Origin of the sequence: Arthrobacter sp. NPDC056691, from assembly GCF_042791415.1 — a bacterium.
In the GTDB taxonomy this organism is placed as follows: Bacteria; Actinomycetota; Actinomycetes; order Actinomycetales; family Micrococcaceae; genus Arthrobacter.
Genome location: NZ_JBHTXX010000034.1, coordinates 1 through 42372, shown reverse-complemented (window position 1 = coordinate 42372; position 42372 = coordinate 1). Strand labels below are relative to the sequence as shown.

The 42372-nt window shown below is 66.6% G+C and carries 38 protein-coding genes and 1 rRNA gene; 25 read left to right on the top strand and 14 right to left on the bottom strand.

Annotated features, from left to right (window positions below; genetic code table 11):
- The 4 genes from ACFRAU_RS21395 to ACFRAU_RS21380 all read left to right on the top strand — a co-directional run.
- Positions 1–984: hypothetical protein (locus ACFRAU_RS21395; protein WP_378001388.1), on the top strand; the 984-nt coding region annotated here is incomplete at its 5' end.
- A 226-nt stretch (positions 985–1210) separates the two neighbouring features.
- A complete protein-coding gene (locus tag ACFRAU_RS21390) occupies positions 1211–2401 on the top strand; it encodes a serine/threonine-protein kinase (RefSeq protein ID WP_378001387.1) in 1191 nt (396 codons plus the stop codon).
- Positions 2398–2907, top strand: a complete 510-nt coding sequence (locus tag ACFRAU_RS21385) for a mucin-associated surface protein (protein WP_378001386.1) — start codon at positions 2398–2400, stop codon at positions 2905–2907. The genes ACFRAU_RS21390 and ACFRAU_RS21385 overlap by 4 nt, the downstream gene beginning before the upstream one ends.
- A gap of 204 nt (positions 2908–3111) precedes the next feature.
- The gene (locus ACFRAU_RS21380; protein WP_378001385.1) at positions 3112–3978 is read left to right on the top strand and encodes an SRPBCC family protein; all 867 of its coding nucleotides are present in this window, start codon (positions 3112–3114) and stop codon (positions 3976–3978) included.
- A 127-nt stretch (positions 3979–4105) separates the two neighbouring features.
- Here the strand turns inward: ACFRAU_RS21380 and ACFRAU_RS21375 are convergent, their stop codons facing one another.
- Entirely contained in the window at positions 4106–6325 is a 2220-nt protein-coding gene (locus ACFRAU_RS21375; RefSeq protein WP_378001384.1) for an NADP-dependent isocitrate dehydrogenase, read from the bottom strand.
- A gap of 373 nt (positions 6326–6698) precedes the next feature.
- Here ACFRAU_RS21375 and ACFRAU_RS21370 point away from each other — a divergent pair, with 373 nt between their 5' ends.
- Positions 6699–7700: a trypsin-like serine peptidase gene (locus ACFRAU_RS21370; RefSeq protein WP_378001383.1), complete on the top strand. Its 1002-nt coding sequence runs from the start codon at positions 6699–6701 to the stop codon at positions 7698–7700.
- A 238-nt stretch (positions 7701–7938) separates the two neighbouring features.
- On the opposite strand, the gene purH is transcribed toward ACFRAU_RS21370, so the two are convergent.
- A complete protein-coding gene (purH, locus tag ACFRAU_RS21365; protein ID WP_378001382.1) occupies positions 7939–9624 on the bottom strand; it encodes a bifunctional phosphoribosylaminoimidazolecarboxamide formyltransferase/IMP cyclohydrolase in 1686 nt (561 codons plus the stop codon).
- A gap of 182 nt (positions 9625–9806) precedes the next feature.
- Between purH and ACFRAU_RS21360 the strand changes: the two genes are divergently transcribed.
- Complete coding sequence (locus ACFRAU_RS21360; RefSeq protein WP_378001381.1) at positions 9807–11159, top strand: MFS transporter; 1353 nt, start codon at positions 9807–9809, stop codon at positions 11157–11159.
- A gap of 74 nt (positions 11160–11233) precedes the next feature.
- Here the strand turns inward: ACFRAU_RS21360 and ACFRAU_RS21355 are convergent, their stop codons facing one another.
- Together ACFRAU_RS21355 and purN are read right to left on the bottom strand one after the other, a co-directional pair.
- Positions 11234–11980: a hypothetical protein gene (locus ACFRAU_RS21355; RefSeq protein WP_378001380.1), complete on the bottom strand. Its 747-nt coding sequence runs from the start codon at positions 11978–11980 to the stop codon at positions 11234–11236.
- A 351-nt stretch (positions 11981–12331) separates the two neighbouring features.
- Positions 12332–12919, bottom strand: a complete 588-nt coding sequence (gene purN / locus ACFRAU_RS21350; protein WP_378001379.1) for a phosphoribosylglycinamide formyltransferase — start codon at positions 12917–12919, stop codon at positions 12332–12334.
- A gap of 39 nt (positions 12920–12958) precedes the next feature.
- Here purN and ACFRAU_RS21345 point away from each other — a divergent pair, with 39 nt between their 5' ends.
- Complete coding sequence (locus tag ACFRAU_RS21345; protein ID WP_377997898.1) at positions 12959–13402, top strand: hypothetical protein; 444 nt, start codon at positions 12959–12961, stop codon at positions 13400–13402.
- Positions 13403–13441: 39 nt separating this feature from the next.
- Here the strand turns inward: ACFRAU_RS21345 and ACFRAU_RS21340 are convergent, their stop codons facing one another.
- Positions 13442–14761: a DUF6350 family protein gene (locus ACFRAU_RS21340; protein ID WP_378001402.1), complete on the bottom strand. Its 1320-nt coding sequence runs from the start codon at positions 14759–14761 to the stop codon at positions 13442–13444.
- 176 nt (positions 14762–14937) lie between these two features.
- On the opposite strand from ACFRAU_RS21340, the gene ACFRAU_RS21335 reads away from it, so the two are divergent.
- Positions 14938–15399 carry a DUF4383 domain-containing protein gene (locus ACFRAU_RS21335; protein ID WP_377997897.1) on the top strand — a complete coding sequence of 154 codons (462 nt, stop codon included), beginning with the start codon at positions 14938–14940 and terminating at the stop codon, positions 15397–15399.
- Positions 15400–15690: 291 nt separating this feature from the next.
- Here ACFRAU_RS21335 and ACFRAU_RS21330 read toward each other — a convergent pair whose 3' ends face one another.
- Together ACFRAU_RS21330 and ACFRAU_RS21325 are read right to left on the bottom strand one after the other, a co-directional pair.
- On the bottom strand, positions 15691–16152 hold the full coding sequence (locus ACFRAU_RS21330) for a hypothetical protein (protein ID WP_378001378.1): 462 nt from the start codon (positions 16150–16152) through the stop codon (positions 15691–15693).
- A 10-nt stretch (positions 16153–16162) separates the two neighbouring features.
- On the bottom strand, positions 16163–17467 hold the full coding sequence (locus ACFRAU_RS21325; RefSeq protein ID WP_378001377.1) for an MFS transporter: 1305 nt from the start codon (positions 17465–17467) through the stop codon (positions 16163–16165).
- Between the two features lie 588 nt (positions 17468–18055).
- Here ACFRAU_RS21325 and ACFRAU_RS21320 point away from each other — a divergent pair.
- From ACFRAU_RS21320 to fdxA, 8 genes are all read left to right on the top strand, one after another.
- Positions 18056–18661: a helix-turn-helix domain-containing protein gene (locus tag ACFRAU_RS21320; protein ID WP_378001376.1), complete on the top strand. Its 606-nt coding sequence runs from the start codon at positions 18056–18058 to the stop codon at positions 18659–18661.
- Between the two features lie 235 nt (positions 18662–18896).
- Positions 18897–20279: an FAD-dependent oxidoreductase gene (locus ACFRAU_RS21315; protein ID WP_378001375.1), complete on the top strand. Its 1383-nt coding sequence runs from the start codon at positions 18897–18899 to the stop codon at positions 20277–20279.
- The gene (locus ACFRAU_RS21310) at positions 20276–21553 is read left to right on the top strand and encodes a CaiB/BaiF CoA transferase family protein (RefSeq protein WP_378001374.1); all 1278 of its coding nucleotides are present in this window, start codon (positions 20276–20278) and stop codon (positions 21551–21553) included. Before ACFRAU_RS21315 ends, ACFRAU_RS21310 begins: the two co-directional genes overlap by 4 nt.
- Before the next feature lie 59 nt (positions 21554–21612).
- Positions 21613–22395 carry an enoyl-CoA hydratase-related protein gene (locus tag ACFRAU_RS21305; protein WP_378001401.1) on the top strand — a complete coding sequence of 261 codons (783 nt, stop codon included), beginning with the start codon at positions 21613–21615 and terminating at the stop codon, positions 22393–22395.
- 70 nt (positions 22396–22465) lie between these two features.
- On the top strand, positions 22466–23398 hold the full coding sequence (locus tag ACFRAU_RS21300) for a dihydrodipicolinate synthase family protein (protein ID WP_378001373.1): 933 nt from the start codon (positions 22466–22468) through the stop codon (positions 23396–23398).
- A complete protein-coding gene (locus ACFRAU_RS21295; protein WP_377997888.1) occupies positions 23398–24183 on the top strand; it encodes an SDR family oxidoreductase in 786 nt (261 codons plus the stop codon). The genes ACFRAU_RS21300 and ACFRAU_RS21295 overlap by 1 nt, the downstream gene beginning before the upstream one ends.
- Before the next feature lie 51 nt (positions 24184–24234).
- Entirely contained in the window at positions 24235–25722 is a 1488-nt protein-coding gene (locus ACFRAU_RS21290) for an aldehyde dehydrogenase family protein (protein WP_378001372.1), read from the top strand.
- A gap of 6 nt (positions 25723–25728) precedes the next feature.
- Complete coding sequence (gene fdxA / locus ACFRAU_RS21285) at positions 25729–26037, top strand: ferredoxin (RefSeq protein ID WP_378001371.1); 309 nt, start codon at positions 25729–25731, stop codon at positions 26035–26037.
- Between the two features lie 132 nt (positions 26038–26169).
- On the opposite strand, the gene ACFRAU_RS21280 is transcribed toward fdxA, so the two are convergent.
- A complete protein-coding gene (locus tag ACFRAU_RS21280; protein WP_377997885.1) occupies positions 26170–26361 on the bottom strand; it encodes a hypothetical protein in 192 nt (63 codons plus the stop codon).
- 130 nt (positions 26362–26491) lie between these two features.
- Here ACFRAU_RS21280 and ACFRAU_RS21275 point away from each other — a divergent pair, with 130 nt between their 5' ends.
- Positions 26492–27676: a hypothetical protein gene (locus ACFRAU_RS21275; RefSeq protein WP_378001370.1), complete on the top strand. Its 1185-nt coding sequence runs from the start codon at positions 26492–26494 to the stop codon at positions 27674–27676.
- Between the two features lie 370 nt (positions 27677–28046).
- On the opposite strand, the gene ACFRAU_RS21270 is transcribed toward ACFRAU_RS21275, so the two are convergent.
- Both ACFRAU_RS21270 and ACFRAU_RS21265 read right to left on the bottom strand, forming a co-directional pair.
- Positions 28047–28664 carry a MarR family winged helix-turn-helix transcriptional regulator gene (locus ACFRAU_RS21270; protein WP_378001369.1) on the bottom strand — a complete coding sequence of 206 codons (618 nt, stop codon included), beginning with the start codon at positions 28662–28664 and terminating at the stop codon, positions 28047–28049.
- Positions 28665–28757: 93 nt separating this feature from the next.
- Positions 28758–29345 carry a PRC-barrel domain-containing protein gene (locus tag ACFRAU_RS21265; protein WP_378001368.1) on the bottom strand — a complete coding sequence of 196 codons (588 nt, stop codon included), beginning with the start codon at positions 29343–29345 and terminating at the stop codon, positions 28758–28760.
- Positions 29346–29695: 350 nt separating this feature from the next.
- On the opposite strand from ACFRAU_RS21265, the gene ACFRAU_RS21260 reads away from it, so the two are divergent.
- The 3 genes from ACFRAU_RS21260 to ACFRAU_RS21250 are packed head-to-tail and all read left to right on the top strand — an operon-like array spanning position 29696 to position 31811.
- Entirely contained in the window at positions 29696–30745 is a 1050-nt protein-coding gene (locus tag ACFRAU_RS21260) for a hypothetical protein (protein WP_378001367.1), read from the top strand.
- Positions 30742–31173 (top strand): phage holin family protein, encoded by a 432-nt coding sequence (locus ACFRAU_RS21255; RefSeq protein ID WP_377997880.1) that lies wholly within the window; start codon positions 30742–30744, stop codon positions 31171–31173. The genes ACFRAU_RS21260 and ACFRAU_RS21255 overlap by 4 nt, the downstream gene beginning before the upstream one ends.
- The gene (locus ACFRAU_RS21250) at positions 31170–31811 is read left to right on the top strand and encodes a DUF3618 domain-containing protein (RefSeq protein ID WP_377997879.1); all 642 of its coding nucleotides are present in this window, start codon (positions 31170–31172) and stop codon (positions 31809–31811) included. The genes ACFRAU_RS21255 and ACFRAU_RS21250 overlap by 4 nt, the downstream gene beginning before the upstream one ends.
- A gap of 150 nt (positions 31812–31961) precedes the next feature.
- Here ACFRAU_RS21250 and ACFRAU_RS21245 read toward each other — a convergent pair whose 3' ends face one another.
- Entirely contained in the window at positions 31962–32165 is a 204-nt protein-coding gene (locus ACFRAU_RS21245; protein ID WP_377998049.1) for a DUF2945 domain-containing protein, read from the bottom strand.
- Positions 32166–32402: 237 nt separating this feature from the next.
- Here ACFRAU_RS21245 and ACFRAU_RS21240 point away from each other — a divergent pair, with 237 nt between their 5' ends.
- The 5 genes from ACFRAU_RS21240 to ACFRAU_RS21220 all read left to right on the top strand — a co-directional run bounded on the left by ACFRAU_RS21240 (position 32403) and on the right by ACFRAU_RS21220 (position 39162).
- Positions 32403–33839 carry a flotillin family protein gene (locus tag ACFRAU_RS21240; RefSeq protein WP_378001366.1) on the top strand — a complete coding sequence of 479 codons (1437 nt, stop codon included), beginning with the start codon at positions 32403–32405 and terminating at the stop codon, positions 33837–33839.
- A gap of 70 nt (positions 33840–33909) precedes the next feature.
- Complete coding sequence (locus ACFRAU_RS21235; protein ID WP_377998055.1) at positions 33910–34155, top strand: hypothetical protein; 246 nt, start codon at positions 33910–33912, stop codon at positions 34153–34155.
- 81 nt (positions 34156–34236) lie between these two features.
- Positions 34237–35457: a glycosyltransferase family 4 protein gene (locus ACFRAU_RS21230; RefSeq protein WP_378001365.1), complete on the top strand. Its 1221-nt coding sequence runs from the start codon at positions 34237–34239 to the stop codon at positions 35455–35457.
- Positions 35454–36839: a UDP-glucose dehydrogenase family protein gene (locus tag ACFRAU_RS21225; RefSeq protein ID WP_378001364.1), complete on the top strand. Its 1386-nt coding sequence runs from the start codon at positions 35454–35456 to the stop codon at positions 36837–36839. Before ACFRAU_RS21230 ends, ACFRAU_RS21225 begins: the two co-directional genes overlap by 4 nt.
- 175 nt (positions 36840–37014) lie before the next feature.
- Entirely contained in the window at positions 37015–39162 is a 2148-nt protein-coding gene (locus ACFRAU_RS21220; protein WP_378001400.1) for a putative bifunctional diguanylate cyclase/phosphodiesterase, read from the top strand.
- A gap of 398 nt (positions 39163–39560) precedes the next feature.
- On the opposite strand, the gene ACFRAU_RS21215 is transcribed toward ACFRAU_RS21220, so the two are convergent.
- The 3 genes from ACFRAU_RS21215 to rrf form a co-directional block, all read right to left on the bottom strand.
- On the bottom strand, positions 39561–40415 hold the full coding sequence (locus ACFRAU_RS21215) for an SDR family NAD(P)-dependent oxidoreductase (protein ID WP_378001363.1): 855 nt from the start codon (positions 40413–40415) through the stop codon (positions 39561–39563).
- 127 nt (positions 40416–40542) lie between these two features.
- Complete coding sequence (locus tag ACFRAU_RS21210) at positions 40543–41853, bottom strand: alkaline phosphatase family protein (RefSeq protein WP_378001362.1); 1311 nt, start codon at positions 41851–41853, stop codon at positions 40543–40545.
- A 432-nt stretch (positions 41854–42285) separates the two neighbouring features.
- A 5S ribosomal RNA gene (gene rrf / locus ACFRAU_RS21205) occupies positions 42286–42372 on the bottom strand; the annotation flags it as partial.

Here is a 42372-nt window from a genome sequence, read left to right as displayed (position 1 = left end):
GCCAACGTGACAGCCGCCGCAGACGTCAACCTCGGCAACACCACTGGCACAGGAACAGACACCACCGTTCCCACCGCCGACGTAGCAGCCGTAGTAGACGTGAACCTCGGCAACACGGCGGGCACCGGCACCACTCCGGCCGCCCCCGCAGCCAACGTGACAGCCGCCTCAGACGTAAACCTCGGCAACACCACTGGCACAGGAACAGACACCGTTGTTCCTGCCGCCAACGTGGCAGCCGCGCTTGATGTGAATCTTGGTGGTACCGGCAGTGGAACGGGCACCATTGTTCCCGACGCCGCCGCGGCCGCCGTCGTCGACGTCAACCTCGGCAACACCACAGGAACGGGTAGTACCACTCCGGCCACAGATGCGACAGCTGCCCTCGACATCAACCTCGGCAACACCACAGGCACAGGAACCGACACCACCGTTCCCGCCGCCGACCTGGCCGCCGTCGTCGACGTGAACCTTGGCAACACAGGTTCTCTGGGAACTGGCGCTGAAGGCACCGTCGACCTTGGGGTCGGCACGGGAACTGACACGGCCCTGGATCTGGGTGTCGATCTGGGTATCGGACTTGGCGCAGGAACTGTGACGACGCCTCCCGCTACTGACCCGGGCGACGGAACGGGTACCGATGGAACCGGAACGGGAGCTGACGGCACGGGCACTGATGGAACTGGCACTGGCGGTACCGACACCACCGGAACCGACGGCAGTGGATCCGGTACCGACGCCGCCGGCGGAGCCGCTGCCGGCGCTGGCACCGTGACCACCACGACCGGCGCAGCCATCCTGCCCGCCGGCTCGGTGACCACTGGCGTCTCTGCGGCGGCGAGCACGGCAACCACGGCCAACGGAAATATGGCCACCGCACAGCAGACGCTCGCCAACACCGGCGCCGACGCTGGGCTGCTGCCACTCGCCCTGGTCCTGCTCGCCATCGGAGCACTGCTGGTGATCCGGCGGAAGAAGGCCTAACAGTCCGGATCCTCTCCGGACAGCAGTAAGCGCCTATCGTCGGCGGTCCGCATCAAAGCAGTCCTCTGGACTTCCGGATGTCGGACCGCCGGCGAAGCCGTGCTCCGAAGCCGGGCCGCTAGTCCAGCGGCTCACCTAAAAGCCAGCATGACCATGAGCCGCGGCGTCATGTAATAAGCAAACGTATTACCCTTAACACCGAGCCAGAGCTGATAAGGACGGCAACGTGTTGGAAGAAGCGCCCAGCGGGGTGACAACGGATGTACTGGGCGGGCGTTACCGGCTGGGTGAGGTGATCGGCCGCGGTGGCATGTCGTCGGTCTATGCGGCCAGGGACCAGAACCTGGGCCGGGACGTGGCCCTGAAGCTCTTTGCGCCCCAGGCAGCAGATGCCGATGAGCTCAAACGGCAGGAGGCCGAGATCCGGCTCCTGGCGGCCCTGAACCATCCCAGCCTTGTCACCCTTTTCGACGCCGGCGTTGATACCCGCGTGCCTGACCAGCCCCGGCCCTACCTGACCATGGAGCTCGTGGAGGGCCAGGACCTGCGCAGCCGCATCCGGCACAGCCGCGTTCCGCTCGACGAACTGTCAGTCATAGGCGCCGGGGTCGCCGACGCCCTCGCTTACGTTCACGGTCTGGGCATCATTCACCGCGACATCAAGCCCGCCAACATCCTCCTCGTCCAGGTTCGCCCAGGCGAGCCGGTGCGGCCCAAACTGACCGACTTCGGCATTGCCCGGATCGTGGACGGCACCCGCCTCACGGCTACCGGCACGATGGTGGGCACTGCCGCGTACCTGAGCCCCGAGCAGGCCATGGGCTCCCCGCTTGCGCCCGCGTCGGACATCTATTCGCTGGGCCTTGTGCTGCTGGAATGCATCAAGGGCACTGTTGAGTACCCGGGCAGCGCAGTGGAGTCAGCGGTGGCGCGGCTGCACCGGGCCCCCGAAATCCCCCACGGCCTGCCTACGGAATGGCAACATCTGCTGGCCTCCATGACCGCCCTTGAGCCGCTGGAGCGGCCCTCCGCCGCGGACCTGGAAGTGGCTCTCCGGCACGCCCTCGTATCACCGCAGTCCGCACCCGCAGACTTGGCCGAGGACCAGACCCGCATACTTCCCGCGCTGCCGGCCCGGGCGCCGTCGATTCTCCTGCCCGGGCTCTCGGAGACACAGCCCACCGCGAGAACAACAGCCAAGTCGCCAGCGCGCCACACCGGCCGCCCGGTTGGCGCGAGGGGGCGACGGCGCTTCCGGATTGCCGCCGCCCTTGCGGCGGCCGTCCTCCTGGGCAGCGCTGCCGCGGTGACCGTCGCTGCCAACTCACCTGAAACGCACGACGTCGTCCCCTACCCTGCCGTCACCGGCCCACTGGGTGAACACCTCGTCGAGTTGCAAAGGAGCGTGGAACCATGAGCGCATACCAGCGACAGGGTCGCCGCTGGAACCGCATGGCAGCCGCCGTAGCCGGGTGTCTGCTGGCCGCCGGACTCGCAGGGTGCACCGGATCAGCGCCCGAGCTGCAGGCTGACGCCGCGGCACAGCTTCAACAGCGCGTCCTTGAGGTCACCAAGGCGGCTGCCGGAAGCGATCCGGCCGTCGCACTGAAGTCGCTGGACCGGCTGTCTTCGGAGCTGGATGCGACCGCCGCGGCCGGCCAGGTTTCCTTCAAACGCCACCAGAGCATTTCAGGGGCAATCGACTCGGTTCGTGCCGACCTCACCGCCGCGCAGGCAGCCAAGAAGGCGGCGGCGGAGGCGGCCGCCAGGGCTGCCGCAGCGAAGGCTGCAGCGGCAGAGGCCGCGAAGCAGGCCCCTGCGCCGGCGGTGGTGGCTCCGGCACCCGTGACCGGCGGAAAAAAGGACAACGCCGGCAAGGGGAGCTCGGACGGGAACAAGGGTTCGGGCAAGAACAAGGGCTAATCGCCGGAGACCAGCTCTGGGCCTTCCCACATCCGAAAGCCGCTGCACCGGCCGCCATTTGAGCGGCCTGCGCCTCATAATCAGCAGACTTAGCTTCTCTCTTCAAATGCTGGCTGCTTCCCGCTACGTTGGAGGTGTTCCATCCGAACAAGGGCAATCAGAACCACGGGCCATCCGCCCGTACGCTGAAGGAGTGAACCACGCATGGCAACTGTTCAGGAATCGATCACTGTCGATGTCCCCGTACGCCAGGCCTACAACCAATGGACCCAGTTTGAGGATTTCCCCAAATTCATGAGCGGCGTGGACGCCGTCCGCCAACTCGATGACACCACTGTTCATTTCGAAACCAGCATTGCCGGTGTTAAGCGCGAATACGACGCCCAGATCACCGCTCAGGAACCGGACCAGCGCGTCACGTGGGAGAGCCTGAACGAGCCGCGGAACTCGGGCACCGTCTGGTTTGAGTCCGTGGGCGGCAACGAAACCAAGGTGAACGTCGAGCTGACCTGGGAGCCTGAAACCGCGGTGGAGAAGCTTGGGGCAGCCACTGGACTTGATTCCCGCCAGGTCGCCTCGGACCTGAGGAAGTTCAAGAAATTCATCGAGGAACGCGACACTGAAACCGGCGCCTGGCGTGAAAGCGTGAGCGGTGGCGAGGTGGACGATGACCCGGGTTCGGCAGCGGCCGGCACGGGAACCGGCGTCGGGGGCGGAACGGCGGGAGTCGGGGCAACCGGCGTCGGGTCCGGAGCGGCAGCAGGAGCCGGGGACGGTGCCGGCGTCGGAACAACCGGCGTCGGAACAACCGGCGTCGGAACCGGAGCGGCAGCGGGAGGCAACGGCGACCCGGGCGCCAGCACGGGCTACTCCGAGGGTGCCGGCATGGACGCCGTCCCGGGCCGCAGCTACGAATCCGGAGACGCCTACGATGCCTCGGCAACCGAGCGGCCGGTGGATGCCGACCCGGACATGGCAGTCGACGCCCCCTACGGGGACAGCGACACAGGCGAGCCGCGGAACGAAACCCGTCACACGGACACCCGCCGGGACGATATACCCGACCGGTAGCAGCCAGCAGGACGCGGAAACGCCCCGCCACTCAAAGAGTGGCGGGGCGTTTCGTTGGCCCGGCTCTGTACGGTCTCGGCGCGGACAGCTCGGCCGCGGCCCGGCAGCTCAGCCGCGGTCCGGAGACCTAGCTCAGGGTCGCGACGATCTTGTTGAGCGTTGCGGACGGCCGCATGATGGCGGCTGCCTTCTCGGCGTCCGGGCGGTAGTAGCCGCCAACGTCCACCGGCTGGCCCTGGACGCCCAGCAGTTCGGAAACGATGGCTTCCTCATTGGAAGTCAGAGCGTCGGCTACGGATGCGAAGGAGGCTGCCAGTTCGGCGTCCTCGGTCTGCTTGGCCAGTTCCTGCGCCCAGTACTGCGCCAGGTAGTAGTGGCTGCCCCGGTTGTCGATCTCGCCGGCCTTGCGGCTCGGGGACTTGTTCTCCAGCAGGAACGTGCCGGTGGCCCGGTCCAGGGTATCGGCAAGGACCTGGGCCCGGGCGTTGTCCGTGGTGTTGGCCAGGTGTTCGAAGCTGACGGCCAGCGCCAGGAATTCACCCAGGCTGTCCCAGCGCAGGTGGTTTTCCTTCAGCAGCTGCTGGACGTGCTTCGGGGCGGAGCCGCCGGCGCCGGTCTCGAAGAGGCCGCCGCCGTTGATCAGCGGAACGATGGACAGCATCTTGGCGCTGGTACCCAGTTCCAGGATCGGGAACAGGTCGGTCAGGTAGTCGCGGAGCACGTTGCCGGTGACGGAGATGGTGTCCTCGCCCTTGCGGATGCGCTCCAGAGTGAAGGCGGTGGCCTTCACCGGGGACAGGATCTCGATCTGCAGGCCCTCGGTGTCGTGCTCCTGCAGGTATTCGCGGACCTTCTCAATGAGCTTGGCGTCGTGCGCGCGGGTCTCGTCGAGCCAGAACACAGCGGGGGTCTGGGAGGCACGGGCGCGGTTCACGGCCAGCTTGACCCAGTCGCGGATCGGCAGGTCCTTGGTCTGGCAGGCGCGCCAGATGTCGCCCGGGGCAACTTCGTGTTCGATCAGGACGTTACCAGAGCCGTCGACCACCTGGATCTTGCCGGGGACCTGAGCTTCGAAGGTCTTGTCGTGGCTGCCGTATTCCTCGGCGGCCTGGGCCATGAGGCCGACGTTCGGGACAGTGCCCATGGTGGTGGGGTCGAAGGCGCCGTTCGCGCGGCAGTCGTCGATGACAACCTGGTAGATGCCGGCGTAGGAGCTGTCCGGGAGAACTGCCAGGGTGTCGGCTTCCTTGCCGTCCGGTCCCCACATGTGGCCGGAGGTGCGGATCATGGCGGGCATGGAGGCGTCCACGATGACGTCGCTGGGGACGTGCAGGTTGGTGATGCCCTTGTCGGAGTCGACCATGGCGATCGCGGGGCCTTCCTCGAGGCCCTTCTTGATGGCGGCCTGGACGCCCTCGCGGACGTCCTCCGGCAGCTCGTCCAGACCGTTGAGGATGGAGGCGAGGCCGTTGTTGGGGCTCAGGCCGGCCGCGGCGAGCTGCTTGCCGTAGGTGTCGAACAGCTCGGAGAAGTAAGCCTTGACCACGTGGCCGAAGATGATGGGATCGGAGACCTTCATCATGGTGGCCTTCAGGTGTGCGGAGAAGAGCACACCTTCTTCTTTGGCACGTGCAACCTGTGCGGCCAGGAATTCATCCAGGGCGGCGGCGCGCATCACGGTGCCGTCGATGACTTCGCCGGCGAGAACCGGGAAAGCCTTCTTCAGGACCTTGACCGTGCCGTCCTCGCGGACCAGCTGGATTTCGATGGTGCCGTCGGCCGGAACCACCACGGACTTCTCGTTGGAGCGGAAGTCGTTGGCGTCCATGTGGGCCACGTTGGTCTTGGACTCGGAGGTCCAGGCACCCATGGAGTGCGGGTTCTGGCGTGCGTAGTTCTTGACCGACAGGGGCGCACGGCGGTCCGAGTTGCCTTCACGCAGGACCGGGTTCACGGCGGAGCCCTTGATCTTGTCGTAGCGGGAGCGGATGGCGGTCTCTTCGTCGGACGTGGGGTTGTCCGGGTAGTCCGGCAGCTTGTAGCCCTGGGACTGAAGCTCGGCAACGGCGGCCTTCAGCTGCGGCACGGATGCGCTGATGTTGGGCAGCTTGATGATGTTGGCTTCCGGCTTCTTCGCCAGTTCACCCAGTTCAGCCAGAGCGTCACCGATCTGCTGCTCTTCAGTGAGGTAGTCGCCGAAGACGGCGATAATGCGGCCGGCCAGCGAAATGTCGCGGGTCTCCACCTGCACACCTGCCGTGGACGCGAACGCCTCGATGATCGGCAGGAACGAATATGTGGCCAGCATCGGCGCTTCGTCGGTGTGGGTATAGATAATTTTGGCCATGCTCGGGCGTCTCCCTGAAGGTCGGCTTGTATCTGGTATTCCGGTCTATTTCACCAACCTTTAACTTACCCGAGGTGAACCGGATGAGCCTTACCCGGACGGCCGGATGCCCTTGCGTGACCCTGTTCCTGTGGGTTCCGCCACACTATCCATTGTCCCCGGCGCCGAGGAGTCCTAATCTTTCTCTCATAAACGAATACCGCTTCGGCGGCTGAACCCAGTTGGAACCCCTTGCGGCAGGGGCAGATCAGCACACCCCTACCTGGCAAACAAAACTTGAATCGTCACTAACCGAGCTTGTCGTCCCCCGGGTAGGTCAATCAGTCACCCGGCGCGCCTCCCGGGGCCGCCCCACCTGATAGGTAGGACCGCAATGACGAGCAAAAAGACTCTGGCCGGCAGCCTTCTGAGCCTGTCCACAGGCCTGCTGCTGGTTGTGAGCGCCATCGGCGGCGCAACAGCCTCTTCTGCAACGTCGCAGGACTTGACCCAACTCCAGGTCGCAAGCACCCCGGTGTCCAGCCTGCAGGGCTACTGGACACCCGAGCGCATGCGCGCCGCCCTTCCCGGCGATGTGCTGGCCGCCAAGGTCGTGGACCGGCAGGACAACACGGGCGCCTCGTCCCCCGCTGCCGCCGAGGCGGGAGCGCTGACAAGGTTCGCCGGCACGGCCCCTCAGACCACGGCAACCACGGCCCTGCACTCCAACGAAACCCCGGTGAGCCACGTCGGCAAGGTTTTCTTCACCCTCGGCGGGATCAACTACGTCTGCTCCGGCAATTCGATTGCCGCGCAGAATGACAGCCTGGTGGCCACCGCCGGCCACTGCGTCAATGAGGGGCCCGGCGCCTTCGCCAAGAACTGGGTCTTCGTTCCTGGCTACATCAACGGAAAGGCCCCCTACGGTCAGTGGGCGGCCAAGTCGCTGCACGCACCACGGAACTGGACGTCCGGCGGCGACATCCGGTACGACACCGGCTTCGCCGTGGTGGCACGCGTCGGCGGCAAGACCCTGGCCGATGTCGTCGGGGCGTCCGGAGTGGAGTTCAACCAGCCCCGCGGCATGGCGTACAAGTCCTACGGCTACCCCGCTGCGGCCCCGTTCACCGGCCAGACCCTGGTCAGCTGCAAGGGCACGGCCCACAATGACAGCATCAACCCGCAGTTCAACTCGCAGGGCATTTCCTGCGACATGACGGGCGGCTCCTCGGGCGGCCCCTGGTTCGCGCAGGCCGACACGAATGCTGTGAGCGGCGCGGACGGCTTCCAGAACTCCATCAACAGTTATGGCTATGGAACGAGTTCCACCACGATGTTCGGACCGTACTGGGGTTCCACCATCATGAAGGTCTACAACTATGCACAGAACAAGTGATGAACCTGACGGTGCCGACGTAAGCCACAACGTCAGCGAATCGCCCGAGGAGATCCTCGCCTACTGGACCCCCGAACGGATGGCTGAAGCCGTCCCGAGGCACATCCGGTTGCCGGACCGGAGGAAAGCCAGCCCCAACCCGAAGGAAACTAAACCAAGTTAAAGCCCGACGGCGGCCGTCCCCTTAAGGGGGCAGCCGCCGTCGCGCTTTGCTTCCGTAAGCGGAAGAAGTGCTTCGTCAGTGGAAGAAGTGGCGGGCGCCGGTGAAGTACATGGTGATGCCCGCAGCGTTGGCTGCTGCGACGACTTCCTCATCACGGACCGAGCCGCCGGGCTGCACCACAGCCCGGACGCCGGCGTCGATCAGGATCTGCAGGCCGTCGGCGAACGGGAAGAACGCGTCGGAGGCAGCCACCGCGCCGCGGGCACGGGCGGGAGCGCCGGCCGCGCCTGGTTCTGCCGTTCCGGCGTTAGCAGCGCCGCCGGCACCGTCGACGTCGGACTCAACCTGCACACCCAGCGTGTTGGCCCGCTCAACGGCGAGCTTGCAGGAGTCCAGGCGGTTGACCTGGCCCATGCCGATGCCCACTGCAGCGCCATTGGAGGCGAGCAGGATGGCATTGGACTTGGCCGCGCGGCAGGCAGTCCAGGCGAAGGCGAGGTCGGCCAATGTGGCATCGTCGGCGGCTTCGCCGGCTGCAAGGGTCCAGTTGGCGGGGTTGTCGCCTTCGGCGTCCACCTTGTCGGTGATCTGGACGAGCACGCCGCCTGAGACCTGGCGGATTTCGGCCGGGTAGCGGTCGTAGCCTTCGGGGAGGGCGAGCAGGCGGATGTTCTTCTTCTTGGAGAGGATTTCAACGGCCTCGGGCTCGAAGCCGGGGGCGATAACCACCTCGGTGAAGATGCCGGCCACGGTCTGGGCCATGCCGGCGGTTACCGTACGGTTGGCCGCGATGACGCCGCCAAACGCGGAGACGGGGTCGCAGGCGTGGGCCTTGGCGTGGGCGTCGGCGATCGGGTCCGCAGCGTCCGCGGAGGCCACTGCCACACCGCAGGGGTTGGCGTGCTTGATGATGGCCACGGCGGGCTCGGCGAAGTCGTAGGCGGCGCGGAGTGCCGCGTCGGCGTCGACGAAGTTGTTGTAGCTCATGGCTTTGCCGTGGATCTGGTCGGCCTGGGCGATGCCTGCCGGGGCGGCCTTGTCCACGTACAGTGCGGCCTGCTGGTGCGGGTTCTCGCCGTAGCGCAGCACCTCGGAGCGTTCCAGGGCGAGGCCGGCGTAGGCGGGCCAGTCGATGACGCCGTCGCCGTCCTCGTCGAGGAACTGGCTGGCGGTCCAGGTGGCCACGGCGGTGTCGTAGGTGGCGGTGTGCGCGAACGCCTTGGCCGCGAGCCGGCGGCGGGTCTTGAGGTCGAAACCGCCCTCGGCGGCGGCGCGCACCACGTCGCCGTAGAACGTCGGGTCCACCACAATGGCGACGGCGGCGTGGTTCTTCGCGGCGGAGCGCACCATGGCGGGGCCTCCGATGTCGATCTGCTCCACAACGTCGTCCTGCGCGGCGCCGGACTTGACCGTCTCCACGAACGGGTAGAGGTTCACCACGACGAGGTCGAAGGCCTCGATCTCCATCTTGGCGAGGGTCTCCATGTGCGCGGGGACGCGGCGGTCGGCGAGGATGCCGCCGTGAACGCGCGGGTGCAGGGTCTTGACCCGGCCGTCGAGCATCTCGGGGGAACCGGTGACTTCCTCGACTTCCTGGACCGGGATGCCGGCCGCGGCGATCTTCTTGGCGGTCGAGCCGGTGGAAACAATTTTGACGCCTGCTGCGTGCAGGCCCTTGGCGAGCTCCTCCAGACCGGTCTTGTCGTATACCGAGATCAGGGCCCGGCGGATGGGAACACGGTCAAGCTGCGTCAAGCTCACAAAAGTCTCCGTCTTTATCTCGCGGTTGATGTGCCGCGGTTGGTGGGGATACGGCCCAGTTTATCGTGTCGGCGGACCCCCTCCTGCTGGCGGCTCCAGTGTGAAGGCGGGGCGTGCACGCCGCCGAAGGAACCGGCGTTGCGGGTCGTTCCGCAACGTAAGGTTTAAAGCAGGAGGCCGAGATGAATATTTACACCGCTGTGCCCAGTGGCGAGCAGGTGGTCCAGGAACTGCCGTGGCGCTGGAAAGTGCAGGGCCGGATCTTCGTGATCGGCGGCCTGGGGTTCATGTTCGATGCGTGGGACGTCACCTTGAACGGCATCCTCATTCCGCTGCTGTCCACGCACTGGAGCCTCACCCCGGGCGAGGCCGGCTGGATCGGCACGGCCAACCTGATCGGCATGGCCCTGGGCGCCTTCATCTGGGGCACCATCGCTGACACCATCGGCCGCAGGAAGGCCTTCACGGCCACGCTGCTGATCTTCTCGGTCTTCACAGTTCTTGGCGCCTTCTCCCCCGACTTCCTGTGGTTCTGCGTGTTCCGCTTCATGGCCGGATTCGGCCTGGGCGGCTGCATCCCGGTGGATTACGCGCTGGTGGGTGAATTCACGCCCCGCCGGCAGCGCGGCAGGGTCCTCACCGCCATGGACGGCTGGTGGCCCGTGGGGGCCGCGCTCTGCGGGTTCGTGTCGGCCTGGCTCGTGGCCGCGTTTGCCGACTGGCGGCTGACCATGCTCGTCATGGTGCTGCCTGCGCTGCTGGTGTTCTGGGTGCGCCGCAGCGTGCCGGAGTCGCCGCTGTTCCTGATCCGCAAGGGCCGCCGCGACGAGGCTGCCCGGGTGATTGACAGCCTGGTCGAGGCCACCGGAGCCGAGCCCCGCGCCTACAGCCTGCCCGAGCCGCAGACCGTGCCGCGGCTTTCCGCCGGCAGCGCGTGGCAGCAGCTGCGCGGGGTCTGGCAGTTCAACTGGAAGATCACGGCCGCCGCCTGGGCCCTGTTCATGAGCATCCTGCTGGTCTACTACCTGTCCCTGACCTGGATGCCGCGGATCCTGATTGGCGCCGGGTTCGCCGAGTACAAGGCGTTCCTGACGACGGCAGGAATGGCCGCCGTCGGGCTCCTGGGCGTGATCGCGGCAGCGCTGCTTGTGGAGCGTGTGGGCCGCAAGTGGCTGCTGGCCATTACGGGGCCGCTGTCCGCGCTGGTCCTGGTGGTGGTGGCGTTCGCGGTGGATGTGCCAACGGCCGCGGTGTTCTGGCTGCTGGTGTTCGGGTTCGTGGTGCAGGTGGCCATCCCGGTGCTCTACACCTACGTTTCCGAGCTGTACCCCACGGAACTGCGCGGCAGCGGCTTCGGCTGGGCGTCCACGTTCTCGCGGCTGGGGGCGGGCTTCGGTCCGCTCATCTTCGCGAACTACTTCTGGCCGCAGCTGGGGCTGGCCACGTCCTTCGCCCTCGCCGGCGGCCTGGTGGTCCTGGCCGTGCTGTGGATGGCCTTCTTCTCCCCCGAAACCCGCCAGGGCCGCCTCGAGTAGCGGCCCTGCTCTCCCCTCCCAAGTGACTCGCAGTTGTTGTCGTTTTGGGCCCTCAAAACGACAACTACTGCGAGTCACTTGGGCGACCACCCCCTGCTGAGTAGCGCGTCCCGGACTTTCCGGACCGCGGGCCGGGCTTCGTTCTGCATGTGGCGCTTGGAGATCCTGACGAGGAACCAGCCCGCACGGCCGTAATCCTCTTCCCGGGTGATATCGCGGATGATCTGCCCAGGCTCCGAGTGGCCTTCTCCTTCGTACTCCACTGCTACCCGGTCTTCGGGATAGCTCATGTCTGGTTGGCGTACGACGCCGGAACAGAGTTCAGTGCGAACGTTCAGTTGTGGCTGAGGCAGGCCCGCCTGCTCCAACGCCAGCCGCAGCCGCGTTTCGGGAGCAGAATCCGCACCGATACGCGCCATCTCAAGGGCCAGCCTCGCTTTACGGATGCCGGGCGTCCCCTTGTGCCGGTCCAGCATGTCGGCCAACTGCTCCCGCGTTGCGTGCGGTTCGTCCCTGGCTTCAAACTCAGGTCGGGGCATCCGCAGGAGGTGGTCCGCCACCACCGTCAGCTCCTCGACGCTCATCTTTCGTGAAACATCCAGCCAGGTCCGGACGCGGCTGGTCACCAGCAGACCGTCAACGCACACGATTTCGTCGTCGAAGAACTGTCCCACATGGCCGGTCACGCCCGTGGGGCGCGGAATGGCCATCGTGTCCGGGCGGGAGATATGGATCCGCTGATCCTCGGCCCCCGGCAGGAACCCCGGAAACTGCCAATAGGTGAAAGCTGTGGCGTGGGAAGCAACTGAAAACTCGGTCACCCTTGTGAAGGGCCGAATTGCCTGTGGGGCGCACAACTCCGCCGGCCAATCTGTGGTTCCGTAGGCGGGAACCCTGATGCCCCGGCTGGGTGAGTAGAGCGCTCCGTGCCGTAAGCGGCTCAAGCTGACACCGGCGTCGGCCGCTTCCTGGCAAGTGAACGGAGCGAGGGCAAGCGGCTCGGGAAGCGGTCGAGGAGTCTTCACCTGACCATGCTCGCAAACCCAATGCCTGCTGGCGGGGTTATCCACAGGCGAACGCCGCGCCAGCCCAACTGACTCGCATTTAATGTCGTTTTGACGCCTCAAAACGACATTAAATGCGAGTCAGTTGGGTGGGGAGGACGGGACGGGCTACTTCGGGGCCCGCGCGGCGGCGTGCGCAGCGGCCAGCGAGGCCAGGGTTGAGACGAGCAGCCGGCGCTCCACCACCTTGATCCGCTCGTGCAGGGATTCTTCGGTGTCCGTGTCCTCGATGGCCACGGCCTCCTGCGCGATGATAGGCCCTGTGTCCACGCCGGCGTCAGCCCAGTGCACGGTGCAGCCGGTGATCTTCACGCCGTAGGCCATGGCATCGCGGACTCCGTGGGCACCCGGGAAGGACGGCAATAGCGCGGGATGCGTGTTGAGGTATTTTCCATCGAAAGCGTCGATGAACTCGGGGCTCACGATCCGCATGAAGCCTGAGGACACCACCACATCGGGCTGGTACGCGGCAACGGCCTCGGTCAGCGCGGCGTTCCACTGCGCACGGTCCTGGTAGGCCTTGAAGTCCACCACGAAGGTGTCGATCCCCGCTGTGGCAGAGCGCTCCACTCCGTAGGTTCCCGGGCGGTCCGCACCCACTGCGGCGATCTCAACATCCAGGTCCCCGGCTTGGACGGAGTCAATGACGGCTTGGAGATTGGAACCGGTTCCGGAGACGAGGACTACTATGCGCATTGCTCAAGCTTAGGCGGCTGCTCGCGTAGGCTGGAAAACATGAACCCCACTCCGGGCCCCCAGGGGCCGCAGCGGACCGCGCGTCCGCTCAGCGAGGAGGCCAAGGCCTCGCTCCAGAAGACGCACACGCTGTTCCGCATGTTCATTGTGGCCGTGCTGGGCGCGTTCTTCGTGTTCCAGCTGGACCTGGCCTACCTCTGGCTTACAGCCATACTGACGGCGGCGGCCATCGTGCTGGGGATCATCGTGCTCATCCGCGCCATCCGGTTCAAGGAATCCAAACTGGTGCTGTTCGGCACCATCTCCGGCCTGGTGGTGTCCGCCGTCATGGTTCTCCTGGTCCTGACCTCCGCACTGTTCTTCAACCAGGTGCGCGACTTTCAGCAGTGCTCCCGCCAGGCGCTGACCAGCAAGGCGAGCACGGAGTGCCGGGTCCAGCTGGAGAACTCGCTGCCCGGACCGCTGAAGCAGCAAATCCGCTAAAGCCAGCGAGGCAACGGCCGACCCCCACGGCCGGAAAGGCTACTTGCTGCTCGGGGCAGTCCCCAGCTCGGCGTCCCGCAGCTGCCGGCGCTCGAGCCACGGTCCGGCCGCGTACCCAATTACGACGCCGATGCCGACTTCCGCTGCAAGCCAGACTGCCGTCCACAACGGGTCCGGGCCAATGTCCGTGAGGCGGCCGATGCCGGCCGATCCGCGCGCCAGCCAGGCGAGGGCTGCTCCCAGCACGCCGGCGGCCGCCCCGACGATGACGGCCAGGAACAGCGTGGACGCCGCGGCACTCAGCCAGCGGACGTGGAGCTTGATGGACAGCCATTCATCGAAGTGGTTTTCACCTTCGCGCAGGAACCACCAGCCGGCCAGGACCCCGGCAAGCACGGGAACCACCAGCGCCACGAAGCCGAAATCGAGGGGGCCGGAAGGGATCGCCGCAAAAACCGGGACGGTGGGCAGCGGCCCCACGGCAGTCCCCAGCGGACCCACCTGCGAGCCGGCGCCCAGTGCGAACCCGGAGCCGGTCAGCCAGGCGAGCGCAAAGACCGCGAGGTTGGGCAGGAAGCCGAGCTGCGCAACGGTGAGGGCCGCGCCTCCGACGGGCCCGGCGTCGAGCGCTTCATAGACGGCCACCACCAGGTTCCAGTGGATAAAAAAGTCCACGGCCAGCAACGCCGAGGAAATGGCGAGCGCCGCAATGACTGCCACGAAGGCCGCCTTGGCTGCCGAGGCCAGATACGACCCCGCCCACCGCGAATGCTGGCTGGTGCGGGCGATCCAGTCCACGGCGTCGACGCCGATCAGCCGGCTCCATGAACCGGCCTCCCGCCGGGCACCGATCACCATCCCGAGGCCGAACGGAACCAGGGGCAGGAGCCCCGCCCACCAGAGGAAAACCCCGACGTCCTCGGTCCGGCAGATGAATCCGGTGGCGATGCCAAAACCCGCGTAGACCAGCCACGACCCAAGCAGCGCCTGCCACAGCTGGTCCGTGTACGACGCCCGGGCCAGGCGCCTGCCCGCCCGCCAGGCCAGCAGGAACGGGATGAGGGTCAGGCCGAGCGGAAGCAGCCACAGCGTGCCGGTCTCGGGCCGCGCGGCAGCACCCTCCCCCACGGTGGTGAGGTACAGGGGTACCCCGTGGATGACCAGCCAGGCCTGGCCCGCGAGCCGGGCCAGGACATCGGGGCCGGCGCTCCCGAAACCGGAGGTCGCCCACACCGCAACGATGGGGGCGATGACCACCAGCGCGGAAATGATGGCCGCCTGGGCGGACTCAAGGCCGCCCTGCAGCCACAGGGGCATGGGTAGGCCACGGTCTCCGGTCTGGTCAGCACGCAGTTTCATCGCCTCCCATCGTGCCATGCGGGGCCCTGCTCGCCCGTTTTCGACAGGCTCAACGCCGCCGGAAAGTCGTAGGATCCTGCGCCTGCGCCGATACACGGGACGCTCGACGCCGGGCGCTTTTTCGGGAGGCCCGACGTAAAATTAGCTTGTCCGCATTCAGTGGTTGGAGGCAGAAAATGACTACCGCATCCCCACATGCACACGGCGTCCACTTTGGCAGGACTGACGTCCAGAACGCTGGCATGGGTGTAGGTATTGTCTTGATGGTGGTCGGTGTGCTGGGGTTCATCCCGGGCATCACCGCACGGTATGGCGAACTGATGTTCCTTGGGCCTGATTCGCACGCCATGTTCCTCGGTCTGTTCCAGGTGTCCATGCTGCTCAACATCGTGCAGCTGGTCATCGGCGCAACCGGCTGGGCCATGTCCCGCGGAGAGATGGGCGCTCGGAGGTTCCTCATGGGAGCCGGTGCGCTGTACCTCATCCTTAGCATCTACGGGCTCAGTGTCGGAGTGGGTTCGGCGGCCAACTTCCTGTCGCTGAACATGCTGGACAACTGGACGCACATGGTGTTGGGCGTGCTGATGATCGCCTGTGGCTGGATGTTTTCACGGCATTCGGTCGAGGACAGGAAATAGCCCGGAACGCGAACGCCGGGAACTAGGAGCCGCGAATGAGTAGATATCTAATCTGAGTATTCGTACTACCGGTTGGTGCAGGCGGCCACGCCAAGTCGTGGGCGGCTGCACCAACTTTGTGTGGGGCTTCCATTTTGATGTGGACGCTATCGCCCCGCCCTGGAAACGGCTTCTTCAAGCCCGACGGCGGGCGGCCGGCACGGCTCGGCACGCAGGAAGGTCCGGCACCCGGGAAGGCCTGGACTCGGCGAGTCCAGGCCTTCCAAGGATTCGTATGATCGCCGCCGGCGCTCAGGCCGGGCGGCGCTTTTGATCCACCCGGGGCGGGACGGTGTCCCACTCCGTTTCCGCCGCGCGCATCCACGGATACGGCAACAGTACTGTGAGGTGGACCTTCCCCACCTCGCCCCCGGCGTCGACCAGGACGGTCGCCCCGGTTCCGTACATGCGCAGCAGTTCCCGGCAGAGCCCGCACGGGTTCGTGACCTGGGGCTGCCCCTGACCGTCCATGCTGACGGCCACCACGGAGCTGATCGATGGTTCCTGTGCCATGCGGGCGTTGGCGACGGCGCTGGATTCGGCACACACATTGATGCGCTTCGAGCCAAGGTGCAGTCCGAGGTAGATCGTCCCGGACTCACCCCGCACGGCGGCGGCCACCCGGTGGTTCTCGCTGTGATGGGCGGTAAGCAGCTGCCGGCGCGCTGCCTCGTAGAGCTCCACGTCTGACGTGCCGAGTTCAAACGAGATCACGGCTGTGTCCTTAGCTGCCAATGAAGATGCCGTTCTTCTTCCGGGCGAGCAGGTAGAACACGATGCTGAGCGCCGACAGGACAGCCACGTAGACGGGGAAGATCCAGGACGCGTTCATGGACTGGAGCCAGACCAGGAGGTAGGAGGCCGTGCCGCCAAACAGTGCAACGCCCAGGCCATAGCCAAGAGCCGTTCCGGCGCCGCGGCAACCCTTGGGCATGAGGGAGCTGGTGATGACGTTGTACAGGGTCATGTTCAGGACCAGCACAACCGAGCCGCCGAGGAGGACGGCCGCGAAGCCGGCGATGCCGGGCTTGACGTACATCAGCATCAGGAAGACCGACGGGATGGCCAGCGCGCGCGTGATCAGGAACCACTTGGACATCGACTTACCGTCAGCAACTTTGCTGATGATGAGGCTTCCGACCACCAGCACGACGCCGAGGACGGTGGTGAGCGCGAAGACGGCGGTTGCATCCTCCTTGAATCCGCTGCGGGCCGCCGTCGGGAGTCCCGTGTTCCAGGCGTAGTTGTAAGCCTGTGCCGCGCCGACAACGAAGGTAATGGCGAGGACACTGAGCCAGTGCTTGCGCACCCCGCCCCACACCGTTTTCGCGGAGTTGTTCGCCAGTTCCTCCGGCTTCATGGTTTCCGGAAGCGTCCGGCGAAGGTAGACCACGACGAAGCCGAAGGCTGCGCCGACAATGAACGGCACGCGCCAGCCCCAGTCGGCCATGACGGATCCGCCGAGCGTCAGGCTGCAGAGGTAGCTGACCAGCGAGGCGAGCAGGATGCCCACGTTGACGTAGAAGGAGATGACGCCAGCGACAAAGCCCTCGCGTCCCTCGGGCACGAGTTCCACGGCGTGGGCGGTCGACAGCGGCGCTTCAACGCCGGTGGAGATGCCCTGGATGATGCGGCAGACCAGCAGGATCACGCCGGCGGCGCCGCCAATCTGGTCGTAGGTCGGCGAGACGGCAATGATCAGGGTGGTCACCGCCATCATCATGATGGACCAGAGCATCACCCGTCGTCGTCCGATCCTGTCGGCGAAGGTGCCGAGCAGGACTCCGCCCAGCGGACGGAAGGCGAAGCCGACGGCGAAGACAGCGAGGGCGCTCAGCGTTGCGGCCACGGGATCATGCGACGGGAAGAACTTCGGTCCAATGAACGCCGAGAGCAGCCCAAAGACCATCCAGTCGTACCACTCCAGGGTGTTCCCCAGTCCGAGGCCAAGCAGCCCCCTGCGGACTTCCGGAGAGAGCCGGGATTTCCGGCCGCTCTCCAGGTCATTCTTGACGACAGTGTCAGTCATGATTCTTTTCCTTCCCCCGCGCCGTCAGGCACGGGAGGGTACGGATCACCGGCGGGCGCCCGTTCCGGGTCGCCGGTGATCGAAACTATCGTTTGGCTTGGTCCGCGGGGCGTGACCGGATCACCACATGGGAGGTGAGTTAGCCAAGATAGCTACGCGTGCCTCTTCGTAGCGCTTGCTTGCAAACGGGCCATCCTGCCGGCAACCGGGAGCTTGTCCAAGGGAACGCATCCTTGCTGACCGGGCCAACATCGGGTTTTGCGGATGGCTGGCAGATGTCGCTGCCTCTCTACCAGGGAAACGAAACGGGAAACCGGGCGGGCTTGCCTTCCGCCAGAAGGTCCAGCGCCCTGATCCTGTTCGAGTTGCGTCGATCCCAGAGTGTTGCGGCTCACATAACTATATTGAAGATCTTCACGGAGTCAACGGTTGAGGCCACATCGCATCCCGCCCTTACGGGACGGCTGACAAAGCCGCAGGTCAGACGGCAATCAGGTCGCGGGCATCGAAAATTTTCACCAAACCATTGATTCAGTAAAAATCTTCACTATAGTTATGCAGGTCAGCTCATCCAGAGAAAGACGGACCATGACCAACGAGAGCCTCCCGGGATCCCCCGCCGGCACGGGCGTCCTTCTTGCCACCGTAGGCAACAAGATCCGCAACATGCGCAAGGACAAAGGCATGACCCTTGCGAAGCTCTCGGAAGTCACCGGCCTCAGCCCCGCGATCGTAAGCCAGATCGAACGCGGCCTGGCCAATCCGTCCTTCACCACCCTGGCGCAGTTGGCCCACGGCTTGGACATCCCCGTAGGGAAGTTCTTCCTTGGACAGGAAGAAGCCAGGTCACCGGTAGTCCGCAAGGGCGAGCGGCGAAACCTCAAGGGCGTTACCAAGAAGTCCGTGGGAGAGGCGGTCTATGAACTGCTCACCCCCGACCTCAACGGCGCCCTGGAGGCCCAGTGGATCGTGAGTCCGCCAGGCCACGACACCAGCGCCACTCCGTTCCGGCACAGCGGCGAGGAATTCGGCATCATTCTCTCCGGCCGGAAAGACATCTTCCTGGACGGCGAGTGCTACACCCTCGAGGAAGGCGATTCCATCACGTTCTCCTCGGATACACCGCACTGGTACAAAAACAGCTACGAAGAGGTATGCGTAGCAATCTGGGTTAACGCACCTCACGCGTGGTGATCGGCCGGCCCTAGCCGCCGTCGCCATTCTCCATCTCCGCCGCCACGCCAGTGTCCGCCGGAACCCTTTCCATGCCCTGCAGCAAGGTCCGCAACGGGCCGCGCTGCGTCATACCCTCTGCCAGGTGGGACCCGCGGTCAGCGTCGCCGCGCCTTCCCCCGGACACCGACTTCCATCCCACCGTTTTCTACCTCCCGGCTGCCGTTCCACGGCCCTCGAGAAAGTAAGGATTCCCATGAACCCGACCACGTCAGCGATCTCCCTTGAACTGAGCACCACAACACACGACCTCACCGCTCCCGTGATCTCCCGTTCCGACGTCCTGGTGGTCGGTGGTGGCCCCGCCGGTGTGGCCGCCGCCGTCACGGCAGCCCGCTCCGGCGCCTCTGTCACCCTGCTGGAGCGCTACTCCGCACTCGGCGGCCTCGCCTCCGGCGGCATGGTCCTGGTGCTCGATGACATGATCAACGGCCAGGAAATCACCGTCACGGGCATCGTCTCCGAATACGTCGAGCGCCTGCAGAAGCTCGGCCTGGCGATCGTCCCGCCGGCGGATGACCGCAAGACCTCCGAGGAACTCTGGAACAAGTGGGGCCGCTACGGCACCTTCGACTTCCACTCCCACACCAATCCCAAACCCATCTGCTACGCCGCGGCGTTCGACCCGGACGGCTGGAAGCGCGTCTCCAACGACCTCGTCCGCGAGGCTGGCGTCAACCTCCGCCTGCACTCCTGGTTCTCCCGCCCCATCGTGGACAACGGCGTGATGAAGGGCGTCATCTGCGAGACCAAGTCCGGCCCGCAGGCCTTCATGGCCGACGTCGTCATCGACACCACCGGCGACATCGACGTCGCCTCCCGGGCCGGCGCGAGCCACATCAAAGACAGCTACCTCACCACCCTCGTCTTCCGCCTGGGCAACGTGGACACCAGCGCCGCGGAGGCCTTCGAACAGGCCAACCCGAAGGAAGCCCGCGCCATCAACCGCAAGATCAAGCGCCTCCTCGGCGGTGCCTGGGAACTGTGGTGGCTCAAGACCCCCATCGACGGCGTCGTCTGGTGCAACGCACCCCACATGACCGGCTTCGACGGCGTCGACCCCGCGGATATGACCGCCGCCGAGTTCGCCGCGCGTGACCGCATCACCGAGGCCGTGGACTACGTCCGTGCCAACCTGCCCGGCTTCGAGAACTCCTACATGCTGGACGTCGCGTCCCAGATGGGCGTCCGCCAGACCCGCCTGCTCGAGGGCGAGTACGTCATGACCAAGGACGACGTCACCTCCCGCCGCCACTTCGCGGACACCGTGGCCCGCGGCCGCGACTACTACTACCCGTTCAGGTCGCTGCTGCCCAAGGAAGTGGACCAGCTGCTGGTGGCCGGCCGCCACTACTCTGCGACCCCCGAGGCGCAGAAGATGTCCCGCGAGATCCCGCCCTGCATGGCCATGGGCCAGGCCGTCGGCGTCGCCGCTGCCCTCGCGGTCCGGAACGGCACCCTCGTCCGCGACGTCTCCGCTTTGGACATCCAGCAGGGCATGCGCCGGCACGGCGCAGACCCGGGCGACATCCCGTCGTCGAACGCCACCCTCGACGCCGATGCGGTGGTGGGGGCATGAGCACCGTCATCGACGAACTGCTGGCAGGCTCAGCGGAAAGCACGACGGCGGCACCCGCCGCTGCCACCGGCATCGCCGCCGCTGAGGCCGGCATCCCGCTGCCGCTGGACGGCATCAAGATCGTGGACTTCACCCAGGTGTTCATGGGCCCGTCCTGCACCCAGCTCTTGGGCGACTACGGCGCGGACATCATCAAGGTGGAACGCCCGGGCGCCGGGGACATCTCCCGCAACTCATTCCCCGACAAGGACGGCCAGGACAACCCGATCTTCCTGTCCATCAACCGGAACAAGCGCAGCGTCTCCGTCGACACCCGCACGGAGGAAGGCCGGAATGTGCTGCACGCGATCATGGCCGACGCGGATGTGGTGGTCAGCAACTTCCGCTCCGGCGTGATGGAGCGGATGGGCTTCGGCTACGAGAACCTCAAGCAGGAGAACCCGGGCATCATCTGGGCCTCCGGCACCGGCTTCGGCCCCGAGGGCCCCTACTCGCACAAGGGCGGCCAGGACGCGATCGCGCAGGCCTACTCCGGCGTCATGTGGCGGCGCGAATCCGACGACGTGAAGCCGTCCATCTACCCCACCACGCTCTGCGACTACATCACCGGCATGCACCTGATGCAGGGCATCCTGCTGGCGCTGCGCACCCGGGAAACCTCCGGCGTCGGGCAGAAGGTGGAGGTGACCATGTACGACTCCATGCTGCACCTGCAGATGCAGGAGGCGTGCATGCAGCTCAACCGCGGCTTCGAGGTCAACTGGGGCGCCATGCCGCTCAGCGGAGTCTTCGAGACCACCGACGGCGCCGTCTGCATGGTGGGCGGCTTCACCCCGGACCCGCTGCTGCGCATTTCCGAGGCGCTGGGCCTGGACGAGGACCTGACGCTCCGGCCCGAGTTCGCCAACCTGGAGCAGCAGTTCGAGAACAAACCGGCGCTGCAGGCGATCTTCCGCGAGCGCATCGCCACCAACACCACCGAGTACTGGACCGGCCGGCTGGAGGACAGCGGCCTGCTCAACGCCCCCGTCCACACCCTGGAGCAGACCCTGGCCGATGCGCAGACCCACGCCAACGGCATGATCGTCGAAGCTGAACACCCCGGCGTCGGCACCGTGAAAATGCTCAACGCGCCCATCCGGCTCTCCGCCACCCCGCCCACCATCCGACGGGTGGCCCCGCGGCTCGGCGAACACAACGTCGAGGTGCTGCTGGAGAACGGGTTCGACGCCGAAACCATCGAGCGCCTGCAGCAGCTGGGGGTGCTCCGGTGACGGCCGTTTCTGTAGAACGCACGACGGCGGCCCCGTCGGCTTCCGCTTCCCCGTCACCGGTGGATCAGGTAACCCTGACCATCGAAAACCACGTCGCCACCGTGGTCATCGACCGCCAGCACGTGCTCAACGCCGTCGACGGCAACGCCCAGGCCCGGCTCGACGAGATCTGGGACCAGCTCGAGGCCGACCCCGACGTCCGGGCCGTGGTCATCACGGGCGCAGGGACCCGCGCCTTCTGCGTGGGCGCGGACATGTCCGCCGCCGCCGTGGACAAGACCGGCCTCGAATACTGGGCGGACCTGGACCCCAACGGCTTCGGCGGGCTCAGCCTGCGCACCACGCTGGACATCCCGGTCATCGCCAAGGTCAACGGGTACGCATTGGGCGGCGGCATGGAGATCGTGCTCGGCGCGGACATCGTGGTGGCCGCGGACACGGCCCGTTTCGGGCTGACGGAACCGCGCGTCGGGCGTTTGGCGCTCGACGGCGGCATCCACCAGCTGGTGCGCCGGATCCCCTACACCCAAGCGATGGGCATGCTCCTCACCGGCCGGAAGTCCGGGGCTGCGGAAATGCAGTCCATGGGCCTGGTCAACGAAGTGGTCCCCGCGGACGAGCTCGACGCCGCGGTGCAGCGCTGGGTGGACCAAATCCTCGCGTGCGCCCCCACCTCCGTCCGGGCCGTGAAGCAGATGGTCATCCAGACCGCGCACCTGACCGCCGCCGAGGCCCGCGGGCTCCGGCTCCCGGCCCTCATGGCGGCGCTGGACAGCGAGGACTCCGCCGAGGGCGTCCGCGCCTTCCAGGAGAAGCGCCCGCCGGTGTGGCCCGGACGTTAGCCGTTCCACCGATCCAGCCGGCTGAAGTCCGGCCGCCCGAAGAACACCAACAGCTTTGAAGGAGAAACCTATGCGGGAGTCATTGACACCCGGAGTGTGGGGCGTCGTCGCCACACCGTTCCAAGGCAGCACAATGGACGTCGACACGGACAGCCTGGCCGGACTCGCGGCCTATTACGAGTCGATCGGCGCCACCGGGCTTACGGTCCTGGGCGTTTTCGGCGAGGCCGCTGCCCTGACCGCGGCCGAACGCGGCCTGGTGCTGGAAGTAGTCATGGAAGAAACCCGGCTGCCGCTCGTGGTGGGAGTGACCTCGCTCTACACCGGCACGGCCGTCGAGGAAATCCGTTCCATCCAAGCCGCCACCGGGGACCGTCTCGCCGCCGTCATGGTCCAGGCCAACTCTGCCAACCCCGCGGTGGTCACCGCCCATCTGAACGCCATCCATCAGGCCACCGGTGCCAATGTGGTGCTGCAGGACTACCCCCTGGCCAGCGGCGTCAGCATCAGCACTGAGGCGCTCATATCCGTGGTGCGGGCCTGCAGCTTCGTCACCGCCGTCAAGGCCGAGGCCCCGCCCACCTCGGTGGCCATCGGCCAGCTGACGGCTGCCATGGACGTCGCCGTGTTTGGCGGCCTCGGCGGCCAAGGACTGCTGGACGAGCTGATGGCCGGCGCCGCCGGGGCAATGACCGGGTTCTCCTACCCCGAGGCGCTAATCGCCTGTGTGCGGGCCTGGCAGCGCGAGGGCTACGAGGCTGCCCGCGAAGCCCTCCTGCCTTACCTGCCGCTGATCAACTTCGAGCAGCAGGCGAAGATCGCCCTGGCCATCCGCAAGGAATGCCTGCACCAGCGCGGACTCATTGCCGATCCCGGCGTCCGGCCCCCTGCCGCGGCGTTCCCGGAAGTCCTCCGGACGGCGCTGCGCACGCATCTGGCCGAGGCCGCCGAGGCCCTTGGCCCGAACCCGGCCGCCGCCCTCGCCACGGCTGGGAGGAACTAATGGACCTCGGAATCAGCGGCAAAACCGCTTTTGTGGCAGCCTCCACCGGCGGCCTGGGCCTCGCCGTCGCCCGGGCCCTCGCGGCCGAGGGCGCCCGCGTGGCCATCACCGGCCGGCGCCGCGAGCGCGCCGAAAAAATCGCGGCCCAGCTTCAGGAGGAAGGCCACAGCGCCGTCGCCATTGAGGCAGACCTGAGCACGGCGGAAGGCGTGGCCACCGCCGTCGAAAAGACCGTGGACGCCCTGGGGCCAGTCGACATCCTGGTCCTCAACGGTCCCGGCCCGAAGCCCGGCGCGGCCGCCACCCTCGGCGCCGACGACATCGCCGCGGCGTTCGAACAGCTGGTCAAACCGCACCATGCCCTGGTCTCGCACATCCTGCCGGGCATGCGGGAACGGCGCTGGGGCCGGATCCTCGCCGTCGGTTCCAGCGGCGTTGTGGCGCCGCTGCCCAACCTCGCCGTGTCCAACACCGGCCGCGCCGCGCTGGCCGGCTACCTCAAGACCCTCGCGGCCGAGGTGGCCCTGGACGCCGTCACGGTCAACATGCTCCTGCCCGGACGCATCGCCACGGACCGGGTGGCCGAGCTCGACCAGGCCGCCGCCAAGCGCCGTGGCACCACGCCCGAGGAAATCCAGCTCGAATCCCGCAAGACCATCCCCGCCCGCCGCTACGGCGAACCCGAGGAATTCGGCGCCGCCGCGGCGTTCCTCTGCAGCGCCCCGGCCTCCTACATCACCGGCGTCGCACTGCGCTGCGACGGCGGCCTCATCCGCGGGCTCTAACCGCCCTAGCCGCCCCGCACATACCCTGCTCAGACTCCCCGAAGGAACACCATGACTTCCACAGCATCAGACACCTCAACTGCGACCGGCACCGCCACCGAGCGGGACCTCATCACCGCCCGTCACCTCATCAACGGCGAATGGCTCGGCGGGGCCGACACCGAGCGGATGAACCCGGCCCGCCCCGGCGAGCTCGCCGCCCTCTCCCCCAGCGGCACCGCCGCCGACGTCGACGCCGCCATCACCGCCGCCACCGCCGCCCAGCCGGCCTGGGCAGCCCTGCCCGCCCCGGCCCGCGGCGCCATCCTGATGGCCGCCGGAAACCTTCTCTTGGACCGCCAGACCGCGATCGCCGAGGACCTCGTCCGGGAAGAGGGAAAGACCCTGGCCGAGGCCAAGGGCGAGGTCAAGCGCGCCTCCGACGTTCTGCGCTTCTTCGGTTCCCTCGGCTGGGCCGCCACCGGCGAGGTGCTGCCCAGCGGCCTTCCGGACACCACCATCACCACCCGCCGCGAGCCGCTCGGCGTCGTCGGGCTCATCACGCCGTGGAACTTCCCCATCGCCATCCCCGCCTGGAAAGCCGCCCCGGCGCTGATCAGCGGCAACGCTGTGGTCATCAAGCCGGCCGAGCTCACCCCGCTCTCCGCCACGCACCTGGCCCGCGCCCTGCAGGACGCCGGACTGCCCGCCGGCGTGTTCAATGTGGTCCACGGCAAGGGCCGCGTGGTGGGCGACGCCCTGGCCCGCGATCCCCGCATCGCCGGGCTGTCCTTCACCGGCTCCACCAACGTGGGTCTCGGACTGCAGGAGATCCTCAACGCCCGCCGCGCCCGGGTCCAGCTGGAAATGGGCGGCAAGAACGGCGTACTGGTCCTGGACGACGCCGATCCCCGCAGGGCCGCCCAGGTGGTGGCTGCCGGCGCGTTCGGCCTCACCGGCCAGGCCTGCACCGCCACGTCCCGCGTCTACGTAACCCCGGGCATCCGCGAGGAATTCCTGGCCGCCCTCACCGAAGAGGCCGCGCAGTACACCCCCGGCGACGGGCTCGAGGGCGCAAAGATGGGCGCCGTCGTCAGCAGCCAGCAGTTCGCGCAGAACAGGGCGGCGGTGCGCACCGCCGTCGAACGCGGCGCCACGCTGCTGCACGGCTCGTACGACGGCGGCACGGACGCCGGGTTCCGCTTCCCGGCCGCCGTCCTCACGGACCTTCCGTTCGACGACGCCGCCGTGACCGAGGAGATCTTCGGACCCGTGGTGGCCGTCCTCGAGGTCCCGGACTACGAGGCTGGCCTCGCGGCGATCAACGATTCCCGCTACGGCCTCACCGCCGGCATCTGCACCGACTCCCTCGCCCTGGCCACCGACTTCGCCGCGCGCGCCAAGGCCGGCGTCATCAAGGTCAACCGCCCGACGGCAGGCCTGGACCTGAACGTACCGTTCGGCGGCGTCAAGGACTCCTCCACCAACACGTTCCGCGAACAGGGGAAGTCCGCGCTGGACTTCTTCACGTGGGGCAAGACCGTTTACACGGGTGTGTAGCCTGCCGTGACCTATGTGATCGCGCAGCCCTGCGTGGATGTGAAGGACAAGGCCTGCATCGACGAATGCCCGGTGGACTGCATCTACGAAGGCGAGCGCTCGCTCTACATCCACCCCTCCGAGTGCGTGGACTGCGGCGCCTGCGATCCCGTGTGCCCGGTGGAGGCGATCTACTACTCGGACGACGTCCCCGACGAATGGGCCGATTACGTGCGTGCCAACGTGGAGTTCTTCGAAGAGCTGGGCTCGCCGCAGGGCGCCTCCGCGCTCGGGAACCTGCGGCGCGACCATCCGGTGGTGCAGGACGCCGGTTGAGCCTGCCGAAAACCGGCGTGCCTGGCCGCCGTCTCTTCCCCAGCCCAACTTGCGGAGTGACCCAAAGGCTGGTGCCGCCGTCGTGCCTGATCAGGGCGGCGGCATCCGGACTGTTCGCCACGGCGGGGCCTGTTACAAACCCGTTTTGAACCGAATCTGCACGTAGGGCTCACTGGGCAGGTTCCCGGCTGTCCACGGCTCCTCGGACGGTTCGCTCCTGCCCTCGCTGCGTCCGTCGCGCAACACGGCGCGCACCGTTGCCGCAATGGCGACGGCGGCGATTGCGGCCAGCAGCACCAGGACGACGACGATGGATCCAGACATCCTCTGAGCACCTTCTGCTTCAATTTTATTGCGATTCCCGGCACCTGGCCCATGCGCGAATATTTTTCCTCTGGACGGAACCGGGTGCCGGGCATATTCTGGTCTCCCATTGCGCTGGGGGGTGATTCGAATGGGCAACAGCTCGCGCTTCCACACGGCTGCCGTCGTGCGTGTCCTCCTGTTGCCCCTTCTCGTGGCCTTGGCCTGGGTTATTTGGGGCACAGCATCCGCAGGCGCCGCCTCCGCGGACTCCGGAACGGCCGGCCCGCTTGGCACCGGTTCCCTGAACACAGCGCCTCTGAACACAGGGTCTCTCAACACTGCACCCCAGGCTGCCGTCGTGAAGTCCCCAGCGTCTGTCCCGCTGGCCTCCCGCGCCTCCCAGGTTGCCCCGGCCACCAGGCTGCTGCCGGCAATTCCTGCACTGCCGCCGGCACCCAGCCTCCCGGTTCCGGTTACCAGGCCTGTGTCGACCGTCGCCGGCGCAGTTGCGAACACCGTCAGCACCGTGGTGAACAGGGCATCGACGGTGGTCCCCACAGTGACCACGGCCGTAACGGCCACGACGGCGCCCGTGCTCGACAAGGCGGACAGCCTGATCACCACCGCGGAAGACATCGTTCCGCCGGTGCCCCACCTGCCCCTGCCGGCCTTGCCGGCGATCCCTTCAGTACCGGCGATCCCCGTCCCGTCAGTTCCGGTTCCTTCATTGCCGGTTCCTTCATTGCCGGTTCCGTTGGTGCCCGTCCCACCGGTGGCTGTTCCATCAGTGCCGGCCCCGGAACTGCCCGCAGTTCCCGTACCGGGTGTCACGCCGACGACGCCCGGACCCGACACCGGGGGCAAACAACCAGATCTTGCCGTGCCGTCACAGAGCGTTTCGCCCTCGGCGGTTAGGCCTGGCTCGACCACTGACAAAGCCGCAGACGGGACCGTGCCGGCAGCTCCGGACGGGACGCTCCTCCGCGCTGGGCAGGCTGTTGGCGCAGGTCTGCCGCTCGCCGGCACGGGCCTCACGCTGGCCGAGCTCCAGATGACAACACCTGAGCGGCCGGAGCCGGCAGCGGTCAACCCTGCTACCCACAAAGTGAACCTTGGTGCGCTGCCCGGTGACGCCCACCTACAGGCCTTCGCCGTAAGCGAGGGAACGTCGGGGAACTCCTCGTCGGGGTCTGAAGGCTCCTCCGGCACCCAGGCCGCCGAAGTGGCGGGAGACTGGGACCGCACCCCTTTGCTTGCCGGCGCCCGCATGTTCGACGCCGCCCAGCACCTTCCCGCCAGCCCAGCCTTTGATCCGGGGTGTTCCCCCGACTGAACAGGTCAGCCCTGCCCACTTTCCGGGCAGAAAAGACCACCTGCGCAACCCTGCGCAAGGACCACACGTTCAGTCAGGAGAAAATGTCATGTCTACGCACGCCCCGCTGTCTGCTGCCCCCCGTCCGTCCCGTCCGCAGTCCGGAGCCGTTGGCGGCCGAATCGGAAACTGGCCGGACCCGATGCGCGGACGGATCGGCAATTGGCCGGATCCTATGTCCGGCGTCATCGGCAACTGGCCGGATCCGATGCAACAGCGGCACTAGAGATGCCCGTGCGAAGCTTGGGCGCTGGCTGGCCCTGAGAACGGGCCGGAGGCAACAAGGAAGTGTCGCCGCGCGCGGCGCGGCGACACTCTCCTTCCTTGGTGATCAATCCTTCTGCTGAATACCGGAGTCGCTCTCGCCGTTTGGCTTCTGTTTTCCTCCGGCGGTGTCCTGCGGCGCCGGCGTTGCGCCCTGCGCTGCAACATCGCCTGCGGCAACGGGGGCTGCCCCTTCCGCTGCCTCCCCGGCCGCCTTCTCGACTGCCGCCGACGAATTCTGCTTCCTGACCGAGCCCGTCTGGGTGCGGCCGGGAAAGTAGCTGATGACACGCGCCAGCTCCCGGCCCAGGACGGTCCCCTCGACCACATCGGGAGGCAGCGCCTCCTGCTCGGCTTTCCGTGCCGCCTCCAGTGCCTGGCGGCCTGCTTCCGTTATGGATACCTCGTTGTGCCGCCGGTCCAGTGAACTCGCCTCGCGGGCCACAAGCCCTTCCCCCTCGAGCCGTGTCAGGACCCGGCCGATGGACTGGCTGCGGACCCTGATGACCGCGGCCAACTCCTCCTGGTTCAGCGGACCGTCGAGGAGGCCCTGCAGTGCTATGACTGCGGCATGCGTGAGCCCGAGTTCAGCCAAGGCCTGGTCCTGCCTGCGCTGGACAAGCCTGGCGGCCATGGACAGCAGCTGGTGAGGTCCCCACTGCTCCGCGTCAGGATTCGGGACCATCGGTGTAACCCTCTTTCCCTTTAAGCCCGGCTGGCAACGCCGCCAGCCGGAAATGCCGGCAACACCGGAAACCCGGCCCCGGTGCTGGGCAAATCAGCGGCGGGTGCCGTCTTCGCCGGCGGCCTGCCGTTGGGTTCCGACGTTGACCCGTTCCTCCGAACGGGTCGTGGCGTTGCCGTCCACGAGTCCGGCTGCGCTGCGAGCCTCGGTCTCAGCTCCCGCCGCTGCGCCGTAGGTTTCGCCATCGCCTGCGGCTGCAAACCCTGCGTCCCGCTCAGTGGCGGACAGGCTGGCAGCGGACCGCCCCGCTGAGTCGTCGGCGCCGGCGGCGTGCCCGCTCCTCGCCTCGGCATAAGTCTTCGTTCCGTTCAGCTGATAGTGCTCATGGAGCAGGTCTTCTTCACCCGGATCAAGGTGTCCCTCCGCTTCCACGCGCGGGGCTTCCTTGACCTGGTCCTTGGTGTACGGGACCACGATGTTGGCTCCTTCAACGCGGGCTCCTTCGAGGGGGATGAAGGATTCGGAGGTGCCGAACAGGCCTGTGCGTGCGGTTACCCACGTGGGCTGCCCGTTGTCGTCGTCCGCATAAACCTGACCGAGAGAACCTATCCTGCCTCCGTCCGCGGAGAGGATGTTTCCGTTCTTGTTGATCAGGTCGTCAATGTGTTCCTTCGCGAGCACTCTGTCTCCTTGGATGTTGACTTCTTGTTCACTCTGTCCGTTCACGTTGAACCGGCGACGGCGATGCGACGCCACACGGCGCGCTGTCCCCGCCCAGAAGCGGCAGTTTCCGTGCGTGGCGGTCATCCGCCGTCGCCCCGAGGCTGCCAGTCCGGCCTCACACCTACACCCTAAGCATGCTTACAATCAGATTGGCAAGCCTACTTAGCTTTTTTCATGGGATCCGCCAGCGTAGGTGGGAAATAATGACAAGGGTGCTTACTATTTGATAGTAAACATGCTTACCATTGCATGCCAGCAACGCTGGTTCCCTGTACAGCAGCTGACCCTTTCGGAAAGAGAGAGCGAAGATGACTGAGAACCAATGGCCGCAGGATGAAAACCTCACCACTCCCCCGGCCACACAGAATTCGGGCTACGGCGCCGGCACCACCGGAGGCATAACTGGGGCGGGCACCACTGACTACACTGGCACCCCCGGCTATCAGGATGATGCGTCCTCGAAGAAGGACGTGGCAAAGGAAGAGGCCGCGAACGTCGCCGGCCACGCTGCCGGGGCTGCCCAGAACGTGGCCCAAACCGCCAAGACCGAGGCGAAGAACGTGGCATATGAAGCCAAGAACAGCGCCCGGGATCTGCTGCACCAGGCGAAGTCTGACCTCACGGACCAGGCCGGCACCCAGCAGGCAAAGGCCGCCGAAGGCATCCGCAACATCTCCTCGCAGCTGCGCACCATGGCCAACGCGCCCGACCAGCAGGGCGTGGCCGCGGACCTGGTCCGGCAGGCCGCCGACCGATCGGAATCCGTCGCGTCCTGGCTCGACAACAGGGACCCGGGTTCATTGCTGGACGAGGTGAAGTCCTTCGCCCGCCAGCGTCCCGGCACCTTCCTGCTCCTCGCTGCAGGCGCGGGCCTGCTCGCCGGGCGCCTCGGCCGCAGCCTGCAGGCCGGCGCTCCGGAAACCGGGACATCAACCGGCATCGGATCGACCGCCGGCGCCGTTCCGCCCTACCCCGTGCAGCCGCCGATCGGCGAAAGCAGCTTGGACGCCGGGGCCGGCGCACCGCTTTATGACCACGCCGAACTCGGCGAACCCGCCTACACCCAGCAGGCCCCCAGCGAACCAGCCTACGGAGCACCGGCCACAGGCCAGCCAGCCTACGGCGAACCCGCTTACGGGGAACAGGCGACGGGCCAGCCCGCTTATGGCCAGCCCGCCTACGGCGAGCCCGCTACCGGCCAGCCCGCCTACGGCGAACAGACCTACGGCGAACCGGCCTATGGTGAACCGGGCGTCGGCGAGCCGGCCTTCGGTGAGCCCGCCCCCGGCGAACCAGGACGTGGCGAGCCGAGGCGGCGGGATACAGACGATACCGAGGGTGGAGGTCGTCCCCTGTGAGCAGCCAGATCCCCGATACGCCGCAAACGGCCGCGCACGCCAAGGCCGACACCACATCCCTCGGCGACCTCCTCGGTGAGGTCACCCGGGACCTGTCCACCCTGATCCGGCAGGAAATCGAACTCGCCAAAGCCGAACTGAAACAGTCCGGCACCCGCGCCGGCAAGGGCGGCGGCATGCTCGCCGGCGCCGGCATCGCCGGGCACTTCGTGCTCCTGTTCCTCTCCGTCGCCCTCTGGTACGCCCTCGGCGAGCTGATGGGCCTGGGCTGGTCCGCCGTCGTCGTCGCCGTCATCTGGGGCATCATCGCCGCGATCCTCGCCAGCGTGGGACGCAAGGAACTCAAGTCCATCAAGGGCATGCCCCAGACCCTCGAAACCGCCCGGGAAATCCCGCCCACCCTCAAACCGAACGGAGACCACCGATGAGCGAGAACCCGGACGCCATCCGCGCCGACATCGAAGCCACCCGCGCCCGCCTTGGCACCAACGTGGACGCGGTCGCCGACAAGGTCACCCCCTCCAACATCGTCCACCGCCAGACCAACAAAGTCAGGGACGCCGTCTTCGGAGTAAAGGACAAAGTCATGGGCACTGCAGACCACCCCACCCACAGCACCACCGGCAGCCTCCACCACGCCGCCCACTCCACCGCGGGCGGCGTGCACCAGGCCACCGATGCCGCCGGCAACGCCCTGCACGACGCCGGCGAAGCGATCGCCGACGCACCCCACCAGGTCGCCGCCAAAACCCAGGGCAACCCCCTCGCCGCTGGCTTGATCGCGTTCGGCGCCGGGCTGCTCGTCTCGTCCCTCATCCCGCCGAGCGAGAAGGAACGCGAAGCCGCCGACGCACTGAAGACCGCGGCCGAACCGGTCACCACCCAACTGACCGAAGCCGCCAAGGACATGGCCCAGGGCTGGAAGGAACCCGCCCAGGAAGCCGTGGAAAACGTCAAGGCCACCGCCACCGACGCCGCCCAGCATGTCAAAGACGAAGGCCAAACCGCCGCCGAGGACGTCAAAGCCACCGCCACCGACGCCAAGGACCACGTCCAAAACACGTAACGGTCAGTACACCCAGAAGATCAAAGTACGACGACGGCCGGCCCGCTCTGCGCGGGCCGGCCGTTTGTCTGTGGTCAGGGTGTCTGTGGTCAGGGTGTCTGGAGGCAAGGTGTCCGGGGTCAGGGTCTCTGGGTCAGGCGGTAGCTTGCCCTACTTTTCAGTCAGCGCGCCCGCCTTGTGCGCGGCCCTCGCCCCGGTCTTCGCGGACTCCACAACGTACTGGGGTTCATCGTCGCTCGCCCGGTGGGTGTTGCCGTCGAGCTCAAAGTCGCTGGTTTTCTTTTCCACGATCTTGCCGTGGGTCTTTCCCTGCGGCGTGTTCCATTCCACTTCCGTGCCCTTGGTCAGTGCCACGTGCGCTCCTCAAGTCGGGATCCGGCAATCACCGCCGACACTACAGCCGGCGCCGGCCGCCGGCCAGAGCCTGGACCACACTCGGCCTGGCTTGAGAGCCCGCTATCTTAACCGGCCCGAATTGCTGGACTAAGCCCGGACGCAGCACCACACTGTCTATTACAGCTGGCAATCCGGCGCTTCGAAGGGTTTGCGGCTATGCATTGGGCCTTCTAATTGCACTGAGAGGACACCGCCGTGGAGAACCTGGCAGCCATTCTGCCCCTGATTGTCATTGTTGCCTCGGTGCTGCTGGGCATACTGGTCATCTGGCTGGCCGTCAAACTGATGTGGAAAGTGGCCGAACCGAACGAGGCCCTCATCATTTCCGGTTTGACGCGCGGCACGCTGGAAAGCACCGACGGCATGGACTTCAAGATCGTTACCGGCAAGGGCGCACTGGTGCTTCCCGGCCTGCAGACTGTCCGGACGCTGTCCCTCACTCTGAACGAGACAGAGCTCAAGGTTTCCTGCGTCACGTCCCAGGGCATCCAGGTTGTGGTGGAGGGCGTTGTCATTTACAAAATCGGGGACGCGCCCGCGTTTATTGCCAATGCCGCCCGAAGGTTTTTGGGCCAGCAGCCGAAAATGGAAAGCCAGGTATACAACGTCTTCGAGGGCCACCTGCGTTCCATTATCGGCAGCATGACCGTGGAGGAAATTATCCGCGAGCGCGACAAGCTGGCGTCCCAGGTCCGCGGCGCGAGCGGCGTGGAAATGGAGAAGCTCGGCCTGGTGGTGGATTCCCTTCAGATCAAGGACCTCCAGGACCCCACGGGCTACATCCAGAACATCGCCAAACCGCACATTGCCCAGGTCAAAATGGAGGCCCGTATCGCCGAGGCCACCAGAAACCGCGAGGCTGCGGAGCGGGAGGCCGAGGCCGCCGCACAGATCGCCGATGCCCAGAGCGTCTCCGCCATCAAGCAATCGGCCGCGCAGGCCAACGCGGAAAGGGCGAGGGCCAACGCGGCACAGGCCGGCCCGTTGGCAGACGCCACGGCCCGCCAGCAGGTGGTGGTCCAGGAAACCGAGGTGGCCAAGCTCGAGGCAGACCGCGAGGAACAGAAGCTGCAGACCACCATCCGCAAGCCCGCCGACGCCAAGGCCTACGCACAGCGCACCGAGGCGGAGGCCCAGAAGGCAGCGGACATCAGTGCGGCCGAGGCGCGCGCCAAGCGGACGGAACTCGAAGCGCAGGCCAATGCGCGCCGGGTGGAAGTGGAGGCGCAGGCCAGCGCGAGTGCGGCGGCAGCGATTGCCGGCGCCACCCGTGTGACCGGCGAAGCCGAGGCCGCAGCCACCAAGGCGCGTGGCGACGCCGCAGCGTCCGCCATCAAGGCGAAGGCGCTGGCCGAGGCGGAGGGCATCAAGGCCCGCGGCGAGGCACTGGAGAGCAACCAGGATGCCGTCATCTCCCAGCAACTGGCGGAGAACATGCCGGCCATCGTGGCGGCGGCGGCCGAGCCGTTCGGCCATGTGGACCAGTTGACCGTGCTGAACGGCGCCGATGGCCTCAACAGCATGGTGGGCGAAATCATCACCCAGGCCGGCTCGTTCCTGCCCCGGCTGTCGACTGCCCTCAAAAACGGGCAGAACCATGCCAAGCAGCCGCCGAAGCAGCCCGGCGCCTAGGAACGGCGCCCCCAGGAAGCCCAGGAAGCCAAAAAAACCGAGGGAAGCCCAGAAAAAGCCGAGGGACATGGTGCACAAGAATGTTGACCGGAGCCTGACCGGGAAGATCGGCAGGGTGAGCGGACAGATCGGCCCCGGAACCGTGGGGGAGGTCATGCTCGCCTACCGCGGCGGCACCAGCGCCTTCCACGCCTACCCGTTCGACAAGGTCAGTGTCTTTACGGTGGGTGACGAGGTGCTGGTCATCTACTTCGAACCGCCGCAGACCGTCTTCGTGGACGAGCTGCCGGACGTCCTCCGCGACGGGGCACGGTAGCCCCCGCCTGTTAACCCAACCTTCCCTTTCCGGTCACGCCCGCTCCCCCGCACGGCTAGACGGCGGGAACACCGTTGAGGGGTGAGGATCGCTATCGTTGCCGAATCATTCCTGCCGCTGATGAACGGAGTCACGCACTCCATCCTGCGAGTGCTTGAGCATCTGCAGGAGCGGGGCGATGAGGTGCTGGTGATTGCGCCGTCGACGTCGGACGCTGATGTTCTGGACGTTGTGCACGGCGCGTTTGTGCACCGGCTGCCCTCCGTTCCGCTGGCGGGTTACACGAACGTGCGGGTGGCGCTGGGAGGTGTGTACCGGGTCAAGAGAATCCTTGCCGACTACGCACCGGACGTGGTCCACCTGGCGTCGCCGTTCGTGCTCGGCTGGCGGGCGGCGCAGGCCGCGCATCAGCTGGGGATCCCCACGGTGGCAATTTACCAGACCGAGGTTCCCAGTTATGCCGCCCGGTACGGGGTGCCGTTCCTGGAGAACTGGGCCTGGAACCGGGTGGAAAACATCCATCTCCTGGCGTCCCGGACGCTGGCGCCGTCCACTTTCGCGCTGAACCAGTTGCGCGGCCGCGGGATTCTGCGGGTGGGCATGTGGCGGCGCGGTGTGGATACCGCGCGTTTTGCACCGGAAAAGCGCGACGCCGGGTGGCGGGCATCCGTGGCGCCGGGCGGTGAGCGGATCATCGGCTACGTCGGCCGGCTCGCGGTGGAGAAACAGGTGGAGGACCTTGCCGTGCTGGCGGACGTTCCCGGCACCCGCCTGGTGATCGTGGGCGACGGTCCCCAACGGACGGCGCTGGAGGAAGCCCTTCCCAATGCAGTGTTCACCGGTTTCCTCGGCGGCGAGGAGCTGGCCCGGGCCGTGGCATCATTCGATCTGTTCGTCCACCCGGGCGAGTTTGAGACCTTCTGCCAGACCATCCAGGAGGCCATGGCATCCGGCGTTCCGGTGGTGGCCACCGGCCGCGGTGGCCCTTTGGACCTGGTGGAGAATTCCCGCACCGGCTGGCTCTACGAGCCCGGTGATTTGACCGGACTGCGCCGGCACGTGATGGACCTGATGGGCGACGGCGCCAAGCGCCGCGCGTTCGCGGCGGCCGCTTACGCCTCGGTTCAGGGGCGGACGTGGCCGGCCCTGTGCGCGGAGCTGGTGCGGCACTACAAGGACGTCATGGCCGGCACACCACTTGTTGAGCGTACCGAGACCAACACACCCGCTATCGGACCTCGATCTCGACAGGCCCGATCAGCGGAACCCGAAACCAAGAGCACCCAAGGAGCCACCCTGTGAAGATTTCCGTGATCGGCTGCGGCTACCTCGGCGCCGTGCATGCGGCCACGCTCGCGTCGATGGGCCACACCGTGGTGGGGATCGACGTCGATCCCGCACGCGCCGGGCAGTTGGCCGGCGGACGCACCCCCTTCTTCGAACCCGGACTTGACGAGCTTCTCCGCGACGGCCGCGCCACCGGTCGCCTCAGCTTCTCCACGGACTTCGCTAACGCCGCCGGGGCCCAGATCCATTTCCTCTGCGTGGGCACGCCGCAGTCCAAGACGTCCGACGGCGCCGACCTCAGCTACCTGGTCTCCGCCACCAAAAGTCTCCTTCCGCACCTGAGCCGGGGTGCCGCCGTCGTCGGCAAGTCAACCGTGCCCGTGGGCACCGTTGACAAGCTGGGACGCATGCTCGCCGCGCGGCCGGACGTCCTGCTGGGGTGGAACCCGGAATTCCTGCGGCAGGGCACCGCGGTAAAGGACACGCTGGTGCCGGACCGGCTGGTGTACGGGGTGCCCGGCGGCAAGGAGGGCGCGTTCGGGCGCCGCAGCGACGGCACGCAAGGGGCCGCCCGCGGCGTGACCGCCGTGCTGGACGCCGTGTATGAGCCACTGCTGCGCGCCGGCATCCCCCGGCTCGTGTGCAACTTCGCGACGGCGGAGCTGATCAAGTCGGCGTCGAACGCCTACCTGGCGACGAAGGTCAGCTTCATCAACGCGATGTCGGAACTGTGCGAGGCCGCCGGTGCCGACGTCACCGAACTGAGCGAGGCGATGGGCATGGATCCGCGCATCGGCAACCGGTACCTGCATGCCGGACTGGGATTCGGCGGCGGCTGCCTGCCCAAGGACATCCGCAGTTTCCGGGCCCAGGCGCAGGCTCTGGAGGTCCGGTCGGTGGACGACTGGATGGGTGTGGTGGACTCCGTCAACGTGGGCCAGCGTGCCCGGACCGCGGAGGTTGCCCGGGAACTCTGCGGCGGCATGATCGCCGGCCGGACGGTGACCGTGCTGGGTGCAGCGTTCAAGCCGGACACGGACGACATCCGCGACTCCCCCGCGCTCGACGTCGCGCTGAGGCTCGCCTCGGCGGGCGCGCACGTCACGGTGACGGACCCCAAGGCCATCAACAACTCGTGGATGCGCTACCCGCAGCTGCGCTTCGAGGCCTCTGCCACGCGGGCCCTTGAGGGTGCCGAGCTGGTGCTGCTGCTGACCGAATGGGCCGAGTACCGCGAACTGTCGCCGGCAGCCGTCGGGCAGCTGGTACGGCGCCGGACGGTACTGGACGCACGGAACGTGCTGGACGCTGCGGCATGGCAGGCCGAGGGCTGGACGGTGCGCGGTCTCGGCACCCAGGCGGCCATGGCACCGGAGCACGCCCCCGCCGCTGGTTGAGCCTGGGCCCACACCGGCGGGGTCCCTGGCCGAGCTTGCGAGGTTAGGGTGCCGGCGGGGAGCGAAACCAAAACACCTGCCCGCCCAAGGGTCGAGCCCGCCTTAACCACCCTCTATGATCGAGGTGAGGGGGTGGACGCTCAATGAGTTTCTCGCGGTCTCACGCACCGGCGGCATGACGGCGGCTTCCCCACGCCCTGAGCGGGATCCGGCCGCAGGCTACGCTGCCGTGTTCGATGCGCTTCCGGACGCGGTTCTGGTGATCGGCGCTGACGGGGTCATCACGCAGGTCAATTCCGCCGCGGAGCGGCTCTTCGGCTACGCCAGGCTTCAGCTCGTCGGCGAGGACCACCGGATGCTCCTCGCCGAAGGCTACCGCAGCGGCTTCGACCGGCTTTTCGCGAGCCTGCGCAGCGAGTCCGGAGACAGCGCCGATGCCCGGACCCCCTTTGAGTCCTACGGCCTGCGCAGTGATGGCACGGAGTTCCACGGCGAGGTGGCCTGTTCACTGCTCGAGTCCGACGGCGGCCCATCGCTGGTCGCGTCTGTCCGGCCCACGTTTCACCGGCAGGAGGCCGACGCCGAGCTGAGGGAAGCGATGTCGCTGCTCAGCGCCACCCTGGAGTCCACGGCCGACGGCATCCTCGTTGTGGCAATCGACGGCAAGATCGCCGGGATCAACGAGCAGTTCACCAAAATGTGGGGTATCCCGCGCGAACTGATGGCCACAGGTGATGACGCCGCGGTGATGGACTACGTGCTTGGCCTGCTCTCGCATCCCGAAAGCTTCGTGGACAAGGTCAACGAGCTCTACGCGCACCCCACCGCCGAAAGCCACGACACCCTGGAGTTCCTCGACGGCCGCACCTTTGAACGCTACTCACGGCCGCAACGCGTGGGCAACGCAGTGGTGGGCAGGGTCTGGAGCTTCCGGGACGTTACTCCGCGGCGCCGGGCGCAGGAACAGGCCCGACAGGCGATGGCGGACCTCGCAGAGCAGGCCGCGCAGCTCAAGGCCATGGCGTTCCAGGATCCGCTGACGGGGTTGGCGAACCGGAAGCTGTTCCATGACCAGCTGTCCGAAGCGCTGCACGGCAGCTACAGTGCCGCCGTCGACGTCCTCCTCCTGGACCTTGACGACTTCAAGGAGGTCAACGACATCCTTGGTCATGCCGCCGGCGACCAGATGCTGGTGGAGGTGGCCCGCCGGCTAACGGCGTGCGTGCGGCCAGACGACACGGTGGCCCGGCTGGGAGGCGACGAGTTCGTCGTGCTCCTGACCGGATCCACGGATGCCGAGTCCGTCGCTGAGCGGATCGTGCAGTCGCTCAACGTTCCCGTCCGGATCGAAGGGTCCATGCTGCGGCCCAGCCTGAGCCTGGGGATCGCCTCCCTCAGCGAGGACGCGGTGGCTGCCTCCGAGCTACTGCGGCGCGCGGACGTGGCCATGTACGCGGCCAAGGCCGCGGGCAAGAACCGGTACATGAGGTTCAAGCCGGAGATGATGACGGCCCTGGTGCAGCGGACGGACATGGAGGCTGGCCTGCGGCTCGCCGTCGACAACGATGAGATCAGCGTGAGCTACCAGCCGGTTGTCTCGCCGCGGCTAGGTGAGGTGATCCAGTTCGAGGCACTGGCCAGGTGGGAGCGCGACGGCAGGAATGTGCCGCCGTCGCAGTTCATTCCGACGGCGGAGCGCAGCGGGCTGATCTCGGCGATCGGCCTGCGGATGATGCGGGAGAGTTTCTTCCAGCTCGGACCCTGGCTCTCGGGCAGTCCGGAGCGCTCACTGGCGGTGAATGTGTCCGGCGTGCAGCTGCGGGACTGCGATTTCGCCGGCAGTGTGCTGGGCATGGCCGAGTCCCACGGCATGGATCCCCGGCAGCTGGTGCTGGAGGTGACGGAGAGCGTGTTTTTCGACGCCGACGACCACGTGATCAGCCAGCTCGCGAGCCTGCGCAGCGCCGGCGTCCGGGTGGCCCTCGATGATTTCGGGACCGGATACTCGTCGCTGGGCCGGCTGCAGGACCTGCCGGTGGACGCGGTGAAGATCGACCAGTCCTTTGTCTCCATGGTCCGCACCGGCGCGGAGAAACTGCCGATCCTCAGCTCCATGATCAACATGGCCCACAGCCTGGGCCTTAGCGTCACGGCGGAGGGCATCGAAACCTCCGAGCAGGCCGCCTACCTGACGGACCTTCAGTGCGACGCCATGCAGGGCTACCTGTTCTCGGTGCCCGAATCCGAGACTGGCCTCGAGCAGGCCATCAGCCGCTCAACCGCAGCACTCGGGGCGCTTGAGGGGCTACGCCTGCGCCGCTGATTTCGAACGCGCCCTCACCTTTCGCCGTTTTTCTGCCGACGCCCCCTCAGTTACCGCAACGTTTTGACGAACGCCCCATCAGCTCCTGTCGCCTAAACCCAAACCCTCCCTCAGCTCCTGCCGCTTAAACGCAAACCCTCCCTCACCTTTCGCACGCCTCTGGGGCCTCTCTATTGGGGGACCTTTCTGGCGTCCCTCAAGGTAAGGCCAACCAGGAGGCGTGCGGATTGCCGGGGAGAACTGCGCACGACTATCGCGTGCTGCGTTCGCTCCGTAGTTCGTAAATGACTGCAGGACAGTTGGGGGGAAGCATGAACAGGAACCAGCCCCGGAGGGCGCTGGCTGCAGCGACGGCGTGGGCTGCGGGGGCTGATACCGGCCCCCGGACCGGGTGGACCTCAGGCGTTGTCGAGTTCAGGCCTGTCCACGGGTTCGCCGGCACTGACCAGTTCCAGGCTGCGTTCCCAAAACTTCCGGGCCAGCTCGGCGTCGTAAGCCTGACTGTTCGCCTTCGCCAGTGCACGCTTCGCGTAGTAGGCGCCGGGTACCCAGTCCCGGCCGGGCGTAGACGAGGCGAGCCACACGAGTGTGTCGGCGCCCTGCTCCGCCGGGAGCAGGAACCTGTTCAGCACGGTCTTGTAGGCGTGGCGGAACCAGCTCGTGGACTCTGCCGCGAAGTTGGTCGCCACGACGCCGGGGTGGAAGGCGGCCGCCGAGATGCCGTCTTTCCCGTAGCGGTTCTGAAGTTCGGCGGTGAACAGGATGTTTGCCAGCTTGGCGGTTCCGTACGCACGGTTGGTCGAGTAGTTTCGGGTCGAGTTGAGGTCCGCCAGATCGATTTGACCGAAACCGTTCGCAGCGCTTGAGGTGTTAATGATGGCGGCACGGCTGGCGGTGAGAAGTTCCAGCAGCTCGGTTGTGAGCAGGAACGGCGCCAGATGGTTGATCTGGAACGTCCTCTCGTGGCCGTCCACGGTCAGCTCGTGGCCGCGCATGATCCCGCCGGCGTTGTTCACCAGGACATCGATCCGCGGGTACCTCTCCCGCAACGCAGCGGCGAGCTGGCGCACCTGCCCCAGCTCGGCGAAGTCGCAGACGAAGTAGTCGGTACCCAGTTCTTTGCCCACCGCTGCGGTCTTCTCGGGGGAACGTCCGACGACGACGACCCGCTCGCCTGCGTTCGCCAGGTTCCGTGCGGCTGCTGCCCCGATGCCGTCGCTGGCTCCGGTGATAAGGATGGTGCGCTGGGGCATGAAGTGTCCTTCGATGGAGGTTGGCAGGGCAGCCGAGTGTGCTACCAACACACAACGGCGCCCGGCCGGGTAATGTTCCCCAGCCGGGCGCCGTCGGTGTTGCGTTGGGGCCTTTGCAGCTCCGTGCCTAGAAATTCAAGGCCGGCCGCAGGCTCAGTGCATTGCCTGCGTTGAGCAGCCGGGGGCCAATTCCCAGCATTTCCTCGGTGGAACGGAGAAGCGAGTAGTGACTGTAGGAACCCTGCACAGTGGTTCCGGGCACCACCGACGGCGCAACAATGAAGTTGGGCACTGGCGTGTCTTCGTCGAACACAACCGCTATTGCAGTCCGGCCGGCCTGGTAGGTGGGGCTGTTCAGGATGGCCGGGAGCCAGCCGGACAGCCACGTGTCACCAGTTGCGATGCTGCAGTCGTGCATGTCGTTGCAGACATTCGGCGTGATCAAGGAGAAGTTCGGCAACGTGTTGTTGGCCAGGTCGCGCTGGAGATTTCCCGATGCCGGTGTGCCGAGCGGGACATTATTGATAGCGCACGCCGCCCTATCCCCCGGACCCTGGTAATACGCTTCTGGGTTGTGCCGGACCGCGTACAGGCCCGAACCGCTCAACCGGCAATTCGAACTCATGGATTCCTCGTAGCTCTTGTAGGTCAGCCCAGCCGTCCTCACCTGCCGGAAAATATTGTCCGCCGTGATAGGCGGCAAATTGCCGGGATCCGAGTCGGAGGTCACGCCCTGCGTGCTGCCGGACGTCAAAGCCAAGTAGCTGGGAAGCGAAGGCAGACCCAGTCCGGCATCACTCCAGGTGGTCACGGAACCGCACTGCCGGGCAAGCTGGGTCATGTAGGGGGCATTCGCGCTCCCGATAACCTGCGAGTACGTCTTGTTCTCGAAAAGGAACCAGATCACGTGGTCGTACGTGGCCGGCGGAGCTGCCGTCTTACCGCAAGGGTTTGCGGCGGGCGGCGGTGGTGGCGGCGGGGGCGGAGGCGGTGGAGGCGGGGTCCCGTTGGTCGTGAGGACCAGCTGCGGCCTGTGTGCGGTGTCCGCAACCTCCTTCGAGGCGTAGATCACTCCGTCGGAGGACGTGTTGTTGATCCGGAAGGAGTACGTACCGTCACCTTTGATAATGCTGAAGACGTCAACCTCCACAAACGTGTTGGTCGGCGCGGACCCCACCGAAGCAATCACGGCCGCGTCAGCCGCCGGCGCATTGTTCCAGTTAATCGTGCTTTCGCCCCATGTCGTGTTCTGCACCCGCCGGAACTGGCCGCCAAGGTTGGACGGGTCAGCTATGAACAGCCGGAGCTTGGCACCGGTGACCGTGTTTCCGGTGCCAGCCACCGTGAATTTGAGGAATGACATCTCGATCGGGGAATTGTCTGCCTTCAGCCCGATCGCGGTGCCGAAGTTTGTGTTGGGTGAGTCCCGTTTGACCACCGCATCTGCGGAGGGACCGATCGTGACGGTAGCCGCCTGGGCCGCACCACCGATGAATGAAATAGCGGAGACAAACAGAAGCGTGGTAACTGCTGATAACCACTTGGCCGGAGAAAACCCGCGCCTGGAGCGCGCTCTTTCGCCTCTTCTCCGGCCAACTGGGAAGTCTGATCTGGAACGCATCAGGGACTCCTTTGTCCTATGGGCGCATCAGCGTCGATGCGCGTTGGAACACCGTAGCCCGATGCCATCGAGAAACAATGGAAATTTCTGGATTTACCCTGTGAAAACCTTGGTACCAGGCCGGAAAGTCCCCAATAGTCACCCCTTGATTCCCACGGAGAATTAGAGGCGAGAGCAGCATACCGGCTAAGCCGGTGTTAAATGCGGGAGGACCCCAACCTGGTGGTTGGGGTCCTCGACCTAATGGTTGTCCGGCGGTGACCTACTCTCCCACACCCTCCCGGGTGCAGTACCATCGGCGCTGTGGGTCTTAGCTTCCGGGTTCGGAATGGGACC

What these genes read in the sequence shown, in the direction of transcription:
- ACFRAU_RS21340 (WP_378001402.1), bottom strand. Translation starts at nt 14,761, where the DNA reads ATGAAACTGCGTGCTGACCAGACCGGAGACCGTGGCCTACCCATGCCC.
- ACFRAU_RS21345 (WP_377997898.1), top strand. Translation starts at nt 12,959, where the DNA reads ATGAACCCCACTCCGGGCCCCCAGGGGCCGCAGCGGACCGCGCGTCCG.
- ACFRAU_RS21220 (WP_378001400.1), top strand. Translation starts at nt 37,015, where the DNA reads ATGACGGCGGCTTCCCCACGCCCTGAGCGGGATCCGGCCGCAGGCTAC.
- ACFRAU_RS21295 (WP_377997888.1), top strand. Translation starts at nt 23,398, where the DNA reads ATGGACCTCGGAATCAGCGGCAAAACCGCTTTTGTGGCAGCCTCCACC.
- ACFRAU_RS21370 (WP_378001383.1), top strand. Translation starts at nt 6,699, where the DNA reads ATGACGAGCAAAAAGACTCTGGCCGGCAGCCTTCTGAGCCTGTCCACA.
- ACFRAU_RS21270 (WP_378001369.1), bottom strand. Translation starts at nt 28,664, where the DNA reads ATGGTCCCGAATCCTGACGCGGAGCAGTGGGGACCTCACCAGCTGCTG.
- purN (WP_378001379.1), bottom strand. Translation starts at nt 12,919, where the DNA reads ATGCGCATAGTAGTCCTCGTCTCCGGAACCGGTTCCAATCTCCAAGCC.
- ACFRAU_RS21290 (WP_378001372.1), top strand. Translation starts at nt 24,235, where the DNA reads ATGACTTCCACAGCATCAGACACCTCAACTGCGACCGGCACCGCCACC.
- ACFRAU_RS21250 (WP_377997879.1), top strand. Translation starts at nt 31,170, where the DNA reads ATGAGCGAGAACCCGGACGCCATCCGCGCCGACATCGAAGCCACCCGC.
- ACFRAU_RS21360 (WP_378001381.1), top strand. Translation starts at nt 9,807, where the DNA reads ATGAATATTTACACCGCTGTGCCCAGTGGCGAGCAGGTGGTCCAGGAA.
- ACFRAU_RS21300 (WP_378001373.1), top strand. Translation starts at nt 22,466, where the DNA reads ATGCGGGAGTCATTGACACCCGGAGTGTGGGGCGTCGTCGCCACACCG.
- ACFRAU_RS21315 (WP_378001375.1), top strand. Translation starts at nt 18,897, where the DNA reads ATGAACCCGACCACGTCAGCGATCTCCCTTGAACTGAGCACCACAACA.
- ACFRAU_RS21335 (WP_377997897.1), top strand. Translation starts at nt 14,938, where the DNA reads ATGACTACCGCATCCCCACATGCACACGGCGTCCACTTTGGCAGGACT.
- ACFRAU_RS21320 (WP_378001376.1), top strand. Translation starts at nt 18,056, where the DNA reads ATGACCAACGAGAGCCTCCCGGGATCCCCCGCCGGCACGGGCGTCCTT.
- ACFRAU_RS21275 (WP_378001370.1), top strand. Translation starts at nt 26,492, where the DNA reads ATGGGCAACAGCTCGCGCTTCCACACGGCTGCCGTCGTGCGTGTCCTC.
- ACFRAU_RS21325 (WP_378001377.1), bottom strand. Translation starts at nt 17,467, where the DNA reads ATGACTGACACTGTCGTCAAGAATGACCTGGAGAGCGGCCGGAAATCC.
- ACFRAU_RS21280 (WP_377997885.1), bottom strand. Translation starts at nt 26,361, where the DNA reads ATGTCTGGATCCATCGTCGTCGTCCTGGTGCTGCTGGCCGCAATCGCC.
- ACFRAU_RS21215 (WP_378001363.1), bottom strand. Translation starts at nt 40,415, where the DNA reads ATGCCCCAGCGCACCATCCTTATCACCGGAGCCAGCGACGGCATCGGG.
- ACFRAU_RS21380 (WP_378001385.1), top strand. Translation starts at nt 3,112, where the DNA reads ATGGCAACTGTTCAGGAATCGATCACTGTCGATGTCCCCGTACGCCAG.
- ACFRAU_RS21375 (WP_378001384.1), bottom strand. Translation starts at nt 6,325, where the DNA reads ATGGCCAAAATTATCTATACCCACACCGACGAAGCGCCGATGCTGGCC.
- ACFRAU_RS21310 (WP_378001374.1), top strand. Translation starts at nt 20,276, where the DNA reads ATGAGCACCGTCATCGACGAACTGCTGGCAGGCTCAGCGGAAAGCACG.
- ACFRAU_RS21260 (WP_378001367.1), top strand. Translation starts at nt 29,696, where the DNA reads ATGACTGAGAACCAATGGCCGCAGGATGAAAACCTCACCACTCCCCCG.
- ACFRAU_RS21385 (WP_378001386.1), top strand. Translation starts at nt 2,398, where the DNA reads ATGAGCGCATACCAGCGACAGGGTCGCCGCTGGAACCGCATGGCAGCC.